The sequence below is a fragment of the Fusobacterium perfoetens genome, from assembly GCF_021531475.1.
In the GTDB taxonomy this organism is placed as follows: domain Bacteria; phylum Fusobacteriota; class Fusobacteriia; order Fusobacteriales; family Fusobacteriaceae; genus Fusobacterium_B.
This window is the reverse complement of record NZ_JADYTX010000009.1, coordinates 1-56,136: the sequence shown is the minus strand read 5'-3', so window position 1 is coordinate 56,136 and position 56,136 is coordinate 1. Positions and strand designations below refer to the sequence as shown.

Genomic DNA, 56,136 nt, shown 5'->3' with positions numbered 1-56,136 from the left:
TTATTTATGTGGTAATTTTTATAATTTTATTTAAAAAGGAGATAAAAAATTTAGAAAAAAATGTTTGATGAGATAAAAAGATATATAAAAAGAATTGAATATGAAAATGGCAGTATCCCTATTGGTGTAAAAATTATTTTTGGATTGATGATACTTTTAGGAATAAAAAATCTGATATTTTTTAAGGAAAGTTTTGTGAAAATGATAATAGAGATAGTAGTTCTTGTAATGTCGTTACTTTTTCACGAACTTGGTCACGGATATGCAGCAAAATTTTCTGGAGATAAAACAGCTGAATATTACGGCAGACTTTCACTAAATCCTCTTAATCATTTAGACCCAATGGGAACTATTTTGCCAATAATAATGAGAATAATGGGCTTTCCTATTTTTATAGGTTGGGCAAAACCAGTTCCAATAAATTATAGAAATCTAAAAAATGGAAAAATTGGAGAAATAAGTGTGGCACTAGCAGGTATAACAGTAAATTTTTTATTGGCACTAATCTCAATGATAATTTTTTATTCTGGAATAGATTTTCTACCAATATTTAGAGAGATTTTATATAAAACTACTTTGATAAATATAAGTTTGTGTGCCTTTAACTTAATTCCCATACCACCACTAGACGGTTCAAGAGTAGTTGCAAGTTTTTTAGATACTCATAGAAAAATTCAAATATTTACTTTTGATAGATTTGGATTTTTTATAATAATACTTTTAAGTTATACAAATATTCTTGATAAAATAATGAGAATTATTATGAGTGGAGAGATAATTTTAATAGAAAATATACTTAGATTAATTTATGGATAGGAGAGAGAATGCAGACGATAGGGAGAGAATGTGTAATAGAGTTTGAAGAAAAAAAATCAAAATTTATGGGATATATAAAACCTGTTAGCTCAAAGGAAGAAGCAGAGAGATTTATACAAATGGTAAAAGAAAAACATTATGATGCCACTCATAATTGTAGTGCATATAAACTTACTGAGAATGGGCAGGAATATTTTAAGGTTGATGACAATGGAGAACCAAAAGGTACAGCTGGAAAACCAATGGGGGATATTATAACTTATATGGAAGTTGAAAATTTGGTAGTTGTGGCTACAAGATATTTTGGTGGAATAAAACTTGGAGCAGGTGGACTTGTAAGAGCTTATGCAAAAACAGCAAAACTTGCTATTCAAGAGGCTGGAATAATAGAATATATTCCTAAAAAAATCTATCTTTTAGAATTTTCTTATGACAAAGTTTCAGAGATAGAGCAGATAATCTATAAAAATGGAGATGAAATCCAAGAAAAAGGTTATAATGATAGAGTTATGTATAAAGTAGTTTTATCAGAAAACTCTTATAATGAATTAAATGAGAAAAAAGATATAATCATAATAGATATATAAAAATTAAAAAGAAGATATATTTCAATAAACTGAAGAAAATAATCGTCCTTTTATTTTCTTTTAAATATTTTTAAAAACTTAAAAAAAACCTTTAAATTAAATGGCTATTTTTAAGTTTTTTTTATTTTAGAGCTGTGATAAAAAGGACATTAAAATTAATTAAAAGAGGAGAAAATATGGCAAATTTATCACAGTTAAAAAGAGAAAAAATGCTTAATTTTTTAAATAAAATTAGAGCTGAACATCAAGATGATGAAACTCTTATGGCAATAAATGAAATAGAAAATGCTCTTACAGAAAAGAAATATGGGCTTGTGTGGGAAGAACATATAGAAAGAGTAGATGAAGAAATGATACATAATATTCCTGTTTTTACAGAAATAGAGAATAGAAAAATAAAAAATTTAGAAAGTAATGATTATAATTTTTTAATTGAAGGAGATAACCTTCATAGTCTTAAGTTACTTGAAAAAACTCATAAAGGGAAAATTGATATAATTTACATAGACCCACCATATAATACAAATGGAAAAGATTTTATATACAATGATAGTTATGTAGATAAAGAAGATAATTTTAAACATAGTAAATGGCTTTCTTTTATGAAAAATAGACTAATAATAGCAAGAGAACTTTTATCTGAAAAAGGTTTAATTTTTATTTCAATAGATGATTATGAAGATGCTCAGTTAAAATTATTATGTGATGAGATATTTGGATACAATTTTATAAATAAATTTATTTGGAAAAGAAATTCAAGTAGTAAAACTGAAAAAGGAAAATTTACTGTAAATACAGAATATTTATACTTATATTCTAAAACAAAAAATTATATTTTAAATAATACTTATAAACCATTGGCAGAAAGTTCAGCAAAAATGTTCAATAAAGATGATGGAGATGGAAGGGGAAAATATTCTACAGTAAGTTTGCAAAAACCAAAAGATCCCGGACCTGAAACTACTTATGATTATATAGATAATACTGGGAAAGTTTGGAAATGTCCTCCTAAAGGTTGGAGAATGACTTATGCAAAATTAAAAAATTTAGAAAATGATAATAGATTATATTTTGAAGGTAAGAGAATAAGAGAAAAAAAATACTGGAATGAAAGAGAAAATGAATGAAAGAGGATAGATACTTTATGGAATGATATTTCTGAAAATACAGCAGGAAGTAAAGAATTAGAAAGAATTTTTAATCAAAAAGGAATATTTGATAATCCTAAACCAATAGCTCTAATTAAAAGATGTTTAGAAATAGGAAATAAGAATGCCATAATATTAGATTTTTTTACAGGTTCAGGAACTACAGGACAAACAGTAATACACCTTAATAAAGAAGATGGAGGAAATAGAAAGTATATTCTTTGTACAAATAATGAAAATAATATTTGTGAAGAAGTTACTTATCAGAGATTAAGTAAAATTCAAGATGAGTTTCCTCATAATTTAAAATATTTTAAGACAGAATTTATTCCTAAATTCTCTGAAGATGAAGAAAGTTCTATAAAATATAAAATGCTAAATTATGTAAAAGAGCTTATAGAACTTGAATATATGTGTGAAATAGATGGAATAAACAATATTTTAATTAAAGACGAAGAAGAATTTGATGAAATTGTAAATGAAAGTATGAAAGAGAATATAAGATTATTTGTTTCATCAGATATATTTGCTTCTAAAGAACAGCAGTTAATATTAGAGCAAAAAAATATAAAAAAAATAGAAATTCCCGAATATTATTACAGAAGTGAATTAAGAGAGGTAGGAGAATTATGATAGGAATAGAATTAAAAAAATTTCAAGATAAATGTGTAGACTATCTTTTTGAAAAAACAACAAGTGAACTGTCTTTTCCGCAGATACTTGTAGAAAGCCCTACAGGAAGTGGAAAAACAATACTTCTCATAGCATATATAGAAAAATATTTATCTTATTTTCCTGATACAATTTTTTGTTGGTTTACTCCAGGAAAGGGAGAGCTTGAAGAACAATCTAAAGAAAAAATGGAAAGATATTCTCATTCTCTAAAAACAGGTAATATACATAATATATTAAATACTGGATTTGAAAATGGGACTACATATTTTATTAACTGGGAAATGGTAACAGATAAAACAAATAGAGCTATAAGAGATAGTGAAAGGAAAAATCTTTTTAATAGAATTTCTGATAGTCAAAGAAATAATCAAAAAATTATTCTTATAATTGATGAAGAACATCAAAATAATACTTCAAAAGCTAATGATATTATAAGTGCAATAAATTCAAGATATGAAATTAGAGTATCTGCTACTCCAAATTTAAGAAAAAATACAGAACATTATCAGATTAAAGAAGCTGATGTAATAACTGAAGAACTTATAACTAAATACTTATTGATAAATAATGATTTAGGAGAAGTTACTATTGATGGAATAGAAAGTGAAACAAGTCTTCTTATAGAAAAAGCTGATGAGGTCAGAAAAAAAATATTAAAAGCATATCAAGAAGAAAATGAGAATATTAGACCACTTGTACTTATTCAATTTCCTAATCTTAATGATAAATTAATAGAATATGTGGAAGAAAAGTTAAAAAGTATGGGATATACTTATGAAAATAAAATGCTTGCAAGCTGGTTTTCTGCTGAAAATAAACAAGATAAAGAAATAAAATCTAAAAAACTTGGAAAAATAAATATAGGAGAAATTAATGGAGAAGACAGCATTACAAAAAATGATGCTGTTCCGTGTTTTCTTTTATTTAAACAAGCATTAGCAACAGGCTGGGATTGTCCAAGAGCTAAAATTCTTATAAAACTTAGAGAAAATATGAATGAACAATTTGAAATTCAAACTTTAGGAAGATTAAGGAGAATGCCAAGGGCAAAGCACTATGGAAAAGAAATTTTAGACTGTTCTTATCTTTATACTTTTGATGAAAAGTATAAACAAGAAGTCATAAAAACTGGTGGTTATGAAACTCAAAGAGTTTTCCTTAAATCAGAACTAAAAGAAATAAAATTAAAAAAAGAATTGAGAAATAAAGATGGAAATTATCTTGATGAAAAAGTTATGAGAAATAAACTTTATGACTTTTTTAAAGATGAATATAATTTAGAAAATATAAAATCTGAAAATTTAAAAAAACTTGAAGCATATGGATATATATTTGGTACAAAAATAAAATCTAAATATCTTACAGGAAAGTATATAGAAACCAAAGAACTTATGACTTCTACAAATTATGAAGAATTAGAGATAGAAGTTAATACACATTATCATGGATTAGAAAAACAAAATAGAATAGATTATCTAAAAAAAATATTAGATTTAAGCTATGAGAAAACTAATGCTCTTTTAAGAACTTTATTTCTAAGAGATGTAGGTGTAGGAAGATATAAAATATTAAATCTTTCAATAAAAGAATTTACAGCATTTATTATAAATAATGCAGATAAATTAAAAGATGATTTTAGAAGATTTGAAGGAATAAAACAAATTCAAACTCAAATATTATCAAATAAGGTTGAAGATTTTACAATTCCTTTGGAAGAAAATTATAGATTTTTACCATATGAAAAATATGTAAAAGATTTAGAAAAGAATGTATATAAAAAATATAATACTTCTATGATAGTTGATGGGATAAGGTCAACAAGTGAAAGATTATTTGAGAAGTATTGTGAAAATAATGATAAGGTTAAATTTATTTACAAGAATGGAGACAGTGGACAAAATTATTTATCTGTAGTTTATGGAACATTTTTTGAAAAACAAAGATTATTTTATCCAGACTATATAATTCAATTAGAAGATGATAGTATTTGGATTATTGAAACTAAAGGTGGAGAAAATAAATATGGAAGTAAAAATATAGATATTCAGGCTGAAAATAAATTTGAGGCATTTAAAAATTTTGCAAAAAGGAACAACTATAATTTTGCATTTGTAAGAGATAAAAATAATGATTTATATTATAGTGATACAGAATATAGAGAAGATATGAATAATGATTGTTGGAAACCATTAGATAAAATTTTTTAAAAAAAATTAGCCCTTAAGATGAAACTATCAAAAGGGCTAATTTTATATTTAAAATTTATTTTTTATAATAAGAAAAATATAAAAATAGTGGTAAGAAAACTCCACCTGATAAAAAGTTTCCGATACTAGTTGGTAAAAAATGCTTAATAAAAATATCTAACATAGAAAAATTTTCAGGAGAAAGGATTTTTCCAGCATAGATTATAAACATATTTGCAACAACGTGTTGATAACCACAAAGTACAAAAAGCATAACTGGAAACCAACAACCTAAAAATTTTCCAGTGGCGTCAGTTGAACACATTGCCATAATAACTCCCATAGCCACAAGAATATTGCAGAAAAATCCACTGGCAACACACTCTGAAAAAGAAAGACTAATTTTTGAAATTCCAGTGTCTAAAATAACTTTTTGAATGATAGGAGATTTAAAAACTCCAGCATAAAAAGCCACATAGGCTGTAAAAATACTTCCTAAAAAATTTCCTATCCAAACAATAGTAAGATTTTTTACAAGATTAGAAAATTTTAAATCTTTTGTAAGAAAAGAAAGAGTTAAAAGACTATTTCCTGTAAAAAGAGATGCTCCAGTGAATACACAAAGCATAAGACCAATAGGAAATATGCTAGCACCAATAAATTTTGAAAAACCTACATCAAAAGTTTGGGCAAGAGTTTGTGAAGCTGTAATTTGCCCAATACCAGCAAGGGCGATAAACATACCAGCTACAAATCCAGAAATAAGAGTTTTAAAAATATTCTTCTCATTTCCACGAGATATTCCCATAGCAATAACAGCAGAAGTTATTTCTGACGGACCTAAAAAAGATTTAGACATTTGAACCTCCTAAAAATTTTTAATAAAAAAAGCCGAACTTCTAGGCTTTTTCGCCCAGACGGTCGGCATTATAATCGTTATACTTCATGTGGTTGTTTCCACTTTTTCCGTCAGTTATATAACAACTGAATATTAACATAAAATTTTTTATTTGTCAATAAACTAAAAAGTTTTTTGTTTTTTCTCTCTGAAAATGAGATAGCAGATAAATCCAAGTCCAATAAAAATAAACTCAACTACTAAAATATAAAATGGCCAAGGACCAAAATAATCAATAGGTGAAGCAGATACTGGCTTATGATTTACAAACATATAGTTAGTACCAAAATGATTATTAAAAATATAAGCAACCACAGCTAAAATATTAAGAGCTATAAAAGTATTAAAAAGTCCTTTTAGGTTAGGCTTAAATTTTAGATATATCATTTGATAAAAAATCATAAATATTATAAAGAAATGTTCCATAAAGAAAGCAATTCCAAATGGATCTGGAAATACTTTTACTGCCTCTGGAAATAAAATAGCAGCTAATGCCCCAAGGGACATATAAAATACTAGCTGAAATCCTTTTAAGTTTGGTTTTATAAGAAATATAACTGCTAAAATAAAAGATACATTACAAATATGAATAGGACAAAGAGCATACAAAGGCTCATGATTTATAAAATACCTTCCCATATATGTAATTATTTTTACAAAGCTAAGAGCCACAGCAACTGTTATTTCAAATTTTCTCTGTGGCAAAAATTTTCTTGAATAAATAAGTCCACTATAAAACAGAGTAAAAAATAAAATATAAAAAATATGGTTTTTTGAAAAAATTGAAATATATTCCAAAATACCCTCCTTTATTTATGGAAACCAAGGTCAGCAGGATTGTAATCACCAGAAATTTTAGTTATAGTTCCGCCAAGACTTTCAAATTCCAATCTTTTTTCGGTAACCTGTTTTGATAAAAGTTTAGTTTCATAATCCATGTCATTTTTAATATGTCCTTTTGACCAATAATCAATTACAAGGGCACTATCTCCAAAAATATTTAAAATATTTTCTTTTAAAGCTACATCTAAAGCTAAATCAAGAGCTTTTAATTCTCCATAGTTATTTGTTTTTGAAGTTCCTAAAAAAAGATTTCCAAATTCATTTATATTTTCTTCAGGAAAAAATTTAGGTAAAATAGATTTTCCATCTTTAAAACTTACTTTTGATTCTACACCATTTCCTCTACCAGTGCCAGCATCAAAATAAATTCCCTCAGGAAGCTCTTTTTTGATAGTTTCTTTTGTTACATAGACCGCTCCATTTTTACACCATGTCTCAGCCTCTTCATATGTTTTAAAAGATTTATATCTACATCTAAATTGTTCTACACTTCTAGCACATTCTTCCCAAGTGTTATAAATTTCATAACTTTCCTCTTTAATAAAATAACAACCATAAAATTTTTGATTTTTCTTTGAGGAAAATAACGGTGTCGGAAGAGGGGCTGTGTCAGGACTAATCATATAATTAAGCCACATTTTTGCCTCTTGATACGTTAAAAAAGATTTATATTTTGCTTTTGTACCAGAAACTTTATTAAAACAATCTTTCCAGTTGTCAACTATTCCGATTTCTTCAGTTTCTGGGATATAATAACTGTAAAATTTCTTGCCCATTTCAATCCTTTCATAAAAATTTTTAATACATTATATTTTATCATTTATTTGAATAAAAAAAAAGAGGAAAAATTATTTGATTTAATTACTTTATAAAAAAATACTTGCAAAAAACTTTAAAATATGATAAAATTTCTTGTGAATTTATAAGTTTATTATCGAAAGAAGGTGAAATGAATGAAAAAGGATCTACATCCAGAATACAAAGTTGTTACAGTTGAATGTACTTGTGGAGAAAAATTTGAAACAAGATCAACTTATGCAAAAGGAGACCTTAAAGTAGCTGTTTGTTCTAAATGCCACCCATTCTACACAGGAAAGGCTAAATTCTTAGATACAGCAGGAAGAGTTGACAAGTTCAACAAAAAATATAATCTTAACAAATAAGGCAGGAAGAGGCAGGACAGTGGTCCTGCTTTTTTACTAAATACAAAAAATAAAAAATACAGGAGGATTTTATGGCAATATTAGAAATTAAACACCCACTGATAGAACACAAATTAACTTACTTAAGAGACAAAAATACTGATACAAAAACTTTTAGAGAAAATCTAAATGAAATTGCAAAACTTATGATATACGAAACAACAAAAGATTTAGAATTAGAAGAAGTAGAAGTTGAAACTCCTATCCAAAAAACAAAAGGATATGTTTTAAAAGATAAAGCTATTGCAGTTGTACCAATATTAAGAGCTGGACTTGGAATGGTTGATGGAATACTTTCTTTAATCCCAACAGCAAAAGTTGGACATATCGGAGTATACAGAGATGAAGAAACAATGAAACCAGTTTACTATTATTGTAAACTTCCAACAGATATCCAAGAAAGAAAAGTAATCTTAGTAGATCCAATGTTAGCAACTGGAGGATCAGCAATTTATGCTATCGATTATTTAAAAAGAGAAGGAGTAAAAAATATAACTTTCATGTGTTTAATATCAGCTCCAGAAGGAATAGCAAAAGTTCAAGAAGCTCACCCAGATGTAAATATCTATACAGCTAAAATAGATGAAAAATTAAATGAAAAATGCTACATAATTCCTGGTTTAGGAGATTGTGGAGATAGAATTTTTGGAACAAAATAATTAACAAATAAAGTATAACTAATGAGTATTGTTTTGTAAAAAATGGTTGAAAAAATGGATATAAAGTGTTAAAATATAACCAAAATAATAAAATGACTGAAGGTATAGGAGAGTGGCCCAATGACACAATTGAAGATAACAGAAACATCTCTTAGAGACGGTTCTCAATCATTAATAGCAACAAGACTTACAACTGAAGAAATAATGCCGATAATTGAAAAAATGGATGAAGCGGGATTTTATTCAATGGAAGTTTGGGGAGGAGCTACATTTGACTCTTGTATAAGATTTTTAAATGAAGATCCTTGGGAAAGACTAAGACTTATCAGATCAAAAGTAAAAAAGACAAAATTACAAATGCTAATAAGAGGTCAAAACTTACTTGGATATAAACATTACGCAGATGATGTAGTGGAAGAATTTGTAAAAAAATCAATAGAAAACGGAATTGATATAATAAGAGCTTTTGATGCATTAAATGATTTTAGAAACCTAGAAACAACAATAAGCTCTGTAAAAAAATATGGGGGACATTGTCAAGGGTGTATAGCCTATACAATAAGTGAAGTCCATACAATAGAATATTATGTAAAAAAAGTAAAAGAACTTGAAATGATGGGAGTAGATTCAATCTGTATAAAAGATATGGCAGGAATATTACTACCAGATACAGGTTATGAATTAATAAAAGCTATAAAAGAAAATACAAAATTACCAGTTGAGTTACATACTCACTGTACAACTGGAATTGCACAAATTCTTTATGCAAACGCAATAGAAGCTGGAGTAGATATAATAGATACAGCGATGTCACCATTCTCAGGAGGAACATCACAACCAGCAACAGAAGTATTTGCAGAAATTTTAAAAGATACAGAAAGAGATCCAAAACTTAATATGGAAGTATTAGGAGAGATAGCAGATTACTTAAAAGGTGTAATAGATAAATATAGAAAAAATGGAATAATGAATCCAAAAGTAATGGAAACAGAACCAAGAGCATTGATATATCAAGTACCTGGAGGAATGCTATCAAACTTAATGTCTCAATTATCAGGTCAAAATGCAATGGATAAATATGAGGAAGTATTAAGAGAGATACCAAAAGTAAGAAAAGATTTAGGATACCCACCACTTGTAACTCCATTATCACAAATGGTAGGAACACAAGCAGTATTTAATGTGTTGATGAAACAAAGATATAAAGTAGTACCAAAAGAGATAAAAGACTATGTAAGAGGATTATATGGAAAATCTCCAGCACCGATAGATCCAGAAGTGCAAAAAATAATAATAGGAAATGAAGTTCCAACAACTTGTAGACCAGCAGATAAGATAGGTCCAGAGTTAGAAAAATATAGACAAGAGATAGGAAGTTTAGCACATTCAATGGAAGACGTACTAAGTTATGCATTATTCCCAGAAAATGCTAGAAAATTCTTAGAAAATAAATATAATCCAAAAGTTAAGAGAGTACAAGAAATAAATATATTCCTATAAAATATGGTGGTGAATAGATATGCTAGATTTTTTAAAAAAATTATTTGGAACAGATAAAAAGGAAGAACAAGTTACTACAGTAGAAAAACCAACTGTTAAAAAAGAAAAATTAACAGCAGAAAAACTAGAAGCAGAACCAGAAATGCAAGTAGCAGCAATGATGGCAACAGTAGAAGCAGCAGGAGAAAAAGACCTTTCTAATTTTAGAATTAGAAGCATAAAAAAACTTTAATTAATAAATATTTAAAATAAATATATTAGGAGGATCGACACAAATGATAAAAGCTTACAGAGTAAATGTAAACGGAAAAGTCTACGAAGTTGAGGTAGAGGAAATAACAGCAGGAGGACAACAAACAGTAGCAGCGGCTCCAGCACCTGCACCAGTAGCTCCAAAACCAGCTTCAGTGGCTCCAGCGCCTGCACCTACTCCAGCTCCAGCACCAAAAGCAGCAGCAACAGGAGAAATAGTAGAAGCTCCAATGCCTGGAACAATAGTAGATATTAAAGTAAAAGTAGGAGATACTGTAAAAGAAGGAGATTTAGTAGCAGTAATAGAAGCTATGAAAATGGAAACAGACCTTTTCTCTACAAAATCAGGAGTTGTTACAGCAGTAAACGCTGGAAAAGGCGCTTCAGTAAATACAGGAGATGCAATAATAACTTTATAGTTTTTAATCATTACAAAAATTCTTTCAGTATTTACTGAAAGAATTTTTTTATTTAAACTAACTAATAAAAGGAGAAAAATATGGCTAAAATATATGATGTTATCGTTATAGGTGGAGGACCAGCTGGATTAACTTCTGGTATCTATGGTGGAAGATCCAAATTAGATGTTTTGATGATAGAAAAAGATAATCTTGGTGGTCAAATAAGTTTAACAGATGAAGTTGTAAACTATCCAGGAATGAAAAAAATTTCAGGATCAGAGCTTATGAAAGCAATGAGAGAGCAAGCCAAAAGTTTTGGAGTTAGTTTTGTACAAACAGAAGTAATAGAAGTTAATTTTTCACAAGATATAAAAAAAATTATTACTCAATCAGGAGTGTACGAAGGACGTAGTGTAATAATAGCATCTGGTTTAGTTCATAAAAAACTTAATTTTAAAGGTGAGGAAGAATACAGAGGTAAAGGAATAAGCTATTGTGCTACTTGTGATGGAGAATTTTTTGTAGATAGAGATATTTTTGTTATTGGAGCTGGATTTGCAGCCTGTCAAGAAGCTTTATTTTTAACAAGATATGGAAAAAAAGTTCATATAATAGCAAGAGAACCAGAATTTACTTGTGCAAGGTCTATAGCTGATAAAGTTCTAACAAATCCAAAGATAGAAGTTAGTTTTAATAGTGAAGTGTTGGAAGTAAGCGGAGATTCTCTTGCAAGAAAAATAAAAACTAAAAACAATATTACTGGAGAAGTGGTAGAATATAGCTCAGAAGATGGAGAAAATATAGGTGTCTTTGTTTTTGTAGGGCAAGAACCAAAAACAGCCTTATACAAAGGAAAAATAGATTTAGATGATGATGGATATATTTTAACTGATACAAGAATGAGAACAAATCTTGATATGATTTATGCAGTAGGAGATATTAGACAAAAATATTTAAGACAGCTTGTTACAGCGGTAGCTGATGGAGCAATCGCTATCTCTGATGTAGAGAAATGTCTATATGATTATAAAATAAAAAATAATAGTAATGTTGAAATAAAAAAAGAAGTACAAATAGAAGAAAAACCTCAAGGAGTATTTTCTGAAGAGATGCTTAATCTTATAAAAGAAACTACAAATAAATTTAAAGAGGAGATTGAACTTGTCCTTGTAAAATCTGAAGATGATGAAAAAAATAAAAAAATCTTAGAAGTTAGTGAGGAGCTTGGTAAGATAAGTAATAAAATAAAATTTAAAATTTATGAAGCTAATGATGAATATTTAAAAGATAAAATATCATTAGTAAGATTACCTGCTCTTTATTTATTAGACAAAGATGGAAAATATGCAAGAATAAAATATTCAACAATACCTATTGAACATGAATTGGAATCTTTTTTACAAGCTATGAATAATATAGTTGGTGAAGAGGAAAAAGTAAGAGAAAATTTATTAGAAAGAATAAATAAATTAGATAAAAAAATAAATGTAAAAATAGGTGTTTCTTTAAAATGTACAAGATGTCCTCAGACAGTTAGAGCTACACAATTTATAGTTTCTAAAAATAAAAATATTGATTTAGAAGTTATAGATGTTATAACTCATAAAGAGTTTAAAACAAAATATGATATTGTTGGAGTACCTGCTATAGTAGTTAACGACAAAAACCTTTATTTTGGACAAATGAATTTAGAAGAGATGATAGAAATCCTTGAAAAGCAATAAAAAAATAAATTGAAAAATTAGATTAGAGGTGCTATAATTTTATTGTAAAGATTACAATTTAAAACTTATTTTAAGTTAATGAAGGAGGAAGTATGTCATTAATAGGTAAAAAAGTAGAAAGTTTTAAAGCTAAGGCTTTTCATAATGGTCAATTTATAGATATAACAGATGAGAATATGAGAGGAAAATGGTCAGCAGTTGTATTTTATCCTGCAGATTTTACTTTTGTATGTCCAACAGAGTTAGAAGATTTAGCTAATCTATATGAAGATTTTAAAAAAGAGAATTGTGAAATATATTCAGTATCAACAGATACAGAGTATGTTCATAAAGCTTGGCATGATTCTTCAGAAAGAGTAAAAAAAGTACAATATCCAATGATAGCAGATCCAACAGGGAAACTTTCAAGAATGTTTGAAGTGATGATAGAAGAAGAGGGACTTGCATTGAGAGGAAGTTTTATCATTGATCCAGAGGGAGTTGTTCAAGCTTATGAAGTTCATTCTAATGGGATTGGTAGAGAGGCAAGCGAACTTTTAAGAAAATTGCAAGCTGCTAAATTTGTAAGAGAAAATGGAGAAGTTTGTCCAGCTAAATGGAAACCAGGTAAGGAAAGTTTAAAGCCAACAATTGATTTGATAGGAAAACTTTAATCAAAGGAGAAATAAAAAATGATGTTGGACGATGAGTTAAAAAGTAAATTAGCAGATATAACAAAGATTTTTGAAAAAAAGATAGAACTTGTTGTAATAAAGGGAGAGGAATCAGAAGAAACTCAAGATATGATAGAGATGGTTCAAGATATCGCCTCAACAAGTGAAAAAATATTTGTTAAAATTTTTGAAAAAGAAAGTTTAGAACTTAAAAATAAAGAAATTAATCTTGAAAAATTACCAGCTGTTGTGATACTTGATGAAAATAGAGAATTTTCAAGAATAAAATACACAGCAGTACCTACTGGACAAGAGTTAAATTCTTTTATACTGGCTATGTATAATGTAGCTGGTCCAGGTCAAAAAATAAATGAAAGTATAATAGAAAGAATAAAAAAAATTGATAAAAAATTAGATCTAAAAATAGGAATCTCTTTAGATTGCCATAGATGTGCAGAGACTGTTCAATCTTGTCAAAGAATAGTAGTAGAGAATAAAAATATAAGTCTAGAGGCTATAGATGTATTTTCACACAAGGATTTTAAAATAAAATATGACCTTGTGAATGTTCCAGCTATTATAATAAATGATAGTAAAATGTTTTTTGGACAGCTTTCCATTGAAGAAGTAGTTGATATTTTAGAAACTTTATAAAAACTCTTTAAATCTTTCTTATTCTTAATAAAAAAATTATGGTATACTATAAAAATAAATTTGTAGTAAAATATATTATAAGGTTTAAAAGTTTTTAGGAGAAAATTATGAAGATAGGATTAGTACTTGAAGGTGGAGGAATGAGAGGAGTATATACAGCAGGTGTATTGGACTCTCTTATAAATAAAAATTATTGTGCAGATTATCTTATAGGTGTGTCAGCAGGTTGTACAAATGGAGCTTCTTATGTTTCTTGGCAGAAAGAAAGAGGAATGAGAACAAATATAAACTATATCGATGACAAAAGATATTTAAGTTTTTGGAGTTATCTAAAAACAGGTTCTCTTTTTGGAATGGACTTTCTTTTTTATGATATTCCTGAAAAATTAGATCCTTTTGATTATGAAAGTTGTTTTAATTCAAAATGTGATTATAGAGTGGGAATTACTAATATAGAAACTGGAGAAGAAGAATACTACGGAAAAGAGGCTCTGAAAAAAGAAGATAGAAATATTATTTTACGTGCTTCAACATCTTTACCTATAGTTTCACCCATTGTAACAATAAAAGGGAAAAAATATCTTGATGGAGGAATAGGAGATCCGATTCCTATTAAAAGAGCCTTTGAAGAGGGCTGTGATAAAGTAATTGTAGTCCTTACTAGGGATAGAAATTATAAAAAATCTGCTACAAAGGGAAGATGGTTTTTTGATATTCTTTATAGAAAGTACCCAAAACTTGTGGAACTAATTTTCAATCGCCATGAAAGATATAATTCTATATTGGAATACATTAGAGAGATGGAAAAAGAAGGGAAAGCTTTTGTTGTAGCACCTGAAAAACCTATTGAGATAGATAAATTTGAAAAGAGCAAGGAAAAACTTTTTGAAGTGTATAAATTAGGGCTTGCTGATGGAACAAAAGTTTTTGAAAAATATAAAGAATTTCTTGATGTAGAAGGGCATCAGAAAATATAAAAATGCTGAAAGGATTTTCCTTTCAGCATTTTTATATTTCAGGATAAAATTATTTTTTTAGATATTTTTTCTCATAATCTTTTAAAGAAGCAATAGCTTGGTTTCCAAGAGGAAGTAGAGCCATCATATTAAATACTGTCATTAAAGCCACTCCTAAATCTCCTAACTCCCAAACCCAGTTGTATTGAGCAATTCCTCCGAAGAAAAGCATAACAAGTCCAATAGCTTTATATGTATTTTGTGGCCACCACTTATCTCCGAATAAGAAAGATAAAATACTTCTTGAGTAGAACATTACACCTAAGAAAGTAGAGAAACTAAATAGAAAAAGAATAACTGCTATAAAGATAACTCCTATTTCTCCAATGTGGTAGTTCATAGCACTTTGAAGTAGATCCATTCCCATTAATCCATCAGTAACAGATTTTGGTGCAAGTAGAATAATAAAAGCAGAACAGCTACAAATAAATAAAGTATCTATAAAAACTCCAAAAGATTGGATAAGTCCTTGTTTTGCTGGGTGAGAAACGTCAGCAGCTGCAGCAGCATTTGGTGCAGAACCAGAACCAGCTTCATTAGAGAATAATCCTCTTTTAACTCCATTCATAAGAACAGCTCCAAATCCTCCAGAAACTACTTGTTTTATTCCAAAAGCTTGAGAAACAATTTCTTTGAACATTGTAGGAATAGCACCGATATTTTTTACCATAATAAATATAGTTAATAAAAGATATAAACAAGCCATTACAGGTACAACTTTATCAAGAATACTTACAACAGTATTTTTTTTGAAAATTATAATTCCAGAAATAACGACCAAAGCTATTGTAGTGTGAAGAACTGGAATGTTAAAAGCATTAACAAATGATTGAGAAACAGAGTTTGCAACTATTTGGCTTATACCAGCCCAACAGATTAAACCTGATAAAGAGAACAATATAGCCACTCCTCTAAAACTACAAGATTGTCTAAAACGAGTACCGAATCTTGTAGATGCAACATCAGCTTCATCAAGGTTATCTTCAACACAAAGGTCGCTAGTTCTAACTTCTGTCATCAATCTCATTCTACTTATATAGTAAGAAGGACCACCTTTAAATCCACCATATAATGGATCTTTTTCTTTGTAGATTTGTGCAAGAGTAGATTCTATAAAAGCAGTAGCTGCTCCAAATAAAGCAACAACCCACATCCAAAATACAGCTCCAGCTCCTCCAAAAGAGATAGCAGCTGCAACTCCAGCAAGATTTCCCATTCCAACTCTACAAGCAGTAGCAACAATAAGAGCTTGTAAACCAGATATTGATTTTTCATCATTAGAATGTTTTGGCTCTAATGTAACTTTTATCATTTCAGGAAAAAGTCTGAAAGGTAAAAATTTAGTTTTGAAAGTAAAAAATATTCCAACTGGTAAAAGAATAAGAACCATAATGCTCAGTCCTATTGTAGTTTCACCAAATTGTAAATTAATAAAATCTCCCCACAAAAGTTTGTTAAGAGACATTACAGTAGCAACAATAATTTTTTCTAAAAAATTAATAATTTCCATAAATCCTCCCCAAGTTTTATTTTTATAGTACCTATTATAGAATAAAAAAATTATAAAGTCAACAAAATTTTTTAAACATTTTATATAAAATTATTTTCATAAGTTTTTAATTTTATTAATTTAAACAATATTAAACAAAAAGTATATAAACAACTAAAAATTAAACAAAAATTGTTTAAGAAATAAAAAAATAGAAAATAAAAATTATATTATGATGTTTAAAGAATTTAAAAAGATTTCCAAAATTATAAAATAAAAAAGTTGAAAAAACTATAAAAATATGTGATAATATTCCAGTATATAGTGGTGTAAAAAAAATAAAACACATTATATTGTGATTTTAATAGAAATGGAGTTGCCAATGGATAAAATAAAAAAATATAAAGAAAAGATAAAAGATATAGAAAATGATATTTTAAAATTTTCTAAAAATTTAGAAGTAGATTATAATTTTTTAATAAATTATATAGAGGAAAATATAGAAAATTTTCAAAAAAGAGAGATAAAAGAAATCTATGATATTATTATAAATAAAACAGTATCTTTTACAAGTTATGAAGAGAGTGATTGGACTTATTTAGCTGGAAAACTTTTGATGAAAAAGTTAGTAGACGATGTAGAGGAAAATAGAGGATTTTCTTATGGAGATTTTTATAAAACTATAACATCTTTGGTGGAAAAAAATATCTATGATAAAAGGCTTTTGAAATATACAAAAGAGGAGATAGTCGACCTTGAAAAATCAATGGATTATTCAAGAGATATGATTTATGATTATGCTGGAGCTAATATGCTAGTTAATAGATACCTTGTAAAATATCAAGGGAAAATTTTTGAACTCCCACAAGAGGTATTTATGGTAATTGCTATGCTTTTAGCTATCAATGAAAAAGAGAGAGTAAAAATAGCAAAAAGTTTTTATGAAGTGCTTTCTACTAAAAAAATATCTTTAGCCACTCCGATTTTGGCAAACTTAAGACTTCCAAAAGGAAATCTTTCATCTTGTTTTATAACTGCCATAGATGATAATATAGAATCTATTTTTTATAATATAGATTCCATTGCAAAAATAAGCAAAAATGGTGGAGGAGTGGGAGTAAATATTTCTCGTATAAGAGCAAAAAATTCTATGGTCAATGGATATTATAATGCAAGTGGTGGAGTTGTACCTTGGATAAAAATTATAAATGATACAGCAGTGGCAGTAAATCAACAAGGAAGAAGAGCGGGAGCTGTAACTGTGGCACTAGATTCTTGGCACTTGGATATTGAAAGTTTTTTAGAACTTCAAACAGAAAATGGTGACCAAAGAGGAAAAGCTTATGATATCTATCCTCAGGTAGTTTTATCAGATATTTTTATGGAAAGAGTTGATAAAAATCTCAATTGGACATTGTTTGATCCTTATGAAATTAGACAAAAATATGAAATTGAGCTTTGTGAAATTTATGGAGATGAGTTTAGAGAAATCTATGAAAAAATAGAAAATGACAAAACTCTTACTTTAAGAAAAACTTTAAAAGCTAGAGAATTATTTAAAAATATTTTAAAAGTTCAAATAGAAACAGGAATGCCATATATTTTCTTTAAAGATACAGCAAATGAGAGAAATCATAATAAACATAGCGGAATTATTGGAAATGGAAATCTTTGTATGGAAAGTTTTTCTAATTTTTCTCCAAGTAAAAATTTTACAGAAAATATAGAAGAGGGGCAAGGAGTTAGAAAAGTAGAACTTGGAGAGGTACATACTTGTAACTTGGTTTCTATGAACTTGGCTGAAATAGAGGATAGTGAGCTTGAAAAAATAGTTAGTCTTGCTGTGAGAATTCTAGATAATACAATAGACCTTACAAAAACCCCAATTAAAGAGTCAGATAAACATAATTTTTCATATAGAGCTATCGGTGTAGGAACAATGGGACTTGCTGATTATCTGGCAAAAAACAATATCTCTTATTCAAAATCAATAGATGTAGTAGATAAACTTTTTGAAAAAATAGCTCTTTATAGCATAAAATCTTCGTCACTTTTGGCAAAAGAAAGAGGTGTCTATCCATTGTATAAAAACTCTGAATGGGAGAAAGGAAGATTTTTCCAAAAAGATAGAGATTGGTATAGAGAAAATTCAAGTTTTTCTAGCGAGTGGGAAGAGGTATTTGATACAGTAAAAAAATATGGAATACGTAACGGAGAGCTTACAGCGATAGCCCCAAATACATCAACATCACTTTTAATGGGAGCTTGTGCCTCAGTAAATCCAACTTTTTCAAAATTCTATATTGAAAAAAATCAAAAAGGAGCAGTCCCAAGAGTAGTAAAATATCTAAAAGAAAAAAACTGGTTTTATCAAGAATTTAAAAATATAGAGCTAGAAACTTATATAAAAATAATGAGCAAAATTGGTAAGTGGACAACACAAGGAGTTTCAATGGAGCTTATATTTGATTTGAATAAAAATATAAGGGCAAAAAATATCTATGACGCCTTTCTTACAGCTTGGAAAGAGGGGTGCAAATCAGTTTATTATATAAGAACTATCCAAAAAAATACAAATAAAATCAACGAGAAAGAGGAGTGTGAAAGTTGTAGTGGATAAAAAAATACTTTTTAATCCTTTAGGAGATGACTCTCTTATTCAAAGAAAAATAATAAAAGGTAATAGTACAAATATTTTTAACCTTAATAATGTAAAATATCAATGGGCTAATCATCTTTATAGAAATATGATGGGAAACTTTTGGATTCCTGAAAAAATAGATTTAACACAAGATAAAAATGATTATAATAATTTGACTTTTGATGAGAGAGAGGCATATAACGGAATTTTATCTTTTTTAATATTTTTAGATAGTATTCAAACAAACAATATTCCAAATATCTCTGATTATATAACAGCTCCAGAAGTAAATTTGATACTTTCAATTCAAACTTTCCAAGAGGCGATACACTCACAATCTTATCAATATATAATAGAATCAATCTTACCAAAGGAGATAAGAAATTCTATCTATGATAAATGGAGAGATGATAAGATTTTATTTGAAAGAAATAGATATATAGCAGAGATTTATCAAAATTTTATAGAAAATCAAAGTGATGAAAATTTTGCTAAAACTATAATAGCTGATTATCTTTTAGAGGCAATATATTTCTATAATGGATTTAATTTTTTCTATCTTTTAGCAAGTCGTAATAGAATGATGGGAACTTCTGATATTATAAGACTTATAAATAGAGATGAGCTTTCTCACGTAATAATATTCCAACAACTTTTAAAAGAGATAAAATCTGAAAATTCAAATTTCTTTAAAGATGAGATAATTTATGAGATGTTTGAAAAAGCTGTTGAACAAGAGATTGCTTGGACAAACCATATAATTGGAGATAGGGTTTTAGGAATAACAAAGGAAAATACTGAAAAATATACTAGATGGTTAGCTAATGAAAGATTAAAATCAATAGGATTAAAACCTATTTATAAAGGATTTGATAAAAATCCATATAAGCAACTTGAAAAATTTGCCGATACAGAGGGAGAGGGAAATGTAAAAGCAAACTTTTTTGAAGGAACTGTTACAAGTTATAATATGAGTTCGTCTGTCGAAGGTTGGGACGAATTTTAAAAAATAGAGAGAAAAAATTCTCTCTATTTTTCTATTATTATTTTATTGGTTCAAACATTTGAAGAACCTCTTTGGAATATTTTCCATCATCGTCGTGAGCCACAAGAGGTGGAAGAATAGTCATACTATTTTTTCCAAATTTTATCCCCTCAATCAATAAAATCTTTGCTTGTTTATCAATTTTTGTATGACAAAATCTTAATTTTTTTGGAGAAATTCCATATTTTCTCATTAAGTCTAAAATTTCTAACATTCTATCAGGACGATGTACCATTGCAAAATACCCCTTATCTTTTAAAAGACAAGATGCCACTTGGATGATCTCCTCTAAAGTGATAGTTATTTCGTGACGAGCTAACGTTAGTTGGTCTAAATCATTTAAAAATTCTTCATTCCCATTAAATTTAAAAAATGGAGGGTTAGTGATAACAGCATCTTGAGAGCCGTGATTGAAATATTTTTTCCAATTTTTCATATCATCATTTATAATTTCTATTTGCTCACTTAAACTATTTATTTCAATATTTCTTTTTGCTAAATCGGCAGAAACTTTTTGTATTTCAAGTCCAGTTATTTTAGCCTTTGTTCTCTCAGATAAAAATAGTGGAATAGCACCATTTCCAGTACCAAGGTCAACAATTTTATTAACACCTTTTCCCAGTGAAATAAAATTTGAAATAAGTAGTGAGTCCAAAGAAAAATTAAAATAATCATTTCTTTGGATAATTTTTAGATTTTTATTTAAAAGATTGTTAACAACCTCATTTTGATTAGTGATATTTATTTCTGAGTTATTCATTTTTTCTCCTAAAAATTTTTATTTTTCGTTATATTTTATCATTTTTAACAAAAAAAGTTAATATTATTTTTACAATTTAACTACTAGGGATTTTACTTAGTAGATTTATAGTTTAATCTATGATATAATAAAGGGATGGAAATTTTAAAAAATTGTGAGGTAAATAATGAATTACATGGCATATGTTAAGGAGATTTTAAAATTAGCTCTTCCTGCTGTGGGAGAGATGGTTTTGTACATGTTAGTTTGGGTATTTGATACTATGATGGTTGGACATTATGGGGGAAAATTAGCAGTTGCCTCTGTAGGTTTTTCATCGGAGATTATGTATACGGTTATTAATACTTTAATAGGAATGGGACTTGCTGTTGCAATGACATCTATTATTGCAAGAGGTCTTGGAGCAAAAGATGAAATAAAAACTACAAAGTTTGCAAACCAAGGTTTTAATCTTGGATTTAGTGTGGCTCTTGTAGTGGCTCTTACATATTTTATTTTTGCTGATAAAATTTTAAATTTTTTAGGGGCGGAAAAAGATATAATAAAAAATGCTACTATTTATATAAGAATATGTTCTGTGGGAATGTTTTTCACAATGATAGGAAATATTTTCAGTGGAATTTTTAGAGGTTGTAAAGATACTCGTACTCCACTTTATGGGGCAATGATAGCAAACTTTGTAAATTTAGGGCTTGATTATGTTTTAATTTTTGGAAAATTTGGATTACCAGAGCTTGGAGTTCCAGGAGCAGCTATTGCCACAGCCACAGCTGGAATAAGTTGTTTTTCTTTTTTACTTTATAGAACAAGAACTCTTCCAATAAAACTTAAATTCTTTTCAAAATTTGATAAAAAAATAGCAAAAGATATTTTAAGATTTTCTATACCAGCCTCTCTTCAAGAAGGAGCTTTTAGTATAGGAAAGTTAATCGGTGTAACTATTGTTATGTCACTTGGAAGTCTTGCTTTTTCAGCAAACCAAATCTCTGTCACAATAGAAAGTATTAGTTTTATGCCCGGTTGGGGATTTTCTCTTGCTTGTACTGCTCTTGTGGGACATTGTACAGGAGAGGGAGATTTTGAAAAGGCTAAAAAATATATAAATACAACAGCTATACTTTCTGGAATTATAATGGGATTTTTTGGGTTAATTTTCTTTTTCTTCTCAAAGGATATAATAAAACTTTTTATAAAAAAAGAGGAAGTGGAAGTAATAGCACTGGGAGCTTTATGTTTACAGATAGCTTGTTTCCAACAGATTGGAACATCTCTTGGAATGACTTGTTCAGGAGCTTTCAAAGGGATAGGAGATTCAAAAACTCCATTTAAGGTAAGTTTTGTTTGCAACTGGCTAATAAGATTACCTTTGATGTATTATTTCTTGTACCTAAATAAAAAACCACTTACATATTTTTGGTGGATAACAGTTTTACAATGGAACTTAGAGGCTTTGACACTTTTTGTTGTATATAAAATAAAATTCAGAAAATTATTAAAAAATCAAAACCTAAAATTGACGGAGGAAAAATTATGATAAAAGCATTAGCATTTGATTTGGACGGGACGTTACTAAATAGCCAAAAAAAATTACCAGTTGGTGCAAAAAAAGTTTTAAGAGAACTTTATCAAAAAGGAATGGAAATTTTAATAGTTACAGGACGTCCATATTCTTCAACAATACCAACTTTAAAAGATTTGGATCTGCCAATAACAGCTATTTGTTATAATGGAGGAAAAATAGTAGATACTTCAATTGAGGATAATAAAGATAAAGTATTAGTAAATAAAATACTTCCAAAAGATGTAGCGAAAGATTTGATAGATTTTGTTAAAAGAAAAGATATTGAGATAAATCTTTTCCAAGATGATATTTGTTATGTGAGAAGTTTAGATAGTTATAGTACAAAAATTTATGTAAAAAATTCTGGACTTACCCCAATTCTTGTAGATATAAATAAAATATCTCCAGATAATATCACAAAGGGAGTTATCATCGATAATGATGAAAACTTTTTAAATGATTTAAAAGGACAGTTAAAAGATTTAATGGGAGATAGAGCTTATATAACTTTTACACAAGCTCAGTATTTAGAAGTTTTAAACAAAGATATAAATAAAGGAAAAGCTTTGACAGAAGTTTTAGCCTCAAAAGGAATAAAAATGGAAGAGTGTATGGCCTTTGGAGATTCTGAAAATGATTTGGAGATGATTCAAGGAGTAGGACACGGAGTAGCTATGAAAAATGCCATAGATGATGTAAAAAAATTATCTAAATATGTCACTGAAAAAACAAATGATGAAGATGGAATTGAGATATTTTTAAAAAAATATTTTGAAGAAAAATTAAATTAAAATTTTTTAAACTGACCTTGTGAAAAATAGGTTTCTTGCTAAAAACGAATAAGTATGATATAATATTGTTCTGAAAATTTTTTAAGATGAGGATAATTAATGAATAATTTAAAAAATCAAAATGAAATATATTTTATGTTAAGCTCTGATGAAAATGGAGGGTACATAAAAGCCGTTGACAGTCAAAAAGAAAAAATTTCAAATTTTTCAGATTATGATATACAAGATGAGCATATTCAAACTATTGTAGATATTTTACAAGATGTTGAGACTGATGATTTCTTTTCTGGGTGGGGAGATGTGTCTTCTACAAAGGAACTTTATTTGGAAGATGCTGGACAATTTATTTACAATTTGAAAAATATAGATAATTTTGTAGATGAAAATTTTAATAAAATTCTTTGGAGTTTTGAAGAAAATACTCTTACTTTAAAAATTCGTGAGATAGAGGGAGACGAATTTAATCTAAAGTCTGAGTTACTTCTTAATAAAAAATATTTTGATTTTCAGATTATCAGTGAAAATTTGATTTATAGAAAAGGTGTAATTTACTCCTTTGATAATTTTATAGATGATATTCGTTTTATAAAAGAGTTGAATACAGAGATTTCAAAGGAAAATATTGAAGGGTATCTTTCACTTGCTAACCACTATATAAAAGATTTAGAGATTGATTATCTAGATTATACAATAGAGGAAAGAAGTGAAATAGAGGGAGTACCACAACTATCTATTGAAAAAATTTCAAAGGATAACAGTCTTTTCTTAAAGGTTGAAACATTTTTTTCAAGTTTAAGTGATACTTTTATAAAGACAAATGATTTAGAAAAAATAATAGTTATCAATAATCTTGAGAAAAAGGTATTTATCTGTGAAGTAAATTACAAAACTTTTGAGTTAGTAGTAGATGAGATAGTAAAACTTCTTGTAAAACATCAAAGAAATTTTTCAATTCGTTCTGGGTATTATTTAGATGAAAATAATCTTTTGATAATTCAAGAGGAGATTGCTAAAGAGTTTATCACAAAGGATCTATTCCAACTTGCTACAAAATATAGAATAGTTGGTTCTGATAAATTAAAGAAATATAATATCAAATTTATAAAACCAAAACTTGTAGGAAGACTTACGACTTCAATAGATTTCTTAGAGGGAAATTTAGAAGTAGAGATTGGTGATGAAAAATTTAGTATCATAGATCTTTTAAATAGACTTAAAAAAGATTCGTATATAGTTCTTGGAGATGGAACTAATGCAATAATAAATAAAAAATATATAGAAAAACTTGAAAGAGTTTTTGAAAATGCCACTTCAGAAAATGTAAAAATATCTTTCTTTGATCTTCCTATCATAGAAGAACTTATCAATGAAAAGATTTTTGAAGATGGGCAAAATCCACAAAGAAACTTTTTTGAGGGAATAAATGATATCTCTGTTGATAAAAATCTTCCAAAGATAAATGCAACTCTTAGAGAATATCAAAAATATGGTTACCATTGGATAACTTATCTTTTAGAAAATAATCTTGGAGCTTGTTTAGCTGACGATATGGGACTTGGAAAAACTTTACAAGCTATTGCAGTAATAACAAATCTTCATAAGAAAAAACTTAGTGAAAAAACTTTGATAGTTATGCCAAAGAGTCTTGTTTTTAACTGGGAAAGTGAGATCAATAAGTTTAGTCCAGATTTAAAAGTTGGAATTTACTACGGAACTAATAGAGATATGGAAACTTTTAAAAATTATGAAGTTATCCTTACAACTTATGGAACAATAAGAAATGATATAGAAGAGTTAAAAGATATAAAACTTGATTTTGTAATCTTAGACGAATCACAAAATATAAAAAATATCTATTCACAAGCTAACAAAGCAATAATGCTTTTAAATACAAGATATAGACTTGCTCTTTCAGGAACACCTATTGAAAATAATCTTTTAGAGCTTTACTCATTGTTTAGATTTTTAAACCCAACAATGCTTGGTTCAATAGAAAACTTCAATAGATATTATATGTTGCCAATTCAAAAAGATAACGACAAAAATGCAATGGAAGAGTTAAAGAAAAGAATTTACCCATTTATTTTAAGAAGGGTTAAAAAAGAAGTTCTTAAGGACTTACCAGAAAAAATTGAAAAAACTCTGTTTATAGAGATGAATAAAGAACAAAAAAGATTCTACGAAGAGAGAAGAGCTTATTATTATAATTTGGTTCATTTAAGTATAAAAACAAATGGACTTAATAAAAGTCAATTTAGTATTCTTCAAGCTCTAAATGAGTTAAGACAGATTGCAAGTTGCCCAGAAAATAAAAATCCAGCTCTTTACTCAAATAAAAAGATAGCTGTTATAGAAAATGCCATTGAGGCTGTAAAAAATAATCATAAGGTTTTAATATTTGCAAACTATCTTTCATCAATAGATAGTATTTGTAGAGAATTAAGTGAGAGAGGAATAAAATATCTATCAATGACAGGAGATACAAAAGATAGACACTCACTTGTTGACAAATTCCAAAACGATTCAAGTTATAAAGTTTTTGTTATGACTTTGAAAACTGGAGGAGTAGGTTTAAACCTTACAGCAGCTGATACAATATTTATATATGATCCTTGGTGGAATAAAACTGTTGAAAATCAAGCTATCGATAGAGCTTATAGACTTGGACAAGATAACACAGTTTTTGCATATAAGATGATACTTAAGGATACAATAGAGGAAAAAATATTAACATTACAAAAAGCAAAAAGTCTTCTTATAGAAAATCTAATATCTGATGAGGGAGCAAACTTCAAATTCTTAAGTGAAGAGGATATTGAATTTATTTTAGGAAGTTAAGGAGAAAAAAATTGGGAATTAGTAGAGATAGGTTTAGAAAGGCGTTAGATAATTTTTATTCACAAGAGATGCTTTACGACCTTTTTAAAACATATTTTATTAAATGGATAGCAGAAGGTTATATAGGGATAAACTTAGGACTTTTTGAAGTTTCTCTTCTGACAGAAAACAGTCCAAAGATAAAATTCCTTGATCTTTTGGAGCAATCTTTAGCAAGGGAAGAAGTTTTTATAGCAGTGTTTAAAACTTTACCTGAGGGAATAAAAAAGATTTTTAATGAGATTGCTTGGAATGGAAAATATATAATCTCACAAGAGGAGAGAGCAATTTTCTTTAGAAAAGAGCAAAAGTTTTCTGCTGTGGTAGACTTAAATGAAAAATATGCTTTCTTTAAATATGGAGAGGATAATCAAAAAAATGAATATCTTTATATAGATAATGATATTGTTAGATGGTATAGACAATTCCTACCAAAAAATAGAGAGTGTTTTATCTATACAGTAAATAAAAATGAAAATTGGTCTGTTGGAAATAATGAAGAAAGTATAATTGAAAATCTTGGAAAATATTTTAATTTTTTCAATGATGGAAAACTAGAACTTTCTACAAGTGGAAAGCTACTAAAATCTTCAAAAATAGGAATGCATAAATATTGTAATATTGAGGAATATTATAAAAATCTAAATGATTTGGATTTCCTAAAAACTGAAACAATAGCACTATTTTTCTATATTCTAAAAAAAGAATACTTGAATGGAACTTATCTAAGAGGGAATAATTTAAAAAATATAATACTTGATTTCTTAAATGGAGATAACTTAATAGATGATAACTACACTTATTCAAGACTTTATCTAAATTATCTGAAAGGATATGGAAAACCTAAGAAAAATAATAGTGAAGTCATAAGAGGAATCCATACAATAAGAGATATTTTACAAGATATTTCTCCAGATAAAATAATAAGTGTTGATAATCTTATAAACTATATTATTTATAATGATAAATTTATAGAAATTTTAAATGTAGATGCTGTGTATGAACATGTATATATAAATGAAGCAAACTATGAGAGAACAAAACTTTCTACCTATGAAAATTATCAAGGGTATATAATAGAGCCATTTATAAAATCTATACTATTTATTCTAGGAACTTTTGGAGTTTTAGAAATTTATTATACAGCACCAACTGGAAAAAAATCTTTATATCTAAGACACGGATATTTATCAAAATATGATGGAATAAAAGGGTTTAAACTTACAAAACTTGGAGAATATATTTTTGGAAAAAGAAAAAATTATGAGTTTAAACAGGTAGAAGAAGGAAGTGTTTATTTAGAGGACGATTTCCTTTTAGCCACTGTTGTAGGAGAAGCCCCGGTAAGAACACTTTTCCTAGAAAGCATTGGAACAAAAATATCTCCTACAAAATTTAAAATTTCATCAGAGAGTTTCTTGAAAAAAATCAGCAATAGAGCTGAGCTTGAGGAAAAAATTCAAGAATTTAGAAATAAAATATCTGAAAACCCTGGAGAAATATGGGAAAATCTATTTAAGGAGCTTTTAGAAAGAATGACATCAGTAAAAATTCTTAATGATTATTCTGTTTTACAAATTAAACAAGATAAAAATTTAATAAACTTTATCTCTTCTAATAGAGAGATTTCAAAACTTATATTAAAGGCTGAAAATTTTCATATTATAATAAAAAATGAAAATATAAAAAGTTTTGAAGAAATATTAAATAGCAATGGATATTTCCTAGCTTAATAAAATATTAGACTGATCAAATTGATAAAACATCCTTTTGAGCAGTCTTTTTTATTATTTCATTAGTTTAGATTTTATGGTATAATCACTTGAAAAGATATTTTTTGGAGGGGAAAAGATGTTAGAAAAAGTATTGATAATTAACACAGGTGGAACTATTGGAATGGTACATAATGACCCTAATGATCCAACTAGTCCATTAAGACCTGCTAAAGATTGGCACGAAATAGCAAAAGAACACCCTATTCTTGAAAAATTTCCAACTGATTATTGTCAGTTAGACCCACTTATTGATTCATCAGATATGTGTTTAGAAGTTTGGGTAAAAATAGGTGAGATAATAGAAAAATTTTATGATGAATATAGAGGATTTGTAATTCTTCACGGAACAGATACAATGGCATTTACAGCCTCAGCACTTTCATTTATGTGTAAAAATCTTTCAAAACCTATAATTCTTACAGGTTCTCAAGTACCACTTCAATTTCCAAGAAGTGATGCTTTACAAAATCTTATTACAGCTATTCAAATAGCTGGAAATGAAGTTTATGGAGTTAGACTTGTACCAGAGGTAGCGATATTTTTTAGAGATACTCTCCTTAGAGGAAACAGAGCTAGAAAAATAGATGCAACAAATTATTTTGGATTTTCTTCACCAAACTATCCAGCAATAGGAGAGGTTGGAGGAGATATAAAAATTATAAAAGATAGAATTTTAAAACCTAGCCACGAAAAATTTTATTTAGATAAAAGATTTTCAAATGAAGTTATTGTACTAGAACTTTTCCCAGGGTTAAATTTTAGTTATCTGAAAAATATTTTTAAGGAAGGGTCTGGAATAAAAGGGGTTATTCTTAAAACTTATGGAAATGGAAACGCTCCAACAAGCCAAGAGTTTTTAGATTTTCTAGAATATATCTCATCCCAAAAAATAGTTATAATAGATATAACTCAATGTACAAAAGGTTTTGTAAAAATGGGACTTTATGAAGCAAGTGCAAAATTAACTGATATTGGAGTAATAAGTGGAACTGATCTTACTCCAGAGGCAGCAGTTACAAAACTAATGTATCTTTTAGGAGCTTATAAAGATATAAAACAGATAAAAAGAAAAATGCAAGTTGACATCTGCGGAGAGCAAACTTTAAGTCAATATGATTTTAGTTTTGAAAGTGATGGAGAGTTTACTGATTATTTTGAAACTGAGATAGTAGTTCCTAAAAAATTAAAAAAAGAGTATCTTTTAAGATCTGTTGCTCGTGTTGTAGGGATAAAAGATAGAGAGTGTGAAGATAAAGATTTAATAATCACAATGTCTATTGAAAGTCTTGATGATTATAATGATAATTTTATAGAACCAAATAGTAAAATTCAAAAAATTGTAAAAAAAGATAAAAAAGATGCTCATATTCTTTTTGATAAATCAGTAAAAAGAATTTTAGACAGCAGTAGAATGGTAAAAATTACAATGACAAGTAATATGAAAATAACTTGGGAAAATATAAATTTCTCAATCTATTCTGAGCTAATATAGATTTTTTCTTTATTTTATTTCGAAAATATTATACAATTAATATATAAAATATTTTATTTTTATTAGGTGATTTTATGTTTAAGATACATTCAAGTTTTAAACCAACAGGAGATCAACCACAAGCTATAAAAACTTTAGTGGATAATATAAAAAAAGGTGTAAAAGATCAAGTGCTTTTGGGAGTTACTGGGTCTGGAAAAACTTTTACTGTGGCAAATGTTATAGCAGAAGTTGGAAAACCTACTTTGATACTTGCTCCAAATAAAACTTTGGCAGCTCAACTTTATTCTGAGTATAAGAAATTTTTTCCAGAAAATGCAGTTGAGTATTTTGTATCTTATTATGATTATTATCAACCAGAGGCTTATATAAAATCAACTGATACTTATATAGAAAAAGATTCATCAGTAAATGATGATATAGATAGACTTAGAAATGCAGCTACAGCAGCTCTTATTAATAGAGATGATGTGATTATTGTTGCCTCAGTTTCAGCAATTTATGGGTTAGGTTCTCCGGAAACTTATAAAAAAATGACAATCCCAATAGATCTGAAAACTGGTTATGATAGGTCAGAACTTTTAGAAAAACTTATTAATCTAAGATATGAAAGAAACGATATTGCCTTTGAGAGAGGAAAATTTAGAATCAAAGGAGATGTCATAGATATTTATCCATCTTATATGGAGATGGGTTATCGTTTAGAATTTTTTGGTGATGATTTAGAAAGTATATCTACTATAAATACTTTGACTGGTCAAAAAATTCAAAAAAATATTCAAAGAATTGTTATCTATCCCTCAACTCATTATCTAACAGAGGAAGAAAAACTCGAGTCAATAATAAATGAGATAAAAGAGGATATGACAAAAGAAGTTGAAGATTTTAAAAATGCTGGAAAAATTTTAGAAGCAGAACGTCTTAAACAAAGAACTACTTATGATATTGAAATGATTCAAGAGATAGGTCACTGTAAAGGGATAGAAAATTATTCAAGATATTTAAGTGGTAAAAAACCAAATGAAAGACCAGACACTTTGATAGATTATTTTCCAAAAGATTTTTTAATATTTATAGATGAATCACATATTGGAGTGCCACAAATCGGTGGAATGTACAACGGAGATAGAGCTAGAAAAGAATCTTTAGTTGAAAATGGTTTTAGATTAAAATCAGCATTGGACAATAGACCACTAAGATTTGAAGAATTTAGGAAAATATCAAATCAAACAGTATTTATCTCAGCAACTCCGGGAGATTTTGAAATAGAGGAATCAAAAGGAAATATTGCAGAGCAACTTATAAGACCAACAGGTTTAGTTGATCCTGAGATAGAGATAAGAAAAACAGAAAATCAAGTTGATGATTTGTTGGAAGAAATTCGTGAGAGAGTAAAGAAAAAAGAGAGAGTTTTGGTAACAACTCTTACCAAAAAAATGGCAGAGGAGTTAACAGAATATTATGCAGCCTTAGGTGTAAAAATAAAATATATGCACTCTGACATTGATACTCTTGAAAGAATAGAGATAATAAGAGAACTAAGATATGGAACTATAGATGTAATTGTTGGAATAAATCTTTTGAGAGAGGGACTTGATATTCCAGAAGTTTCATTGGTAGCAATTTTAGAGGCTGACAAAGAGGGATTTTTAAGAAGTAGAAGATCTTTAATCCAAACTATTGGTCGTGCTGCAAGAAATATTAATGGAAAAGCTATTCTCTATGGAGATATTATCACAAAATCTATGGCTCAAGCAATAGAGGAAACTGAAAGAAGAAGAAAAATTCAAAAAGAATATAATGTATTTAATAATATAGACCCAAAATCTATAATAAGAGAGGTATCTGAGGAAGTTTTAAATCTTGATTATGGATTGGATATAGAGGAAACTAAAAAAGCATCAGAGATGAACTTTACATCAAAAACCGATATTGAAAAAGAGATTTCAAAACTTCTTAAGGAGATAAAAAAATGTTCTGAAGAACTTGATTTTGAAACAGCTATCCTTAAGAGAGATAAGATGAACAAACTTAAAGAGATGTTATTGGAGTTATAATGGAAGATAAAATTTATGGAGTAAGTGAATTTAATAGAATAGTTAAAAATTTTATAGATGATGTACCAGAGTTCCATAACTTTTTTTTAAAAGGAGAGCTTTCAGGAGTAACTTATTATAAAAGTGGACATCTATATTTTACTATAAAAGATAGAAAATCTCAGATAAAATGTGCAGCTTTTAGTTATAAATTAAAAAGAATTCCAGAAGATCTGAAAGAGGGAGACAGTGTTACAATTTTTGGAGATGTGGGATTTTATGAAGTTCGTGGAGATTTTCAAATTTTAGTTCGTCATATAGAAAAAGAAAATTCTATGGGGGAACTTTATAGAAAACTTGAAATGGTAAAAGAAAAAATGGAAGAAGAGGGATATTTTTCATCAGAAAATAAAAAGCCACTTCCAAAATATCCAAGAAACATCGGTGTAGTTACCTCTTCAAATGGAGCTGGACTTTATGATATAATAACAACATCAAGAAAAAGAATGGATAATATAAATATCTATGTATATCCAGCAAAAGTTCAAGGAGATGGAGCAATAGAGGAGATTATCGAGGGGATAAAAACTTTGGATAAAATTCCAGAAATTGATCTTATTATTGCTGGACGTGGTGGAGGAAGTATCGAAGATCTTTGGGCTTTCAATGAAGAGAAAGTTGCAATGGCGTTTTATAATTGTAAAAAGCCAATAATTTCTGCAGTAGGTCACGAGATAGATTTTTTACTTACAGACTTAGTGGCTGATGTAAGAGCTGCTACTCCAACTCAGAGTGCTGAAATAGCAATTCCAGTAAAAAAAGATGTGTTAGAGATGTTAGAAGATGATAAAAAATATCTTACATCTCTTATTAAGAAAAAGATAGAACATTCAAAGATACATTTAGAAAATAGAGAGAACTCATATGCTTTAAAAAATTTCTCAAAAGTTTTTAAAGATTCAAAAGAGATACTAGACAGTAAAGAGGTTGAGCTTGAAAGAGCTATGAAACTTTTACTTGAAAGAAAGAAACAAAAAATCCAAGTTCAAGCTGAGAAAATAATCTCTCTAAATCCATTGAATATTTTATTCCGTGGATATTCACTGGTAAAAGCTAATGAAAAAATAATAAAATCTTCTGATGAGGTAAATCAAGGAGATGAAATAGAGATAAAATTATATAAAGGTAGCCTTGTAGGCATAGTAAAGGAGATTAAAAATTAATGAAATATTTTCTTAAGATTTTTTTAGTATTAGCAATTTCTTTAAATTCATTTGCAAATAGTTATTTCGATAATGCAGGTTTACTTGATGGAACAGTTAATATAGATTATAGTGATATGGAAGAGGCTGAGGGATTTTTAGAAAAAGATGAAGAAAGACCAACAAAGATAACTTTTGAATACGTGGATAAAAAAACAAAAGCTAAAAAAAGTTTTTTTATTAAAATTATTCAACAAAAACCAGATGATCCAAGACCTGCTGAGATAGCCACTATTGAGGAGTTGGTAAAAAGAGAAACTATAAGAGAAAAAGCAGCAGCCATGCTTAAATATTATAATAAAACTTTTAGAGAACATTTAGAAAAAATAAGTGGTGATTCAAGAGAGGTTTATAATCTTGGAAATTATTATTTTACACACAATCAGTATGAAAAAGCTAGAGATGTTTTTAGTAAAAATATAGATAGTGTAGAAAATCTTTTTGGAGCAGCGACAACTAATAGATTTTTAGGTGATTATAATATGGCGATAGCTTATTATAGTGAAGTTATAGATATGAATCCAAATCTTGCAGAACCATATTTTGGTAGAGGGATTTGTTATAGAAATAAAGATAAAACAAGAGAGGCTTTAGCTGATTTTCTAAAATATAAAAGTATGAAAAATAGTGAAGAGGCTTATGCAGCACTTGGAAATATTTATATAATAAGAAAAGATTTTTCAAATGCTAAGTTTATTTTAAATGAGGGAAAATTGTTGTATCCTAAATCAAAAGTGATAAATGACCTTTTGGTAAGAGCTCACGGAAAATAATAAGGAGAGAATATGGATTGGTATCGTTTAAGAGTTGTTAGTATAAAAGATAATATTATTTTTAGGTTAATGAGTTCTTTTGAAAGATATCAAGATATATTCAAACTTTCTGAAGAGCAACTAAAAATATATTTTAAACTTGATGAAATAACAATTTCATTGTTACAGAAGTCTAAAAATATAGATATAGAAAAAGAGATAAAATTTTTAGAAAAAAATAAAGTAAAAGTTATATCATTAAAAGATAAAGATTATCCTGTGGGATTAAAAAATATTTCACACCCACCAGTATTTTTATATTATAGAGGAGATATAAATCTTGCAAAAGAAAATACAATAGGAGTTGTGGGAACAAGACAAGCCTCATCTTATGGGAAAAGAGCTTGTGAAAAAATAACATCAGAACTTGTAAATTCAAAAGTAGTTACTGTAAGTGGATTAGCTTCAGGAATAGATACAATTTGTCATAAGACTACATTGGAAAAAAATGGAAAAACAATAGCAGTTGTCGGTTCTGGGCTTGATATTATCTATCCTAGAGAAAATAGAAAATACTGGGAAGAGATAGGAGAAAAGGGACTTATTATATCCGAATATCCTCTTGGTACTGAGCCACTTGCTTATAATTTTCCTATGAGAAATAGAATTATAGTGGGACTTTCGAGAGGAATTTTGGTAGTTGAAAGTAAGGAAAGAGGTGGAAGTTTAATAACAGCTTCTCTAGCACTTGATGAAGGAAGAGATGTATTTGCCATTCCGGGAGATATAAACTCTCCAGTATCAATAGGAACAAATAATCTTATAAAAGATTCAAAAGCTAAACTTGTAACTTGTGGAGAGGATATTTTAGATGAGTTTGGCTGGAAAAAAATAGATAAAGAGGAAACTATTTTGGGCTTGTCAGATGATGAGGCTAAGATATATAACTCTTTAGTGAGAGAAAAAAATCTAGATGAACTTGTAATTATCACAGGAATAAAACCTAAAACACTTTTAGCTATACTTATGAATATGGAGATAAATGGGTATATTTCAAGTGTTAGCGGAGGAAAATATATAAGAAAAGCAAGATAATTTTATTTAGTGAAAGGTATGGAATTATGAAGAAGAATGATAAAAAAAATCTAGTTATAGTAGAATCACCAGCTAAGGCAAAAACAATAGAAAAAATACTAGGAAATGATTTTTTAGTAACAGCATCTTTTGGACATATAAGAGATTTGCCGAAAAGTACCTTGGGAGTAGATATTGAAAATAATTTTACTCCAAATTATTCTACTATTAGAGGTAAGGGAGAGGTAACAAAAAATTTAAAAGCCCTTGCAAAAAAATCAGAAAAAGTATATCTGGCTTCTGACCCTGATAGAGAGGGAGAGGCTATTGCTTGGCATATTGCCCATACATTAAAATTAGATGAAAATGAAAATAATAGAATAGAATTTAATGAAATTACAGCTTCAGCTATAAAAGATGCTATAAAGCACCCAAGAAAAATAGATATGAATAAAGTTAATGCTCAACAAGCTAGAAGAATTCTTGATAGACTTGTGGGATATGAGGTAAGTCCACTTTTATGGAAAGCTATCTCTTCAAATACAAGTGCAGGACGTGTTCAATCTGTTGCTCTGAAGCTTATCTGTGAATTGGAAGATAGTATCAAAGCTTTTGTTCCAGAGAAGTTTTGGGATATTACAGGAGAGTTTAAAGATAAAATAAATCTAGCTCTTTATAAAGTTGAAGATAAAAAAATAGATAAACTAAAAGATGAAAAAGTAGTAGAGAAAATAAAAACTCTTAAAGGAGAGGAATTTTTAGTTGATGGAGCAAAGGTAACTAAGAAAACTAAAAATCCGCCACTACCATTAAAAACAAGTACACTACAACAACTTTCATCTTCATATTTAGGTTTTTCAGCTACAAAAACTATGAAGATAGCTCAAGGACTTTATGAAGGGGTAAATATAAATGGAACTCATAAAGGGCTTATCACTTATATGAGAACAGACTCTGTAAGAATTTCTGAAGAAGCTGTTCAAATGGCAAAAGATTATATTTTAGAAAATTATGGTAAAGATTATGTTGGTGAAGGAGTAAAGAAAACTACTAAGAAACAGGAAAATATCCAAGATGCCCATGAGGGAATAAGACCTACTGATGTTAATTTTACACCAGAATATCTTTCAAAATTTTTGGATAAAGACCAATTAAAACTTTATACTCTTATTTGGGAAAGATTTTTAATTTCTCAACTTGCACCAATGAAATATGAGCAATTTGAACTTCTTTGCTCAAAAGATGGAATTCAATTTAGAGGAGTTTTAAATAAAATATTATTTGACGGATATTATAAACTATTTAAAGATGAAGAGGATATTCCTTTAGGAGATTTTCCAAATATCCAAAAAGATGATAAATTAAAACTTGTAAAATTAAATATCAAAGAGGATTTTACAAAACCACCTGCAAGACTTACAGAATCATCTCTTATTAAAAAATTAGAGTCTGACGGAATAGGAAGACCATCAACATACGCAGCTATTATCAATACTTTAAAAGATAGAGAATATGTAACTCTAAAAGGAAAAAGCTTTGTACCAACAGAACTTGGATATGAAGTAGAAAGAGTATTAGATGAAAATTTCAAAAACTTTATGAATGTAAAATTTACTGCTGACATGGAAAATAAGCTTGATGATATAGCAGAGGGAAAAGAAAAGTGGCAGGAGATTTTAAAAAATTTCTACACTGAGCTTTCAAAGTATATAGAAAAATATAAAAAAATAGTAGATGCTGATGAAAATAAAATTATAGTTTCAGATATGCCTTGTCCTTGTGGTGAGGGGTATATGATAATGAAAAATGGAAGATTTGGAAGATATTTAGCTTGTTCCAATGAAGACTGCAAACAAAATATCTCTCTTCGTGGAATAGAGATTCCTATGGAGGAGATAAAAGCTGGAAAAATACACGTTAAAGATATTGTTGAACAAAAAATTGCTGAGAAAAAAGGGAAACCAACTGATGTATTAGCAGACAATGGTTCTCCAATGCTACTTAAGTTTGGAAGATTTGGAAGTTATTTAGAGAGTGAAAATTATTCTTCTGATAATATCAGAACGCCTCTTCCTAGTGAAATAAAAAAAGCCTTAGCTTTAAATGAAATCCCAGAAGAAAATGGAGTTGTAAAATTAAATTTAAGACTTCAAGCTATAAAAAGTGAAGAAAAAGCTATTCTTGATAAAGCTGGAGTTTGTGAAAAATGTGGACGTCCATTTAGAATAGGTAAAGGAAGATGGGGAAGATATTTAGCTTGTACAGGTTATCCAGAATGTAAAAATATAAAAAATCTTGATAAAGATGGAAATGTAATAGAAAAAAAAGAGAAAGAAGAAACAAAAAAAACAACTAAAAAAACTAAGAAATAGAAGAAGGAGAGAAAAACTTTTCTCTCCCCCTTTTTTTTGTATATTTTAAATTATTGCGTGAAGGCTAAACTTTATTTGCTACAGGAGTTTTCTTTTTTAAACTCATTAAAACTTTTGTTCCTTCAATAACTAATATTAAAGCAAGTCCAAAGATAAAGAAAATTACAACAGATTGTAAACCGTGAACTGCTAATTTTCCTTGTCCACTAACTAATAATAAAACGTTAGTTTTGAAAGAGATTAATAGAGAACTCATAGTAGCACAAATCATAAATACCATTGGGATAAATAACATTTTATTATTTCTACCAGTTTTTGCAAGCCATACAGATACACCTAAGAAGCAAGGAACAGCAACTAATTGGTTACAAGCTCCAAAGATTGGCCAAATATTTTTATAACCACCTAAACAAAGGATTCCATCTAAGAAAACAGTTATAACAGTAGCCACATACATATTACTAAATGATTTAGTTATTCCTTTATTTTCTTCAGGATTTTTTGAAGTGAATAATTCTTGGAATAAAAATCTACCAAGTCTAGTAGCTGTATCAAGTGAAGTTAAAGCAAAAGCTGAGAAAGCTAGAGAGATAACTGTAAATGTAGTTCTTACAGCAATATCACTAAATCCCATTGCTCCGAAAAATCCAGAAACACCAGTAGCGAAAACTACTGCTGGAGAACCAGCTGGCATTTTACCGTCTTTAAATAAAACTCCAACTGTGATAAGAGCAATAACAGCTAATACACATTCAATTAACATAGAACCATATCCAATTAATTTTGCATCTTTTGCGTTATCAAGTTGTTTTGATGTTGTCCCTGAGCCGATTAATGAGTGGAATCCAGAAACTGCCCCACAAGCTACTGTGATGAATAGATAAGGGAAAACAAATTGTCCATTAAAACTATTTTTCATTCCAGTAAAACTTGGAAGATTGATAGTTGGGTTAGTGAAAACAACTCCGATAAAAGCTGCTAAAATCATAAAATATAATAAGAAACTATTTAGATAATCTCTTGGTTGTAATAAGATCCATACAGGTGTAACAGAAGCTACAATGATATATACAAATACAAATCCAAGCCAGAAATTTTTACTTAAGTAGATAGGGAATTTAAGTCCTACATAGATACAAAGAACTAAAAGAGCAACTCCCGCTACTGAAGAAATTACTAATGGAGCATTTTTTCTATAAACTAAAAATCCAAATGCAACAGCTAAAGGAATAAATAAGATAGATGCAGTTGCAACAGAACCATTAGCTTGAATATAAGTTTTTGTTCCGTCAGCTGCCACTGTATATCCTTGGAATGTACTTGCAACGATGTCAGCGAAAGCTGCGATAACTAGTAAGATTACTAGCCAAGCAAATGTTGTAAATAAAACTTTACATTTATGACCGATATATTCTTCAATAACTTCCCCTAAAGTTTTTCCACCATGTTTGATTGAAACGACGATTGATGAAAAATCTTGAACTCCTCCAAAGAATATTCCTCCTACAACAATCCATAAAAGAACTGGTAACCAACCAAATACAGCAGCTTGGATAGGACCTGTTATTGGTCCAGCTCCAGCAATTGAAGCGAAATGGTGTCCTAAAAGGATAGGAGCTTTTGCAGGAACGTAATCAATACCATCTTCCATAGTGTGAGCTGGTGTAACTTCTTTTGGATCTACTCCCCATTGTTTTGCAAGCCAAGAACCGTAGGTAACATAAGCAACTAAAAATGCAAAAATTGATAATACTAAAATCATTAAACTACTCATAAATTTTCCTCCCATTTATTAAAAATTGTTATACTTTAGAAACTTTTTTCATAAACCTCTTTTAAATCTTTAGCAGGTTTGTTGTAATAAACTTTTTTGTTTTTTAAGTCTACTCCGATAACTTTTGTAGTTAAAAAACCTCTTATAGAAAAAAGATAAGTCTTTTCAAAACTAAATTTTTCTATTTTTTTAATTAAGTTTTCATTTATTGGTGAAGAACTTATAAAAACTAAACTTAAAAATGATGTCATATGATTTTTTTCAGGATATTTATTTCCATTTCTTATAAAATGACTTTCTAATTTTTCTTTTAAAAGTTTTTCATAATTTTTAAATATTTCTTCAGTAAGATTATCTAACTCTATGAAAAAAATATGTTCAAAATTATTTACTTCCCAAAGATTTACCTCTTTTACTAAAACATATTTTTCAGCCTTAGAGTTAAAATATCCATAGGCTGAAAAATAGTTTCCTTCAAAATCATAATTTCTTATTATATCAAAAGAGTTTTTATAAAGTTCAAGAATATTATCCAGATATTTTTTACTATCCATATCTACTCTCTTTCAAAATTATTTAACTTCTTTAGTCCAATTGTGAGTGTCTTCTAATTTACCCCATTGGATACCAGTTAGAGTATCATATAATTTTTGAGTTAGACTTCCAGTTTTAAAATCATTTATAACAACTGTTTCACCTTTGTAGAACAGTTCTCCTACTGGAGAGATAACAGCTGCAGTTCCTGTACCAAAAGCTTCTTGAAGTTTTCCATTTTTTCCAGCTTCCATTAAGAAATCAATAGTGAAATGTTCCTCATGAACTTTATATCCCCATTCTCTTAAAAGAGCTAAACAAGAATCTCTTGTAACTCCCGGTAAAACTGTTCCATCAATAGGTGAAGTATAGATTTCTCCGTCAACCATAAACATAACATTCATAGTTCCAACTTCCTCAACATATTTACGCTCTACCCCATCAAGCCATAAAACTTGAGTATATCCTTTTTGTTGAGCATTATATTGAGCAAGGATACTTGCAGCGTAGTTTCCACCACATTTTGTAAATCCTGTTCCACCTTTTGAAGCACGTACTAGTTCTTCTTCAACGTAGATTTTTACTGGACTAACTCCTTCAGGATAATAGTTTCCAACTGGAGATAAAATTATTGCAAATAGATAATTATCTGCTGGGTGAACTCCAACTGTAGCTTCAGTTGAGAACATAAATGGACGGATATATAATGAAGTTCCCTCTGCTTCAGGAATCCAATCTTTTTCATATTCAACTAATTTTTCAATAGCTTCTACAAACATATCTTCAGGTAATTTTGCCATACAAAGTCTAGCACAAGAATTTTGCATTCTCTTAGCATTCATCTCAGGACGGAATAAAAGAACTTTTCCATCTTTTGTTTTGTAAGCTTTTAATCCTTCAAAAACTTCTTGAGCATAGTGTAAAACAAAAGATGCTGGACTTAAAGAAAGTGGTCCATAAGGAACTATTCTTGCATCGTGCCAACCTTTTTCTTTAGAATAATCCATTAAAAACATATGGTCTGTATAATATTTTCCAAATCCAAGATTATTTTGATCTGGTTTCTCCTTTAAAGTTTTAGCTCTCTCTACTCTGATTTCCATAACATTTCCTCCTCGCAATATAAAAAAATAATTTATTTTTAATAATTTGGTATAAAAAAAACAGCCTTTGTTAAGACTGTTTTTATAATATCAATTTATTTTTATCAAAATTGTGGTTAAGCTAAAGCCAACCATTCTTTATCATAAAAAGATTTGTATATTGTAAACTCACTCTTAACATTTATTTTGTGTACGACAAAATCCCTGATAGCTATTGATATCAGTAATATTATACGTATGACAAATATTATGCTAAGTAGTCTAAACATACAATTCTCCTCCCTTTAAAATTTTGTTTGCTTTTTTTATGGCTAGAGTATAAAATATTTCAAAAAAAATGTCAAGCTTTTTTTTGAAAAAATTTTTATTTTTTGATAAAAATCCTTGAATTTTAGTATTTAATTAATAAAAAAATATTATTTTTCTCTAGGTTCTATTGATATTTTTTTGTCAGTATAAAAAATCTCACCATTTTTTAATTTTAGTTGGATAGGATATACTTCAACACCATTCTCTAAAGCTTTATAAAAAGTTTCAAAAAATAATTTATCTGTTTCATAGTTTGGAATAAAACTATCAGAATCTCTAAAGACTAAAAGAAGAACGCAAGCTCTGTCTCCATTTTTTTTGATTTCCATTAAAGTGTTTAGATGTTTAGTGGCTCTTTCAGAGGGAGCATCTGGAAAAATAGCTCTTTTATTTACAGAAAGAGAAACACCTTTTACTTCAACCCAAATTTTTTTATTATCTTTTTCAAGCATATAGTCTAAACGGCTATGTCCATTTTTAACTTCTGCTTTTACTAAATCAACTTCTCCAAAAGGAGATATTTCAAAATCTCTTAAAATATTTTCTGAAATATATCTGTGAAAAGATGAGTTAAGAAGAATTTCTTCTCCGTCTTCTGCTAAAGCTCCAATCAGATCCCATTCAGTTTTTCTTTTGCTCATATCTTTGGCACGTCTTAGGAAAACAGTATTTTCTGGATATAATAATTCTTTTATTCTTCCGCTATCATGAACATGAGTTGTAACAATATCTCCGTTTTTTAATTTTGCATTACAAATAAACCGATTTGGTCTTTCTAAAAATTTTGCAATCTCATTTATTTCAATTTTATAAATTAATTTTTCCATAAATTTCTCCTTAAAAATTATTTCAATTTTATTTTTAAAGTAAATATATCTAAAAAAATAGACTGCTGAGATATTCTAGAATTGAAATAAAATCAGTTCTAAAAAATTTCAACAGTCTCAATAGATTTTTATTTAAAAAGTATGTAACCTAAAGTAATAATACCAAAAGTCATAATGATAAAACTAGCAATTCTTGAAAGTTTTACTAAAAGATCATCTGTTATAAATCTTCTAAAGAAACAGATAATATTTACAGTGAAGAACCAAGAAGTTACTCCACCAGTGGCTATTCCAAGAGCAAGATACAGATAATTATCTTGATCTCTCACAAGTCCAAGCAAAGTATAAATACCTAAAATTGTAAGGATACCTGTTATATTTATACTAGCAAGTCCAAGTCCAACAAAATAATTTTGAATAATATTGTATCCTTTTTCTATAGTTTTATCTAAAAGTACAGGAGATTTTAATTTTTTTACTCCAAGCAGTATTAAAAGTATACCAACAGCTATTTTGCAAAGTGTCTCATATCTAAAAATAAAATCGTCCACAAAATTAACAAAGAGAAAGGCAACCATTCCATAGATTACATCAGAAGTAATCATTCCTAGTGCAGTGACATATCCTTCTTTTCTTCCCTCAGTTAAAGTTTTTTCCATACAATAAAACCCAACAGGTCCAAATGGAAAAGATAATATTAAGCCAGTGATGGCACCTTTAAAAAATGTAGCTGTTAACAAATAAATCACACCCTTATTATCTAAAGTTTATTTCCACAGTTTGGACAAAACTTATCAGTTTCATCTACTCTGTGACCACAGTTTTTGCAAACATTGTTGTTTCTAATAATTTCTTCTACATCATCATAAGTGACGTTTGATGTTTCTAAAACTTTTTCCAATGATTCATTTTTTAATCTATATATACTTTTACAGTTTTTACAAACTATTAAAAATTTTTTGTTAAATCTAAAAATTGGGATAAAGAAAAAACTAAATACATTAGACATTTGATGAAGTTCAAACTTTTCATTTATACAGTTTGTACATCTAAAGCTAACTTCTTTTAAAAGTTCATCTTTACTTCCAAATCCCATGACAAAAAACATAATTACTCCTAGTTATCATTTAATTTTAAGATAGAAACAAAAGCCTCTTGAGGAATTTCAACGTTTCCTATTTGTTTCATTCTCTTCTTACCAGCTTTTTGTTTTTCAAGAAGTTTTTTCTTTCTTGTGATATCTCCACCATAACATTTAGCAAGAACGTTCTTCCTATATGCTTTGATAGTTTCACGAGCTATTATTTTTGCTCCAAGTGCTGCTTGAATAGGAATTTCAAATTGTTGTCTAGGGATAGCTTCTTTTAATTTTTCACAGATAGCTCTTCCTTTTGAAACAGCATTGTCTTTATGAGCGATAAATGAGAATGCGTCAACAACTTCTCCTGAAACTAGAATATCAACTTTTACAAGATCTCCATCTCTGTAATCAATTAGTTCATATTCAAATGAAGCGTAACCTCTTGTTTTTGATTTTAATTTATCATAGAAATCAAGAACGATTTCAGCCAGAGGAAGTTCATAAGTTATCATTGTTCTTGTATCATCAATATAACTCATTCCAATATAAACTCCACGTTTTTCTTGGCAAAGTTCCATAACAGATCCAACATAATCTTTTGGAACTATGATATTTCCTTTGATATATGGTTCTTGAATTATAAATTTAGATTTTCCACCATCAGGGAAATCACAAGGGTTGTCAATTACATAAGTAGGTTTTCCTTCCATAGTTATTCTATACTCAACAGATGGAGATGTAGAAATAAGATCTATGTCATACTCTCTTCTAAGTCTTTCAACTATAATTTCCATATGTAAAAGTCCTAAGAATCCACATCTAAATCCAAATCCTAAAGCAAGAGATGTTTCAGGAACAAAGTTTAAAGATGCGTCGTTTAGTTGTAATTTTTCTAAAGACTCTCTTAAATCTCCGTAGTCGTCAGTTGAAATTGGATAGATTCCAGCAAAAACCATTGATTGAGCTGGTCTAAATCCATGAAGAGGTTCATCACAAGGTCTATCTACATGAGTGATAGTATCCCCAACTCTTGAATCTTTTATTGTTTTTAAACCTGTTATAATATATCCAACAGAACCTGATGTTAATTCATTTGTAGGTTTCATATTTGGTGAGAAGATTCCACATTCTAAGATTTCAGCTTCTTTGTCAGTTGACCAAATTCTTATTTTGTCACCTTTTTTGATACTTCCATCTTCTACTTTTATATAAGTGATAACTCCTCTATAATCGTCAAATTTTGAATCGAAGATTAAAGCTCTAAGAGGAGCTTCTTCGTCATAGTCAGGACAAGGGATTCTTTTAACAATCTCTTCAAGTAGTTCTTCAATACCAAGATTTATTTTTGCAGATGTAAGAACAGCATCATCAGCTGGAAGTCCTATTACATCTTCTATCTCTTTTTTAACTCTTTCTGGTTCAGCTGCTGGTAAATCTATTTTATTTACAACAGGAACTATTTCCAAGTCATTTTCTAAAGCAAGGTAAACGTTAGCAAGAGTTTGAGCTTCTACACCTTGAGCAGCGTCAACTACTAATAATGCTCCTTCACAAGCAGAAAGAGAACGAGAAACTTCATATATAAAGTCAACGTGTCCCGGAGTATCAATAAGATTTAATTCATATCTATTTCCGTCTTTTGCGTCATAATAAAGAGTTACAGCTTGAGCTTTGATAGTGATCCCTTTTTCTCTTTCAAGATCCATTGAGTCAAGAAGTTGAGATTTCATATCTCTCTCAGCAACTGTATGAGTAGCTTCTAAAAGTCTATCAGCTATAGTAGATTTTCCGTGGTCTATATGAGCTATGATAGAAAAGTTTCTTTTAAATTTTTGTTGCACTTAAGCCTCCTAAAAAAATTAAAATTTATATTACACTATATTATAAGATAAACCCCAAAAAATTTCAAGAATTTCTATGCCCAGTTTCCATTTATAAAAACATTTTCGCAGTTTCCGTTTTCTTCATATCCTACAATAGATAGATCAGAAGTTCCAAACATAAAATCAACGTGAGTTAAAGAATCGTTCATTCCAACTTTTTCCATTTCTTCAGATGATAATTTATCTCCACCTTGAATACAGCTTGAATAAGCTTGTCCAATAGCTAAGTGGCAAGAAGCATTCTCATCAAATAGTGTGTTATAGAATAAAATTCCAAGATTTGATATTGGAGAATCAAATGGAACTAAAGCTATTTCTCCTAAATATTTTGCTCCTTCATCAATGCTTACAAGATTTTCTAAAGCTTCATATCCAGATTTAGCAGAAAAATCTATAATTTTTCCATCTTTAAAAGTTATAGAAAAATCTTCTATTAAAGTTCCACCATAGTTAAGTGGTTTTGAGGCATAAACTATTCCATCAACACCATATTTATGTGGCATAGAGAATACTTCTTCTGTTGGAATATTTGCAACAAACTCTATTCCAGATTGAGTAACATCTTTTCCAGAAGCCCAAATATGATTTTTTGGAAGTTTAACTGTTAGGTTAGTTCCAAGAGAGTTAGTTATAACAACTTTTTCAAATTGTTTATTGTTTAAGTAATCCATTTTTTCTTTTAAAATGCTTAAATGATTTTTCCAAGTTTCAATAGGATTTTCAGTGTCAGCTTTAGTTGATTTTAAAATAGCATTCCATAACATATCAACAGCTTCATCATCATTTACGTTAGGGAAAACTTTTTTAGCCCAAGCTAAAGTTGGGACAGAAATAATATTCCATTGTAATTCATTTATCATAATTTTATCGTAATAAGGTTTTAGAGCTTGTCCACGAGTTTTTTGGTAAGCACCGATTTTTTCACTATCTATTCCAGCTAAAAGTTCTGGGTCATTAGCAGCGATACTTAAAAAAGCAGCTCCTTTATTTGCATAATACATTAAAGAATCAACTTGCCAAGCTGGCATCTCTTCAAAAATTTCTTTTTTTCCATAAGTGAAAGTCATTTTTTTACAGAAATCATCACTCCAGTGAACGATTACCTCAGATGCTCCAAGCTCATAAGCTTTTTCTACAAGAAGTCTTGTAAAAGGTGCAGTTTCAACAGGGGACATAATAACTAAAATTTGTTCCTTTTGAAGATTTATTCCAATATTTAAAGCTAAATCAACATATTTTGTAATTATCTCTTTTTTTATCATTTTTAACTCCTTAATTATTTATTATTTTCAAAATCTCTTTTTATTTGGAAATATTCAGCTCCAACTAAAAAATAAAGTATAGGAACTAAAATAATAGCATCTTCTCCAAATTTTCCATAAAGATAAGAGGAAAAAACTCCTCCTATAAAGAATGCAAGTATTGTGGTAATATAATAGAAAATTTTTATATTATCCACTTTAAGACCTCTTAACTTATAACCGATATAAACTCCCAAGTCGCTGATACTACCAGTTAGATGAGAAGTTCTTATAAGAATACCTTTATAAGTCATAAAAAGTCCATTTTGAATTCCCGTTGTAAAGCAAAGAATATAAGCAAAATTTTTGCTATCTCCAAAAAACATATAAGTGAAAAATATTGCAAACCCCATTCCAATAAAAACGTAACCGTATCTTCTTTTCAGATTGAAAGCTCTCTCTCCAATAAAAAATCCAGAAAAAACATTTCCTAATAAGAAAAGAGATAAACCGATAACAATTTTTAAAATATGATCATCAAAAGGGGTATGTTCTACAAAATGTATAGCAGCCTTTGAAACATCTCCAGAAAAATGTGTAAGTGTCAGCCCGATTAAAATTATACCGTACACATTAGCATATCCACTGATAAAACTCAAAGTACCAATCCAAAATAGAACAATATTCTGATGATTATTCATAAAAAAACTCCTCCCACTAAAAACTTATATATTAATTAAATTCTATCATATATTTAGTAAAAAGAATATGAGTTTTTAAAAATTTTGTATACAAAAAATAAAAATATTATTCTTTTTGTCTTTATATAATATTATTGCAAATATTTTTATATTGTGATAATATATTCTTAACTACTAGGGGAGCAAGTTTGCTGAGAATTTAAACCCTTATGAACCTGATATAGATAATTCTATCGTAGGGAAGTAGTCGAAAGTTTTGTTTTTTTGATTATTTTCTTGTGATAAATTTATATCAGAGAAAATAATTTTTTTATTTTTTGGAAAAATTTTAGGAGAAAAAATGGAAAAGGTTTTAGAGGTAAAAAATATATATTTCTCTTATGAAAAAAATAAAGATTTAATATCAGATCTTTCTTTTGATGTAGAAAAAAATCAGTTTGTTTCTATTGTTGGAAGTAGTGGTTGCGGAAAATCAACTATAATAAAACTGATAAGTGGAATATATGAAAAAAAATCTGGTGAGATTATCGGTAAAAAAACTGCCTATATGCCTCAAAAAGATCTATTACTTCCTTGGAGAACAGTTTTAGAAAATATAATTTTACCTATTGAATTGGAAAAAAAAGATTTAAAAGAAGGAAAGGAAAAAGCTTGTAGTTATTTAAAACGTCTTGGACTTTTGGAATATAAAGATAAATATCCTTATGAACTTTCAGGAGGAATGAAACAGAGAGTATCTTTTATAAGAACTTTGCTTACAGAGGCTGAGATACTTCTTCTTGATGAGCCTTTTAGTGCTTTAGATGCAATAACTAAGGAAAATCTTCAAAAGTGGCTATTAGATGTTTTAAAAACTTTTAATAAAAGTGTGATTTTTATAACTCACGATATAAATGAGGCGTTATTTTTATCTGACAGGATTTTAGTATGTGAAAATAAACCTCTTAATAATTTAAAAGAATATAAAATTTCAGTTGAAAGAAAAAATGATTTAAAATATATGAGTTTTTTAAAAGAAAATATTTTATCTGATATAGGAGGTGGAAAATATTGAAAGTATCACCTTCAGTAGTAATATCTTTGGGATTTTTTGCACTTTGGGAAGGACTGGCGAGATATATAAATATGTCTTTTATACTTCCTACACCGACCCTTATAATAAAAAGATTTTGGGAGCTTAGAGAAACTTTAATCTGTTATCATTTGGTGGAAACTTTAAAAATTGCAGGAATTTCCTTAGGAATTTCTCTGGGAATTGGAATTATACTTGCTGTTTTGATGGATAGAAGTAAAGCTATTGAAAATGCAATTTATCCGATACTTGTAACAAGTCAGACAATTCCAATAACAGCTCTTGCACCGATTTTTATTTTATGGTTTGGATATTCTATCTGGTCAAAAGTATTGGTTGCAATAATTATTACATTTTTCCCTGTGACTATAAATCTTTCCCAAGGATTAAAATCAGTGAAAGAGGAACATTTGGAACTTTTTAAAAGTATGAACGCAAGTGAGTGGGATATATTTTTAAAACTAAAAATTCCAACAGTGATGCCATATTTTTTCTCATCTCTTAAGATGGCAATCCCTTTTGTAATAATTGGAGCTACCATTGGAGAATGGCTTGGAGCAACAGCAGGGCTTGGATATTTTAGTAAAAGAATGATGACACAACTTGATGGAGCTGGAGTTTTTGCACCAGTGGTACTTATTTCATTAATTGTAATAGTTATTGTAAAAATTATTTCAATTATTGAAGAAAAACTTTTAGTGTGGGTAAAAAAACAATAAATATAAAGGAGAAACTTATGAAAAAAATTAAATTATTATTAATGTTTGTTTTAATTAGTGCTTTAAGTTTTGGAGCAAATAATAAAAAACTTAAAGATTTTAGCGTTGTATTGGATTGGTATCCAAATGCAATTCACAGCTTTTTATATTTAGCTGAAGAAAAAGGATACTTTGAAGAAGAGGGAATAAATTTAGTTATTCATTATCCTGCAAATGTATCTGACCCATTAGCTTTACCAGCAGCTAAAAAAGCAAATGCTGGAATGTATTATTTACATCAATTAATTATGGCAAAAGCTAATGAAAAAATTCCTGTAACATCAATAGGAGCTATAACTCAAGGACCTTTAAATGTAGTTATTGCAAAAGAAGAAAATAATATAAAAAGACCCAAAGATTTAGTTGGAAAAAAAGTTGGATATTCTCAAGGAGATGTAGCAGAAAGACTTTTAAGTACTGTAATCGCTCTTGATGGTGGAGATGTAAAACAAGCCAAACTTTTATATGTTGGTTTTGATCTATTAACAGCTACAATAACTAATAGTGTTGATGCTACTTTTGGAGGATTTGTAAACCACGAAGTTCCTGTTCTTGAAGAAAGAGGAATAAAAGTAAATTATTTCTATCCAACTGATTTTGGATTCCCTAACTATTATGAAGAAGTATTTGTAGTTAATGAAGATATGGTTAAAGAAGACAAAGAACTTTACCAAGGATTCTTAAGAGCAATAAGAAGAGGATTTGAAGATATGAGAAAAGATCCAGATAGTGCAGTAGATTTACTTCTTAAAAAACAAGAGGCTGATCAATTCCCATTAACAAGAAATGTTGAAAAACAAAGTATTGATATTTTAATTCCTTTAATGGAAACTGAAAATTCTAAATTCTTATCACAAGATAAAAAAGTTTGGGAAGAAAATATAGATTGGATGTTACAACAAGGAATGATAAAAGAAAAAATATCTGCTGAAGATGTAATGATAGAATTATAATTTATAAAAAATTAAATATTGAGAATAAAAAAAGGGGTTGCTACATTTTATAGCAACCTCTTTTGAATTTAATTATAAATAGATTTTATTGCTTTTTGCAATATATTTTGTTTTGTCTTTTTTCTCTCCTCTATAAAAAGCTTTGTAAGCTTTATAAGTTTCAAAGACATCTAATTTAGAAGAAATTTCAAAAGGTGAGTGCATTGCAAGTAAAGCTGGTCCAATATCTATTGTGCTAATTCCTTTTTTAGCTAGATATTTTGCAACAGTACCTCCTCCACCTTCATCAACTTTTCCAAGCATTCCTGTTTGCCAAAGAACTCCGTTGTCGTTTAACATTTTTCTGATTTCTCCGACATATTCTGCATCAGCGTCGTTAGTTCCATATTTTCCACCAGAACCAGTATATTTAACAATAACTACACCATATCCAAGTTTTGGAGCATTTTGCTCATCATGAACACTTTTGAAAATTGGATCTATTCCTGCATTAACGTCAGATGATAATGCTTTTGAATTCCATAGAGTTTCTTTTAAATATAAATCTGAATAGATTCTTTTTGTTTTGAATATCATATCAGCTGTGAAATAATCTATAAAATCACTTTGTAAACCTGTTGAACCATCAGAACCTGTTTCCTCTTTATCAGCTAAGAAACAAACAGCTGTTCTTTCAGGAGCATCTTGCATATCAAGTATAGCTCTTAAAGATGTATAAGCACAGATTCTATCATCTTGTCCATATGCTCCGATTAAAGATCTATCAAGTCCTACATCTTTTGCTTTTTGGCTTGGGACTAATTCAAGTTCAGCAGAGATAAAATCTTCTTCAACTATACCATAAATATCGTTAAGTTTTTCTAAGATTGCGTATTTAACTGAATCTTTTATTTCTTCATCATTGATAGTAGCAGGTATAGAACCAACTATAATTTGAAGTTCTTCACCTTTTATAACTTCTCTAGCTGTTCTATCTCCTTGAACTTTTCTGTCAAGATGAGGTAAAATATCTGGAACAGTAAATACAGGATCATCTTCATGTTCTCCAATAACAACTTTTACTTTTTCTCCGTTAGAAAGAACAACAACTCCATGAAGAGCTAATGGAATAGATGCCCATTGATATTTTTTGATACCACCATAGTAGTGAGTTTTCATATAGGCAAGTTCAAACTCTTCATATAAAGGATTTTGTTTAAGGTCTAGTCTAGGAGAATCAATGTGTGAAACTATATAGTTTATTCCTTTTAAGATATCCTCTTTACCAATTACAGCAAGAACTATATTTTTGTGTCTGTTAAGGTAGTAAACTTTGTCTCCTGGAACTAGAGTATCCTTAAGTCTAGCGTCGATAAATCCACATTCTTTTGCAAAACTTGTAGCAAGTTCTACAAACTCTCTTTCAGTTTTTCCAAGGTCTAAGACTTTTTTATACTCCTCCCCCATTGTGAAAACTTTTTCCATTTTTTCAGAGGAGATATTTTTCCAACCATTAGTTTTTTTGTATAGCATAATATACCACCTTCTTAAATATTTAATGTACTATTTTTCAAGTCTTTTATTTAAAGCTTCAGCTTCTTTTTCATATCCAGATTTTCCAAGTAAAGCAAACATATTTTTCTTGTAAGCTTCTACACCTGGTTGGTTAAATGGATTAACTTCTAATAAGTATCCACTGATTCCACAAGATTTTTCAAAGAAGTAGAATAAGTATCCAAGACTGAATGAGTCAGCTTTAGGCATACATACTCTGATATTAGGTACTCCACCGTCAACGTGAGCAAGTTGAGTTCCAAGCATAGCTTTTTCATTAACGAAGTTCATTCCTTTACCAGCTATATAGTTAAGTCCATCAAGATCAGCTTCATCAAATGGGATAACTACGTCAGTTTCTTTTTCATCTATGTCAATTAAAGTTTCAAATAATATTCTTTGTCCATCTTGGATATATTGTCCCATAGAGTGTAAATCTGTACTTAGGTCAACAGATGCAGGGAATAACCCTTTTCCATCTTTTCCTTCAGATTCACCATATAATTGTTTCCACCATTCAGCAACATAGTGTAATTTTGGTTCGTAGTTGATTAAAAGTTCGATACATTTTCCTTTTCTAAGAAGTAAATTTCTTACAGCTGCATATTTGTAACAATCATTTTCAGCATAAGGAGCTGTGTAATCATTTTGAGCTTCTCTAGCTCCAGCCATTAAAGCATCTATATCAATACCAGCAGCAGCTATTGGTAAAAGTCCTACTGGAGTTAAAACAGAGAATCTTCCTCCAACATCATCTGGTATAGTGAATGTTTCATAACTTTGTTCAGCAGATAATTTTTTAAGAGCTCCTTTGCTAGCGTCAGTAGTAGCAAATATTCTTTCTCTAGCTCCTTCAACACCATATTTTTTTTCTAACATTTCTTTGAAAATTCTAAAAGCAATAGCTGGTTCAGTAGTAGTTCCAGATTTAGATATAACGTTTACAGAGAAATCTCTATCTCCAATAACTTGGATAAGGTGAGCTAAATATGTACCAGAAATACTATTTCCAGCAAAATAAATTTCAGGTCCATTAGGTACTTTATTGTAGAAAGTATTGCTTAAGAAATCTATTGTTGCTCTAGCTCCAAGATAAGAACCTCCGATACCTATAACAACTAAAACTTCTGAATTTTTTCTGATTTTTTTAGCAGCAAGTTTTATTCTTTCAAACTCATCTTTGTTGTAGTTAGTTGGTAGATTTATCCAACCTAAGAAATCATTACCTTCTCCAGTTCCTTCCATAAGAAGTTTTTCAGCATTTTTTACTTCTTCTTCCATTTTAGCTATTTCTTCACAAGAAACAAAGTCTAAAACTTTTGATAAGTCAAGTTCTAATTTTTTCATAAATACACACTCCTATTTTTGATTATTTATATTTTTTCTCAAGTTCTTTTAGTCTTTTTTCTAGTTCTTTTATCTTAATATTGTTAACTTCAATAGTTCTCTTTAAAGTATCAATACTTTCTTCAGTATTGCTAAGCCTTTGATTAAATTCGCTGTAATTAAATCCAATCTCATTAAGTTCAGCAGAAAAATCATATATAACACTTCTTAAAACATCAATTTCTTTTTTGTCTATTTTTTCGGTGTCTATTTTAGTAAGAAGTTTGGAAAGTTCATAAGCAAATTGATATCTTGATATAGGCAGATTTCCATTAAAATTTACAGATTTTTGATCTATAATTTTATTATCTACTAGATTTTGTATAGATTTATACGCCCAATGATCTTTTGTTAAATCATTAAACTTTATCTCTTCTCCAATGGTTAAAACAGAAAAAATAAAAAAACATAACAGTAGTTTTACCTTCATATGTCCTCCTTGTTTTTAGTATAGCACAAGATAAAAATATTATCAATATTAATTAAAAACACATTTTTATTGTTCAAAAAATAATCAATTACTTTATGATAAATAATTCTTTAAAAGCTTTAAGATTGTTTCTGCTAAGAGGTAAGGTATCAGAGATTCCCTCTAGCTTAATCACGTAACTACCACTGAACCAAGCTTCAAGTTCAGAAATTTTATCAAGGTTTACAAGATACGATCTGTGAGTTTTAAAAAACTTTTTATTTGGTAAAAGTTCTTCTAACTTTGAAAGTTTAAGTTTTGAAGTATAAGTTTTATCTTTTGTGTGGATCAAACACTCTTTATCAGAGGCTTCTATATAGTAAATATTATCGAAGCCTAAGAAAATAAATTTATCATCTTCGTTTACTACAAGTTTATTTACCTTTGATATATCCTCTTTTAAACCTGGTTGTTTATTAGATTCTTTTATGAGATTTGAGAGAGTAGTTTTAATTCTCTCTTCAGAATATGGTTTTAATAGATAATCAAAAGCTTTTAACTCAAAAGCTTCTGCTCCATATTCTCTATAGGCTGTTATAAAAACAATTTTCATATTGGGATTTAATTTATGAATAATTTTTCCAAGATTAATCCCATCAAGTCCAGACATATTAATATCTAAAAATGCCACATCAACTTTTGTATCTTCTAAAAATTTTAGAGCATCAATTGGATTTTCAAACTCTCCCTCCATAGAAAATTCTTCAAAAAGTCCAATAAAATATTTCAGTTCTTCTCTTGCTGGAAATTCATCCTCTACTATTATATATTTTAACATTAATCACTCCTTAATTATATATCATAATTTATCTCTGTTCCTTGAGCTAGTCTTTTTATTTCAAGTCCTTTTCCATATAGAAGTTTAAGCCTAGCATGTACATTTTTTAGACCGATACTTTTGATATCTACATCATCTATTGAATTAATAATTTCTTGTGGGATACCAACTCCGTCATCTTTTACTGTGATTTTTATATGGTTATTTTCTATTTTTTTTATACCAATAAATACACTTCCTCCCTCACGTTTAGGAAGTAATCCGTGTTTTATACTATTTTCAACGAGAGGTTGAATAATAAGACTAGGTATCTGGAAATTTAAAATATCATCATCGATAGAATAATCCACTTTTATTTTATTATTAAAACGAGCTTGTTCTATATTTACATAGGCTTTTACCTGTTCAATTTCTTTTTCTACAGGAACAAGTCTATCAAAATTTTCAAGATTAAATCTAAGAATAGTAGAAAGATTTAGGATAACATCTCTAGCTTTTTCAGGATTTATTCTTATAAAAGATGAGATAGTATTTAAAGCATTAAATAAAAAATGTGGATTTATTTGTGTCTGTAGCATTTTAAAGTTGGCATCTCTTGCCATAGCTTTAAAGTTTTCAAGTTTTGTGAGCTCAAGTTGTGTTGATATAAGCTGAGAAAGCCCAACTATTAGATTTTTTTTACTCTCAGTAATCTGTCCGAATTTATCAAAATATACTTTTAAAGTACCTGAAACTTTTTTATTTTGATAAAGTGGAACAATGATATATGATTTTATATTTCCCTCAACACATTCAAACTCTTGTTTATTAAAAATTCTATTGGCAACAAACATCTCTCCAGTGGATAAAACTTTTTTTGCTTCTTCACTTTGAACTTCTACATGGTCAACACGAAATTCATCACTGAATGAATGACTACCAACTATAAATTTTTCATTTGAAAGAATAACTGATTTAGCATCTAAAGCTTCCATTATAATTTTACATACTTCATTTAGTGAGCCACCATTTGAGAAATACGGCAAAGTTTTTTCAGCTATCTCAAGAGAAAGTTTAGCTTGTTTACCAGCCATTATCTCTTTTTCTTCAATGATGCTTTCTATTATAATTATAACAATGGGAACTCCTAAAGCATTTGCCAAAATCATAGGAATGTATATAGCCTTTACTATTTCAAGAGCGTGAGCTTTATCAGCCCCCAAAAGATAGATAAGTAACATACTAAGATTTTCTACAACAAAGCCAGCAAAGAAACCATAAATATATTTATTTTTTTCATTTATATATTTCGAGAGATAAGCTACAAAAAAACCACCAAAAATTGTGGAGATAGCACAAGGAATAGCAGTAAATTGTCCATTGAGTAGGAAAAATCTATGAATCCCTGCAATTATTCCAGCAAATATTCCAACCCAAGGGGAAACCATCAATCCTCCAGCAATTACCCCGATATTACGAGTATTTGCAATAGAACCTTTATAGTTAATACCAGAATATGTACCGATTATAGCAAGTCCTCCAAAAAATAGAGAAAGCATAATTATATCTTTAGCATTATAATTTTCTTTAGTAAATATATTTCTTGAACTTTGGATACGGGTAAATAAAAAAGCTATGATTATAATATATCCCAAGTTATTAAGAAGAGCACTAACCAAATTAAACATATTATCATCTCCTTTCAGACTATTTTATCACAAAAAGAAAAATATAGTAAGTGCATTTCAGATAAAAAAAACAACATTTTAAACATTAAAAAATACATTTTACGTATTAAAACAATAAAAAAAGTAAAAAAATAGTATAATAAATATTGTAAACAAATAAATCTTTAAGGAGGGATAAATATGATAAGTTTTATAGCTTCAATAATTGCCCTTGTAGTAGGGTATATGATTTATGGTAAGGTTGTGGAAAAAGTTTTTGATCCAGATCCAAACTCTTTAACACCAGCAAAAAGATTGGAAGATGGTGTTGACTATGTTGAGATGGATATTAAAAAGACTTTCTTAATTCAATTTTTAAATATTGCAGGAACAGGTCCTATATTTGGGGCAGTTGCAGGAGCAATGTGGGGACCAGCAGCATTTATTTGGATTGTATTTGGTTGTATATTTGCAGGAGCAGTTCACGACTATTTAATCGGTATGATGTCACTTAGAAGAGATGGTGCAAGTGTTGCTGAATTAGTAGGAGAGAACTTAGGAAATGGGGCAAAACAACTTATGAGAGTTTTCTCAGTTGTATTGTTAGTTCTAGTAGGAGTAGTTTTCGTAACAAGTCCAGCAGCAATCTTAAATGATTTAACTGGAATTGATAAACTTGTTTTAATCGGTATAATTATTGCTTACTATTTAGTTGCAACAGTTTTACCAATAGATAAAGTAATAGGAAAAATTTATCCAATATTTGGTGTGGCATTACTTATAATGGCAGTTGGAATTGGATTTGGTATTGTAATTCAAGGATATGATATTCCTGAAATCGCTTTCCATAACTTCCATCCAAAAGGACAATCTGATCTGTACCCTGTCAAGTACTCAATTTAATTATCAACATTTTTTTCTTTAAATTTCCTATATTCTATTGGACT

General features: G+C 28.7%; 47 protein-coding genes, 3 pseudogenes and 2 riboswitches. Of the genes and pseudogenes, 31 read left to right on the top strand and 19 right to left on the bottom strand.

What is annotated here, in order from left to right:
* Positions 1-60: 60 nt before the first annotated feature.
* The 6 genes and pseudogenes from I6E15_RS03540 (at position 61) to I6E15_RS03515 (ending at position 5,433) form a co-directional block, all read left to right on the top strand.
* Positions 61-816, top strand: a complete 756-nt coding sequence (locus I6E15_RS03540; protein WP_235244300.1) for a site-2 protease family protein — start codon at positions 61-63, stop codon at positions 814-816.
* An 8-nt stretch (positions 817-824) separates the two neighbouring features.
* On the top strand, positions 825-1,403 hold the full coding sequence (locus tag I6E15_RS03535; RefSeq protein WP_235244299.1) for an IMPACT family protein: 579 nt from the start codon (positions 825-827) through the stop codon (positions 1,401-1,403).
* Between the two features lie 176 nt (positions 1,404-1,579).
* Positions 1,580-2,530, top strand: coding sequence for a site-specific DNA-methyltransferase (locus tag I6E15_RS03530; protein WP_235244298.1), 951 nt, complete (start codon positions 1,580-1,582; stop codon positions 2,528-2,530).
* Between the two features lie 6 nt (positions 2,531-2,536).
* Positions 2,537-2,779 (top strand): annotated as a pseudogene (locus tag I6E15_RS10185) (DNA methyltransferase); the annotation flags it as partial.
* A 144-nt stretch (positions 2,780-2,923) separates the two neighbouring features.
* The gene (locus tag I6E15_RS03520) at positions 2,924-3,184 is read left to right on the top strand and encodes a hypothetical protein (RefSeq protein WP_235244297.1); all 261 of its coding nucleotides are present in this window, start codon (positions 2,924-2,926) and stop codon (positions 3,182-3,184) included.
* Positions 3,181-5,433 carry a DEAD/DEAH box helicase gene (locus tag I6E15_RS03515; protein ID WP_235244295.1) on the top strand — a complete coding sequence of 751 codons (2,253 nt, stop codon included), beginning with the start codon at positions 3,181-3,183 and terminating at the stop codon, positions 5,431-5,433. Before I6E15_RS03520 ends, I6E15_RS03515 begins: the two co-directional genes overlap by 4 nt.
* Positions 5,434-5,488: 55 nt before the next feature.
* Here the strand turns inward: I6E15_RS03515 and I6E15_RS03510 are convergent, their stop codons facing one another.
* From I6E15_RS03510 to I6E15_RS03500, 3 genes are all read right to left on the bottom strand, one after another.
* A complete protein-coding gene (locus I6E15_RS03510; RefSeq protein WP_235244293.1) occupies positions 5,489-6,271 on the bottom strand; it encodes a formate/nitrite transporter family protein in 783 nt (260 codons plus the stop codon).
* A 45-nt stretch (positions 6,272-6,316) separates the two neighbouring features.
* Positions 6,317-6,399: riboswitch (ZMP/ZTP riboswitch) on the bottom strand.
* Positions 6,400-6,433: 34 nt separating this feature from the next.
* On the bottom strand, positions 6,434-7,108 hold the full coding sequence (locus tag I6E15_RS03505; protein ID WP_235244292.1) for a TIGR02206 family membrane protein: 675 nt from the start codon (positions 7,106-7,108) through the stop codon (positions 6,434-6,436).
* A gap of 11 nt (positions 7,109-7,119) precedes the next feature.
* Positions 7,120-7,929, bottom strand: coding sequence for a viroplasmin family protein (locus I6E15_RS03500; protein ID WP_235244289.1), 810 nt, complete (start codon positions 7,927-7,929; stop codon positions 7,120-7,122).
* Positions 7,930-8,106: 177 nt separating this feature from the next.
* On the opposite strand from I6E15_RS03500, the gene rpmE reads away from it, so the two are divergent.
* From rpmE to I6E15_RS03455, 9 genes are all read left to right on the top strand, one after another.
* On the top strand, positions 8,107-8,316 hold the full coding sequence (gene rpmE / locus I6E15_RS03495; RefSeq protein ID WP_177161378.1) for a 50S ribosomal protein L31: 210 nt from the start codon (positions 8,107-8,109) through the stop codon (positions 8,314-8,316).
* A 71-nt stretch (positions 8,317-8,387) separates the two neighbouring features.
* Positions 8,388-9,014, top strand: a complete 627-nt coding sequence (gene upp, locus I6E15_RS03490; RefSeq protein ID WP_177161379.1) for a uracil phosphoribosyltransferase — start codon at positions 8,388-8,390, stop codon at positions 9,012-9,014.
* A 120-nt stretch (positions 9,015-9,134) separates the two neighbouring features.
* Positions 9,135-10,514, top strand: coding sequence for an oxaloacetate decarboxylase subunit alpha (locus I6E15_RS03485; RefSeq protein ID WP_235244287.1), 1,380 nt, complete (start codon positions 9,135-9,137; stop codon positions 10,512-10,514).
* 19 nt (positions 10,515-10,533) lie between these two features.
* Complete coding sequence (locus I6E15_RS03480; protein WP_177161673.1) at positions 10,534-10,746, top strand: hypothetical protein; 213 nt, start codon at positions 10,534-10,536, stop codon at positions 10,744-10,746.
* Between the two features lie 43 nt (positions 10,747-10,789).
* A complete protein-coding gene (locus I6E15_RS03475; RefSeq protein ID WP_235244285.1) occupies positions 10,790-11,185 on the top strand; it encodes a biotin/lipoyl-containing protein in 396 nt (131 codons plus the stop codon).
* An 80-nt stretch (positions 11,186-11,265) separates the two neighbouring features.
* Positions 11,266-12,891 (top strand): FAD-dependent oxidoreductase, encoded by a 1,626-nt coding sequence (locus I6E15_RS03470; RefSeq protein ID WP_235244284.1) that lies wholly within the window; start codon positions 11,266-11,268, stop codon positions 12,889-12,891.
* A gap of 92 nt (positions 12,892-12,983) precedes the next feature.
* Positions 12,984-13,544 (top strand): alkyl hydroperoxide reductase subunit C, encoded by a 561-nt coding sequence (gene ahpC / locus I6E15_RS03465; protein ID WP_235244283.1) that lies wholly within the window; start codon positions 12,984-12,986, stop codon positions 13,542-13,544.
* Positions 13,545-13,562: 18 nt separating this feature from the next.
* A complete protein-coding gene (locus tag I6E15_RS03460; protein WP_235244280.1) occupies positions 13,563-14,198 on the top strand; it encodes a thioredoxin family protein in 636 nt (211 codons plus the stop codon).
* Positions 14,199-14,305: 107 nt separating this feature from the next.
* A complete protein-coding gene (locus I6E15_RS03455; protein WP_235244279.1) occupies positions 14,306-15,175 on the top strand; it encodes a patatin-like phospholipase family protein in 870 nt (289 codons plus the stop codon).
* Between the two features lie 49 nt (positions 15,176-15,224).
* On the opposite strand, the gene I6E15_RS03450 is transcribed toward I6E15_RS03455, so the two are convergent.
* The gene (locus I6E15_RS03450; protein ID WP_235244277.1) at positions 15,225-16,724 is read right to left on the bottom strand and encodes an alanine/glycine:cation symporter family protein; all 1,500 of its coding nucleotides are present in this window, start codon (positions 16,722-16,724) and stop codon (positions 15,225-15,227) included.
* Positions 16,725-17,085: 361 nt separating this feature from the next.
* Between I6E15_RS03450 and I6E15_RS03445 the strand changes: the two genes are divergently transcribed.
* Together I6E15_RS03445 and I6E15_RS03440 are read left to right on the top strand one after the other, a co-directional pair.
* On the top strand, positions 17,086-19,323 hold the full coding sequence (locus I6E15_RS03445; protein WP_235244275.1) for a ribonucleoside-diphosphate reductase subunit alpha: 2,238 nt from the start codon (positions 17,086-17,088) through the stop codon (positions 19,321-19,323).
* Positions 19,316-20,350: a ribonucleotide-diphosphate reductase subunit beta gene (locus tag I6E15_RS03440; RefSeq protein ID WP_235244303.1), complete on the top strand. Its 1,035-nt coding sequence runs from the start codon at positions 19,316-19,318 to the stop codon at positions 20,348-20,350. The genes I6E15_RS03445 and I6E15_RS03440 overlap by 8 nt, the downstream gene beginning before the upstream one ends.
* A 37-nt stretch (positions 20,351-20,387) precedes the next feature.
* Here I6E15_RS03440 and I6E15_RS03435 read toward each other — a convergent pair whose 3' ends face one another.
* Positions 20,388-21,149 carry a tRNA1(Val) (adenine(37)-N6)-methyltransferase gene (locus tag I6E15_RS03435; protein ID WP_235244273.1) on the bottom strand — a complete coding sequence of 254 codons (762 nt, stop codon included), beginning with the start codon at positions 21,147-21,149 and terminating at the stop codon, positions 20,388-20,390.
* Positions 21,150-21,315: 166 nt separating this feature from the next.
* On the opposite strand from I6E15_RS03435, the gene I6E15_RS03430 reads away from it, so the two are divergent.
* The 10 genes and pseudogenes from I6E15_RS03430 (at position 21,316) to topA (ending at position 37,141) form a co-directional block, all read left to right on the top strand.
* Positions 21,316-22,683 carry an MATE family efflux transporter gene (locus I6E15_RS03430; RefSeq protein ID WP_235244271.1) on the top strand — a complete coding sequence of 456 codons (1,368 nt, stop codon included), beginning with the start codon at positions 21,316-21,318 and terminating at the stop codon, positions 22,681-22,683.
* A complete protein-coding gene (locus I6E15_RS03425) occupies positions 22,680-23,501 on the top strand; it encodes a Cof-type HAD-IIB family hydrolase (RefSeq protein WP_235244269.1) in 822 nt (273 codons plus the stop codon). The genes I6E15_RS03430 and I6E15_RS03425 overlap by 4 nt, the downstream gene beginning before the upstream one ends.
* Positions 23,502-23,600: 99 nt before the next feature.
* On the top strand, positions 23,601-26,339 hold the full coding sequence (locus I6E15_RS03420; RefSeq protein WP_235244268.1) for a DEAD/DEAH box helicase: 2,739 nt from the start codon (positions 23,601-23,603) through the stop codon (positions 26,337-26,339).
* A gap of 11 nt (positions 26,340-26,350) precedes the next feature.
* A complete protein-coding gene (locus I6E15_RS03415; protein WP_235244267.1) occupies positions 26,351-28,111 on the top strand; it encodes a hypothetical protein in 1,761 nt (586 codons plus the stop codon).
* A gap of 118 nt (positions 28,112-28,229) precedes the next feature.
* A pseudogene (locus I6E15_RS03410) lies at positions 28,230-29,258 on the top strand (asparaginase); the annotation flags it as partial.
* Between the two features lie 461 nt (positions 29,259-29,719).
* Positions 29,720-31,702 carry an excinuclease ABC subunit UvrB gene (uvrB, locus tag I6E15_RS03405; protein WP_235244265.1) on the top strand — a complete coding sequence of 661 codons (1,983 nt, stop codon included), beginning with the start codon at positions 29,720-29,722 and terminating at the stop codon, positions 31,700-31,702.
* Positions 31,702-32,904: an exodeoxyribonuclease VII large subunit gene (xseA, locus tag I6E15_RS03400; protein ID WP_235244263.1), complete on the top strand. Its 1,203-nt coding sequence runs from the start codon at positions 31,702-31,704 to the stop codon at positions 32,902-32,904. The genes uvrB and xseA overlap by 1 nt, the downstream gene beginning before the upstream one ends.
* Complete coding sequence (locus I6E15_RS03395; protein WP_235244260.1) at positions 32,904-33,716, top strand: tetratricopeptide repeat protein; 813 nt, start codon at positions 32,904-32,906, stop codon at positions 33,714-33,716. Before xseA ends, I6E15_RS03395 begins: the two co-directional genes overlap by 1 nt.
* 12 nt (positions 33,717-33,728) lie before the next feature.
* The gene (gene dprA / locus I6E15_RS03390; protein ID WP_235244258.1) at positions 33,729-34,790 is read left to right on the top strand and encodes a DNA-processing protein DprA; all 1,062 of its coding nucleotides are present in this window, start codon (positions 33,729-33,731) and stop codon (positions 34,788-34,790) included.
* A 26-nt stretch (positions 34,791-34,816) separates the two neighbouring features.
* On the top strand, positions 34,817-37,141 hold the full coding sequence (topA, locus tag I6E15_RS03385; protein ID WP_235244257.1) for a type I DNA topoisomerase: 2,325 nt from the start codon (positions 34,817-34,819) through the stop codon (positions 37,139-37,141).
* 64 nt (positions 37,142-37,205) lie between these two features.
* Here topA and I6E15_RS03380 read toward each other — a convergent pair whose 3' ends face one another.
* The 9 genes from I6E15_RS03380 to I6E15_RS03340 form a co-directional block, all read right to left on the bottom strand.
* Complete coding sequence (locus I6E15_RS03380; RefSeq protein WP_235244255.1) at positions 37,206-38,915, bottom strand: carbon starvation protein A; 1,710 nt, start codon at positions 38,913-38,915, stop codon at positions 37,206-37,208.
* A 35-nt stretch (positions 38,916-38,950) separates the two neighbouring features.
* On the bottom strand, positions 38,951-39,469 hold the full coding sequence (locus I6E15_RS03375) for a hypothetical protein (RefSeq protein WP_235244253.1): 519 nt from the start codon (positions 39,467-39,469) through the stop codon (positions 38,951-38,953).
* Between the two features lie 18 nt (positions 39,470-39,487).
* The gene (locus I6E15_RS03370; RefSeq protein WP_235244251.1) at positions 39,488-40,552 is read right to left on the bottom strand and encodes a branched-chain amino acid aminotransferase; all 1,065 of its coding nucleotides are present in this window, start codon (positions 40,550-40,552) and stop codon (positions 39,488-39,490) included.
* Positions 40,553-40,968: 416 nt separating this feature from the next.
* Complete coding sequence (sfsA, locus tag I6E15_RS03365; RefSeq protein WP_235244250.1) at positions 40,969-41,688, bottom strand: DNA/RNA nuclease SfsA; 720 nt, start codon at positions 41,686-41,688, stop codon at positions 40,969-40,971.
* A gap of 128 nt (positions 41,689-41,816) precedes the next feature.
* Complete coding sequence (locus I6E15_RS03360; protein WP_177160033.1) at positions 41,817-42,428, bottom strand: LysE family translocator; 612 nt, start codon at positions 42,426-42,428, stop codon at positions 41,817-41,819.
* 20 nt (positions 42,429-42,448) lie between these two features.
* Positions 42,449-42,796 carry a zinc ribbon domain-containing protein gene (locus I6E15_RS03355; RefSeq protein WP_235244248.1) on the bottom strand — a complete coding sequence of 116 codons (348 nt, stop codon included), beginning with the start codon at positions 42,794-42,796 and terminating at the stop codon, positions 42,449-42,451.
* A gap of 8 nt (positions 42,797-42,804) precedes the next feature.
* Positions 42,805-44,610, bottom strand: a complete 1,806-nt coding sequence (lepA, locus tag I6E15_RS03350; protein ID WP_235244246.1) for a translation elongation factor 4 — start codon at positions 44,608-44,610, stop codon at positions 42,805-42,807.
* A gap of 74 nt (positions 44,611-44,684) precedes the next feature.
* On the bottom strand, positions 44,685-45,914 hold the full coding sequence (locus tag I6E15_RS03345) for an aminopeptidase (protein WP_235244245.1): 1,230 nt from the start codon (positions 45,912-45,914) through the stop codon (positions 44,685-44,687).
* Between the two features lie 14 nt (positions 45,915-45,928).
* On the bottom strand, positions 45,929-46,594 hold the full coding sequence (locus I6E15_RS03340) for a YoaK family protein (protein WP_235244243.1): 666 nt from the start codon (positions 46,592-46,594) through the stop codon (positions 45,929-45,931).
* 166 nt (positions 46,595-46,760) lie between these two features.
* Positions 46,761-46,853, top strand: a riboswitch (TPP riboswitch).
* An 81-nt stretch (positions 46,854-46,934) separates the two neighbouring features.
* On the opposite strand from I6E15_RS03340, the gene I6E15_RS03335 reads away from it, so the two are divergent.
* From I6E15_RS03335 to I6E15_RS03325, 3 genes are read left to right on the top strand one after another with little or no spacing between them, the layout of a single operon-like run.
* Entirely contained in the window at positions 46,935-47,648 is a 714-nt protein-coding gene (locus I6E15_RS03335; RefSeq protein ID WP_235244241.1) for an ABC transporter ATP-binding protein, read from the top strand.
* Positions 47,645-48,385 (top strand): ABC transporter permease, encoded by a 741-nt coding sequence (locus I6E15_RS03330; protein ID WP_235244239.1) that lies wholly within the window; start codon positions 47,645-47,647, stop codon positions 48,383-48,385. Before I6E15_RS03335 ends, I6E15_RS03330 begins: the two co-directional genes overlap by 4 nt.
* Before the next feature lie 17 nt (positions 48,386-48,402).
* The gene (locus I6E15_RS03325; protein WP_235244237.1) at positions 48,403-49,377 is read left to right on the top strand and encodes an ABC transporter substrate-binding protein; all 975 of its coding nucleotides are present in this window, start codon (positions 48,403-48,405) and stop codon (positions 49,375-49,377) included.
* Between the two features lie 72 nt (positions 49,378-49,449).
* Here I6E15_RS03325 and I6E15_RS03320 read toward each other — a convergent pair whose 3' ends face one another.
* From I6E15_RS03320 to I6E15_RS03300, 5 genes are all read right to left on the bottom strand, one after another.
* Complete coding sequence (locus I6E15_RS03320; protein WP_235244236.1) at positions 49,450-50,889, bottom strand: aminopeptidase; 1,440 nt, start codon at positions 50,887-50,889, stop codon at positions 49,450-49,452.
* Positions 50,890-50,919: 30 nt separating this feature from the next.
* On the bottom strand, positions 50,920-52,257 hold the full coding sequence (locus I6E15_RS03315) for a glucose-6-phosphate isomerase (RefSeq protein ID WP_235244233.1): 1,338 nt from the start codon (positions 52,255-52,257) through the stop codon (positions 50,920-50,922).
* A 22-nt stretch (positions 52,258-52,279) separates the two neighbouring features.
* Positions 52,280-52,726: an S-layer homology domain-containing protein gene (locus tag I6E15_RS03310; protein ID WP_177160024.1), complete on the bottom strand. Its 447-nt coding sequence runs from the start codon at positions 52,724-52,726 to the stop codon at positions 52,280-52,282.
* Between the two features lie 88 nt (positions 52,727-52,814).
* The gene (locus I6E15_RS03305; RefSeq protein WP_235244231.1) at positions 52,815-53,543 is read right to left on the bottom strand and encodes a LytR/AlgR family response regulator transcription factor; all 729 of its coding nucleotides are present in this window, start codon (positions 53,541-53,543) and stop codon (positions 52,815-52,817) included.
* A 14-nt stretch (positions 53,544-53,557) separates the two neighbouring features.
* Positions 53,558-55,210, bottom strand: coding sequence for a LytS/YhcK type 5TM receptor domain-containing protein (locus I6E15_RS03300; RefSeq protein WP_235244229.1), 1,653 nt, complete (start codon positions 55,208-55,210; stop codon positions 53,558-53,560).
* Positions 55,211-55,390: 180 nt separating this feature from the next.
* On the opposite strand from I6E15_RS03300, the pseudogene I6E15_RS03295 reads away from it, so the two are divergent.
* Positions 55,391-56,062: pseudogene (locus I6E15_RS03295) on the top strand (carbon starvation CstA family protein); the annotation flags it as partial.
* Positions 56,063-56,136: the final 74 nt, after the last annotated feature.

Coding starts and splice junctions, on each gene's coding strand:
- I6E15_RS03430 (WP_235244271.1), top strand. CDS start 21,316: ATGAATTACATGGCATATGTTAAGGAGATTTTAAAATTAGCTCTTCCT.
- I6E15_RS03325 (WP_235244237.1), top strand. CDS start 48,403: ATGAAAAAAATTAAATTATTATTAATGTTTGTTTTAATTAGTGCTTTA.
- I6E15_RS03340 (WP_235244243.1), bottom strand. CDS start 46,594: ATGAATAATCATCAGAATATTGTTCTATTTTGGATTGGTACTTTGAGT.
- I6E15_RS03305 (WP_235244231.1), bottom strand. CDS start 53,543: ATGTTAAAATATATAATAGTAGAGGATGAATTTCCAGCAAGAGAAGAA.
- I6E15_RS03380 (WP_235244255.1), bottom strand. CDS start 38,915: ATGAGTAGTTTAATGATTTTAGTATTATCAATTTTTGCATTTTTAGTT.
- I6E15_RS03500 (WP_235244289.1), bottom strand. CDS start 7,929: ATGGGCAAGAAATTTTACAGTTATTATATCCCAGAAACTGAAGAAATC.
- sfsA (WP_235244250.1), bottom strand. CDS start 41,688: ATGGAAAAATTAATTTATAAAATTGAAATAAATGAGATTGCAAAATTT.
- I6E15_RS03315 (WP_235244233.1), bottom strand. CDS start 52,257: ATGAAAAAATTAGAACTTGACTTATCAAAAGTTTTAGACTTTGTTTCT.
- I6E15_RS03320 (WP_235244236.1), bottom strand. CDS start 50,889: ATGCTATACAAAAAAACTAATGGTTGGAAAAATATCTCCTCTGAAAAA.
- I6E15_RS03510 (WP_235244293.1), bottom strand. CDS start 6,271: ATGTCTAAATCTTTTTTAGGTCCGTCAGAAATAACTTCTGCTGTTATT.
- upp (WP_177161379.1), top strand. CDS start 8,388: ATGGCAATATTAGAAATTAAACACCCACTGATAGAACACAAATTAACT.
- I6E15_RS03445 (WP_235244275.1), top strand. CDS start 17,086: ATGGATAAAATAAAAAAATATAAAGAAAAGATAAAAGATATAGAAAAT.
- I6E15_RS03395 (WP_235244260.1), top strand. CDS start 32,904: ATGAAATATTTTCTTAAGATTTTTTTAGTATTAGCAATTTCTTTAAAT.
- I6E15_RS03540 (WP_235244300.1), top strand. CDS start 61: ATGTTTGATGAGATAAAAAGATATATAAAAAGAATTGAATATGAAAAT.
- I6E15_RS03355 (WP_235244248.1), bottom strand. CDS start 42,796: ATGTTTTTTGTCATGGGATTTGGAAGTAAAGATGAACTTTTAAAAGAA.
- I6E15_RS03520 (WP_235244297.1), top strand. CDS start 2,924: ATGCTAAATTATGTAAAAGAGCTTATAGAACTTGAATATATGTGTGAA.
- I6E15_RS03310 (WP_177160024.1), bottom strand. CDS start 52,726: ATGAAGGTAAAACTACTGTTATGTTTTTTTATTTTTTCTGTTTTAACC.
- I6E15_RS03480 (WP_177161673.1), top strand. CDS start 10,534: ATGCTAGATTTTTTAAAAAAATTATTTGGAACAGATAAAAAGGAAGAA.
- I6E15_RS03435 (WP_235244273.1), bottom strand. CDS start 21,149: ATGAATAACTCAGAAATAAATATCACTAATCAAAATGAGGTTGTTAAC.
- I6E15_RS03475 (WP_235244285.1), top strand. CDS start 10,790: ATGATAAAAGCTTACAGAGTAAATGTAAACGGAAAAGTCTACGAAGTT.
- rpmE (WP_177161378.1), top strand. CDS start 8,107: ATGAAAAAGGATCTACATCCAGAATACAAAGTTGTTACAGTTGAATGT.
- I6E15_RS03485 (WP_235244287.1), top strand. CDS start 9,135: ATGACACAATTGAAGATAACAGAAACATCTCTTAGAGACGGTTCTCAA.
- I6E15_RS03420 (WP_235244268.1), top strand. CDS start 23,601: ATGAATAATTTAAAAAATCAAAATGAAATATATTTTATGTTAAGCTCT.
- I6E15_RS03335 (WP_235244241.1), top strand. CDS start 46,935: ATGGAAAAGGTTTTAGAGGTAAAAAATATATATTTCTCTTATGAAAAA.
- I6E15_RS03455 (WP_235244279.1), top strand. CDS start 14,306: ATGAAGATAGGATTAGTACTTGAAGGTGGAGGAATGAGAGGAGTATAT.
- I6E15_RS03425 (WP_235244269.1), top strand. CDS start 22,680: ATGATAAAAGCATTAGCATTTGATTTGGACGGGACGTTACTAAATAGC.
- ahpC (WP_235244283.1), top strand. CDS start 12,984: ATGTCATTAATAGGTAAAAAAGTAGAAAGTTTTAAAGCTAAGGCTTTT.
- I6E15_RS03345 (WP_235244245.1), bottom strand. CDS start 45,914: ATGATAAAAAAAGAGATAATTACAAAATATGTTGATTTAGCTTTAAAT.
- I6E15_RS03530 (WP_235244298.1), top strand. CDS start 1,580: ATGGCAAATTTATCACAGTTAAAAAGAGAAAAAATGCTTAATTTTTTA.
- I6E15_RS03515 (WP_235244295.1), top strand. CDS start 3,181: ATGATAGGAATAGAATTAAAAAAATTTCAAGATAAATGTGTAGACTAT.
- dprA (WP_235244258.1), top strand. CDS start 33,729: ATGGATTGGTATCGTTTAAGAGTTGTTAGTATAAAAGATAATATTATT.
- uvrB (WP_235244265.1), top strand. CDS start 29,720: ATGTTTAAGATACATTCAAGTTTTAAACCAACAGGAGATCAACCACAA.
- I6E15_RS03470 (WP_235244284.1), top strand. CDS start 11,266: ATGGCTAAAATATATGATGTTATCGTTATAGGTGGAGGACCAGCTGGA.
- I6E15_RS03370 (WP_235244251.1), bottom strand. CDS start 40,552: ATGGAAATCAGAGTAGAGAGAGCTAAAACTTTAAAGGAGAAACCAGAT.
- I6E15_RS03375 (WP_235244253.1), bottom strand. CDS start 39,469: ATGGATAGTAAAAAATATCTGGATAATATTCTTGAACTTTATAAAAAC.
- topA (WP_235244257.1), top strand. CDS start 34,817: ATGAAGAAGAATGATAAAAAAAATCTAGTTATAGTAGAATCACCAGCT.
- I6E15_RS03450 (WP_235244277.1), bottom strand. CDS start 16,724: ATGGAAATTATTAATTTTTTAGAAAAAATTATTGTTGCTACTGTAATG.
- xseA (WP_235244263.1), top strand. CDS start 31,702: ATGGAAGATAAAATTTATGGAGTAAGTGAATTTAATAGAATAGTTAAA.
- I6E15_RS03460 (WP_235244280.1), top strand. CDS start 13,563: ATGATGTTGGACGATGAGTTAAAAAGTAAATTAGCAGATATAACAAAG.
- I6E15_RS03535 (WP_235244299.1), top strand. CDS start 825: ATGCAGACGATAGGGAGAGAATGTGTAATAGAGTTTGAAGAAAAAAAA.
- I6E15_RS03300 (WP_235244229.1), bottom strand. CDS start 55,210: ATGTTTAATTTGGTTAGTGCTCTTCTTAATAACTTGGGATATATTATA.